The 57,671-nt window shown below is 32.6% G+C and carries 53 protein-coding genes (1 of these 53 running past the window's edge); 35 read left to right on the forward strand and 18 right to left on the reverse strand.

What is annotated here, in order from left to right:
- Window positions 1-272 precede the first annotated feature (272 nt).
- Window positions 273-1,337, reverse strand: a complete 1,065-nt coding sequence (locus LQ686_RS04665) for an NAD(P)/FAD-dependent oxidoreductase (RefSeq protein WP_037588844.1) — start codon at window positions 1,335-1,337, stop codon at window positions 273-275.
- Between the two features lie 153 nt (window positions 1,338-1,490).
- Between LQ686_RS04665 and LQ686_RS04670 the strand changes: the two genes are divergently transcribed.
- From LQ686_RS04670 to LQ686_RS04700, 7 genes are all read left to right on the forward strand, one after another.
- The gene (locus tag LQ686_RS04670) at window positions 1,491-1,727 is read left to right on the forward strand and encodes a YuzB family protein (protein ID WP_025904683.1); all 237 of its coding nucleotides are present in this window, start codon (window positions 1,491-1,493) and stop codon (window positions 1,725-1,727) included.
- An 11-nt stretch (window positions 1,728-1,738) separates the two neighbouring features.
- Window positions 1,739-2,098 carry a HesB/IscA family protein gene (locus LQ686_RS04675; protein ID WP_025904684.1) on the forward strand — a complete coding sequence of 120 codons (360 nt, stop codon included), beginning with the start codon at window positions 1,739-1,741 and terminating at the stop codon, window positions 2,096-2,098.
- Window positions 2,099-2,251: 153 nt separating this feature from the next.
- A complete protein-coding gene (locus LQ686_RS04680) occupies window positions 2,252-3,466 on the forward strand; it encodes an NAD(P)/FAD-dependent oxidoreductase (protein WP_037588845.1) in 1,215 nt (404 codons plus the stop codon).
- A 65-nt stretch (window positions 3,467-3,531) separates the two neighbouring features.
- On the forward strand, window positions 3,532-3,852 hold the full coding sequence (locus LQ686_RS04685; protein WP_025904686.1) for a YuiB family protein: 321 nt from the start codon (window positions 3,532-3,534) through the stop codon (window positions 3,850-3,852).
- Window positions 3,853-3,870: 18 nt separating this feature from the next.
- The gene (locus tag LQ686_RS04690; protein ID WP_107565329.1) at window positions 3,871-5,346 is read left to right on the forward strand and encodes a M17 family metallopeptidase; all 1,476 of its coding nucleotides are present in this window, start codon (window positions 3,871-3,873) and stop codon (window positions 5,344-5,346) included.
- Window positions 5,347-5,526: 180 nt separating this feature from the next.
- On the forward strand, window positions 5,527-6,861 hold the full coding sequence (locus LQ686_RS04695; RefSeq protein ID WP_037559912.1) for a Na+/H+ antiporter family protein: 1,335 nt from the start codon (window positions 5,527-5,529) through the stop codon (window positions 6,859-6,861).
- A gap of 23 nt (window positions 6,862-6,884) precedes the next feature.
- The gene (locus LQ686_RS04700; protein WP_107565327.1) at window positions 6,885-7,253 is read left to right on the forward strand and encodes a PaaI family thioesterase; all 369 of its coding nucleotides are present in this window, start codon (window positions 6,885-6,887) and stop codon (window positions 7,251-7,253) included.
- Window positions 7,254-7,296: 43 nt separating this feature from the next.
- Here LQ686_RS04700 and mnhG read toward each other — a convergent pair whose 3' ends face one another.
- From mnhG to kapB, 8 genes are all read right to left on the reverse strand, one after another.
- Window positions 7,297-7,638, reverse strand: a complete 342-nt coding sequence (mnhG, locus tag LQ686_RS04705; protein ID WP_025904690.1) for a monovalent cation/H(+) antiporter subunit G — start codon at window positions 7,636-7,638, stop codon at window positions 7,297-7,299.
- Window positions 7,616-7,906: a Na(+)/H(+) antiporter subunit F1 gene (locus LQ686_RS04710; protein ID WP_025904691.1), complete on the reverse strand. Its 291-nt coding sequence runs from the start codon at window positions 7,904-7,906 to the stop codon at window positions 7,616-7,618. Before LQ686_RS04710 ends, mnhG begins: the two co-directional genes overlap by 23 nt.
- Complete coding sequence (locus LQ686_RS04715; protein ID WP_025904692.1) at window positions 7,903-8,385, reverse strand: Na+/H+ antiporter subunit E; 483 nt, start codon at window positions 8,383-8,385, stop codon at window positions 7,903-7,905. Before LQ686_RS04715 ends, LQ686_RS04710 begins: the two co-directional genes overlap by 4 nt.
- On the reverse strand, window positions 8,385-9,875 hold the full coding sequence (locus tag LQ686_RS04720) for a Na+/H+ antiporter subunit D (RefSeq protein WP_107565326.1): 1,491 nt from the start codon (window positions 9,873-9,875) through the stop codon (window positions 8,385-8,387). The genes LQ686_RS04715 and LQ686_RS04720 overlap by 1 nt, the downstream gene beginning before the upstream one ends.
- Complete coding sequence (locus tag LQ686_RS04725; protein ID WP_025904694.1) at window positions 9,868-10,209, reverse strand: Na(+)/H(+) antiporter subunit C; 342 nt, start codon at window positions 10,207-10,209, stop codon at window positions 9,868-9,870. Before LQ686_RS04725 ends, LQ686_RS04720 begins: the two co-directional genes overlap by 8 nt.
- On the reverse strand, window positions 10,209-10,637 hold the full coding sequence (locus tag LQ686_RS04730; RefSeq protein WP_025904695.1) for a Na(+)/H(+) antiporter subunit B: 429 nt from the start codon (window positions 10,635-10,637) through the stop codon (window positions 10,209-10,211). Before LQ686_RS04730 ends, LQ686_RS04725 begins: the two co-directional genes overlap by 1 nt.
- Window positions 10,618-13,029 (reverse strand): Na+/H+ antiporter subunit A, encoded by a 2,412-nt coding sequence (locus tag LQ686_RS04735; protein WP_025904696.1) that lies wholly within the window; start codon window positions 13,027-13,029, stop codon window positions 10,618-10,620. The genes LQ686_RS04730 and LQ686_RS04735 overlap by 20 nt, the downstream gene beginning before the upstream one ends.
- 153 nt (window positions 13,030-13,182) lie before the next feature.
- Entirely contained in the window at window positions 13,183-13,560 is a 378-nt protein-coding gene (gene kapB, locus LQ686_RS04740; RefSeq protein WP_107565324.1) for a sporulation phosphorelay system protein KapB, read from the reverse strand.
- A gap of 76 nt (window positions 13,561-13,636) precedes the next feature.
- Here kapB and LQ686_RS04745 point away from each other — a divergent pair, with 76 nt between their 5' ends.
- The 6 genes from LQ686_RS04745 (at window position 13,637) to LQ686_RS04770 (ending at window position 19,774) form a co-directional block, all read left to right on the forward strand.
- Entirely contained in the window at window positions 13,637-14,230 is a 594-nt protein-coding gene (locus LQ686_RS04745) for a peptidylprolyl isomerase (protein WP_025904698.1), read from the forward strand.
- A gap of 83 nt (window positions 14,231-14,313) precedes the next feature.
- On the forward strand, window positions 14,314-14,517 hold the full coding sequence (locus LQ686_RS04750) for a hypothetical protein (protein ID WP_025904699.1): 204 nt from the start codon (window positions 14,314-14,316) through the stop codon (window positions 14,515-14,517).
- 473 nt (window positions 14,518-14,990) lie between these two features.
- Entirely contained in the window at window positions 14,991-15,371 is a 381-nt protein-coding gene (gene ygs / locus LQ686_RS04755; protein WP_239733194.1) for a S1 domain-containing post-transcriptional regulator Ygs, read from the forward strand.
- A 244-nt stretch (window positions 15,372-15,615) separates the two neighbouring features.
- Entirely contained in the window at window positions 15,616-17,160 is a 1,545-nt protein-coding gene (pruA, locus tag LQ686_RS04760; RefSeq protein WP_025904701.1) for an L-glutamate gamma-semialdehyde dehydrogenase, read from the forward strand.
- A 70-nt stretch (window positions 17,161-17,230) separates the two neighbouring features.
- Entirely contained in the window at window positions 17,231-18,421 is a 1,191-nt protein-coding gene (locus LQ686_RS04765; RefSeq protein ID WP_107565322.1) for an ornithine--oxo-acid transaminase, read from the forward strand.
- Window positions 18,422-18,529: 108 nt separating this feature from the next.
- Window positions 18,530-19,774 (forward strand): Glu/Leu/Phe/Val family dehydrogenase, encoded by a 1,245-nt coding sequence (locus LQ686_RS04770; RefSeq protein ID WP_025904703.1) that lies wholly within the window; start codon window positions 18,530-18,532, stop codon window positions 19,772-19,774.
- Between the two features lie 47 nt (window positions 19,775-19,821).
- On the opposite strand, the gene argH is transcribed toward LQ686_RS04770, so the two are convergent.
- Together argH and LQ686_RS04780 are read right to left on the reverse strand one after the other, a co-directional pair.
- A complete protein-coding gene (gene argH, locus LQ686_RS04775; protein ID WP_103361873.1) occupies window positions 19,822-21,195 on the reverse strand; it encodes an argininosuccinate lyase in 1,374 nt (457 codons plus the stop codon).
- The gene (locus LQ686_RS04780) at window positions 21,192-22,394 is read right to left on the reverse strand and encodes an argininosuccinate synthase (RefSeq protein ID WP_107565320.1); all 1,203 of its coding nucleotides are present in this window, start codon (window positions 22,392-22,394) and stop codon (window positions 21,192-21,194) included. The genes argH and LQ686_RS04780 overlap by 4 nt, the downstream gene beginning before the upstream one ends.
- A 211-nt stretch (window positions 22,395-22,605) precedes the next feature.
- Between LQ686_RS04780 and LQ686_RS04785 the strand changes: the two genes are divergently transcribed.
- The 11 genes from LQ686_RS04785 (at window position 22,606) to LQ686_RS04835 (ending at window position 38,403) form a co-directional block, all read left to right on the forward strand.
- The gene (locus LQ686_RS04785) at window positions 22,606-23,943 is read left to right on the forward strand and encodes a glucose-6-phosphate isomerase (protein WP_107565319.1); all 1,338 of its coding nucleotides are present in this window, start codon (window positions 22,606-22,608) and stop codon (window positions 23,941-23,943) included.
- A gap of 94 nt (window positions 23,944-24,037) precedes the next feature.
- Complete coding sequence (locus LQ686_RS04790) at window positions 24,038-25,102, forward strand: nuclease-related domain-containing protein (protein WP_119493849.1); 1,065 nt, start codon at window positions 24,038-24,040, stop codon at window positions 25,100-25,102.
- A gap of 136 nt (window positions 25,103-25,238) precedes the next feature.
- The gene (locus LQ686_RS04795; RefSeq protein ID WP_025905258.1) at window positions 25,239-25,853 is read left to right on the forward strand and encodes a TVP38/TMEM64 family protein; all 615 of its coding nucleotides are present in this window, start codon (window positions 25,239-25,241) and stop codon (window positions 25,851-25,853) included.
- Window positions 25,850-26,380 (forward strand): signal peptidase I, encoded by a 531-nt coding sequence (gene lepB, locus LQ686_RS04800; protein WP_103361877.1) that lies wholly within the window; start codon window positions 25,850-25,852, stop codon window positions 26,378-26,380. The genes LQ686_RS04795 and lepB (LQ686_RS04800) overlap by 4 nt, the downstream gene beginning before the upstream one ends.
- A gap of 19 nt (window positions 26,381-26,399) precedes the next feature.
- The gene (gene lepB / locus LQ686_RS04805; protein ID WP_025905256.1) at window positions 26,400-26,966 is read left to right on the forward strand and encodes a signal peptidase I; all 567 of its coding nucleotides are present in this window, start codon (window positions 26,400-26,402) and stop codon (window positions 26,964-26,966) included.
- A gap of 96 nt (window positions 26,967-27,062) precedes the next feature.
- Complete coding sequence (gene addB / locus LQ686_RS04810; RefSeq protein ID WP_107565317.1) at window positions 27,063-30,533, forward strand: helicase-exonuclease AddAB subunit AddB; 3,471 nt, start codon at window positions 27,063-27,065, stop codon at window positions 30,531-30,533.
- Window positions 30,530-34,168, forward strand: a complete 3,639-nt coding sequence (gene addA / locus LQ686_RS04815; protein ID WP_107572688.1) for a helicase-exonuclease AddAB subunit AddA — start codon at window positions 30,530-30,532, stop codon at window positions 34,166-34,168. Before addB ends, addA begins: the two co-directional genes overlap by 4 nt.
- Window positions 34,168-35,295: a DUF418 domain-containing protein gene (locus LQ686_RS04820; RefSeq protein WP_107565315.1), complete on the forward strand. Its 1,128-nt coding sequence runs from the start codon at window positions 34,168-34,170 to the stop codon at window positions 35,293-35,295. The genes addA and LQ686_RS04820 overlap by 1 nt, the downstream gene beginning before the upstream one ends.
- Before the next feature lie 76 nt (window positions 35,296-35,371).
- Window positions 35,372-36,277: a fumarylacetoacetate hydrolase family protein gene (locus tag LQ686_RS04825; protein WP_037588862.1), complete on the forward strand. Its 906-nt coding sequence runs from the start codon at window positions 35,372-35,374 to the stop codon at window positions 36,275-36,277.
- A gap of 206 nt (window positions 36,278-36,483) precedes the next feature.
- On the forward strand, window positions 36,484-36,828 hold the full coding sequence (locus LQ686_RS04830; protein WP_107565314.1) for a YisL family protein: 345 nt from the start codon (window positions 36,484-36,486) through the stop codon (window positions 36,826-36,828).
- A 153-nt stretch (window positions 36,829-36,981) separates the two neighbouring features.
- Entirely contained in the window at window positions 36,982-38,403 is a 1,422-nt protein-coding gene (locus LQ686_RS04835) for an alpha-amylase family glycosyl hydrolase (RefSeq protein ID WP_107565313.1), read from the forward strand.
- Between the two features lie 386 nt (window positions 38,404-38,789).
- On the opposite strand, the gene LQ686_RS04840 is transcribed toward LQ686_RS04835, so the two are convergent.
- Genes LQ686_RS04840 through LQ686_RS04850 form a run of 3 tightly spaced genes read right to left on the reverse strand, consistent with a single transcriptional unit; the run spans window position 38,790 to window position 41,798 of the window.
- Complete coding sequence (locus LQ686_RS04840; RefSeq protein ID WP_107565312.1) at window positions 38,790-40,121, reverse strand: CoA-disulfide reductase; 1,332 nt, start codon at window positions 40,119-40,121, stop codon at window positions 38,790-38,792.
- A 6-nt stretch (window positions 40,122-40,127) separates the two neighbouring features.
- Window positions 40,128-40,973, reverse strand: coding sequence for a DegV family protein (locus LQ686_RS04845; protein WP_107565311.1), 846 nt, complete (start codon window positions 40,971-40,973; stop codon window positions 40,128-40,130).
- A 12-nt stretch (window positions 40,974-40,985) separates the two neighbouring features.
- A complete protein-coding gene (locus tag LQ686_RS04850; protein ID WP_037588866.1) occupies window positions 40,986-41,798 on the reverse strand; it encodes a Cof-type HAD-IIB family hydrolase in 813 nt (270 codons plus the stop codon).
- Between the two features lie 119 nt (window positions 41,799-41,917).
- Between LQ686_RS04850 and LQ686_RS04855 the strand changes: the two genes are divergently transcribed.
- Entirely contained in the window at window positions 41,918-42,226 is a 309-nt protein-coding gene (locus LQ686_RS04855; protein ID WP_037588867.1) for a metal-sulfur cluster assembly factor, read from the forward strand.
- Window positions 42,227-42,305: 79 nt separating this feature from the next.
- Here LQ686_RS04855 and LQ686_RS04860 read toward each other — a convergent pair whose 3' ends face one another.
- Together LQ686_RS04860 and LQ686_RS04865 are read right to left on the reverse strand one after the other, a co-directional pair.
- On the reverse strand, window positions 42,306-42,497 hold the full coding sequence (locus LQ686_RS04860; protein WP_119493851.1) for a hypothetical protein: 192 nt from the start codon (window positions 42,495-42,497) through the stop codon (window positions 42,306-42,308).
- 42 nt (window positions 42,498-42,539) lie between these two features.
- Entirely contained in the window at window positions 42,540-43,232 is a 693-nt protein-coding gene (locus tag LQ686_RS04865) for a Crp/Fnr family transcriptional regulator (protein WP_107565308.1), read from the reverse strand.
- 170 nt (window positions 43,233-43,402) lie between these two features.
- On the opposite strand from LQ686_RS04865, the gene clpB reads away from it, so the two are divergent.
- Entirely contained in the window at window positions 43,403-46,000 is a 2,598-nt protein-coding gene (clpB, locus tag LQ686_RS04870; RefSeq protein ID WP_107565307.1) for an ATP-dependent chaperone ClpB, read from the forward strand.
- Between the two features lie 415 nt (window positions 46,001-46,415).
- Here clpB and LQ686_RS04875 read toward each other — a convergent pair whose 3' ends face one another.
- A complete protein-coding gene (locus LQ686_RS04875) occupies window positions 46,416-46,619 on the reverse strand; it encodes a YjzD family protein (protein ID WP_025905688.1) in 204 nt (67 codons plus the stop codon).
- Window positions 46,620-46,805: 186 nt separating this feature from the next.
- Between LQ686_RS04875 and LQ686_RS04880 the strand changes: the two genes are divergently transcribed.
- The gene (locus LQ686_RS04880; protein WP_107565306.1) at window positions 46,806-47,747 is read left to right on the forward strand and encodes a beta-ketoacyl-ACP synthase III; all 942 of its coding nucleotides are present in this window, start codon (window positions 46,806-46,808) and stop codon (window positions 47,745-47,747) included.
- A gap of 14 nt (window positions 47,748-47,761) precedes the next feature.
- Window positions 47,762-49,006, forward strand: coding sequence for a beta-ketoacyl-ACP synthase II (gene fabF / locus LQ686_RS04885; protein ID WP_025905686.1), 1,245 nt, complete (start codon window positions 47,762-47,764; stop codon window positions 49,004-49,006).
- Between the two features lie 66 nt (window positions 49,007-49,072).
- Here fabF and LQ686_RS04890 read toward each other — a convergent pair whose 3' ends face one another.
- Window positions 49,073-49,444, reverse strand: a complete 372-nt coding sequence (locus LQ686_RS04890) for a DUF3899 domain-containing protein (protein ID WP_025905685.1) — start codon at window positions 49,442-49,444, stop codon at window positions 49,073-49,075.
- Window positions 49,445-49,825: 381 nt separating this feature from the next.
- On the opposite strand from LQ686_RS04890, the gene opp3b reads away from it, so the two are divergent.
- From opp3b to LQ686_RS04925, 7 genes are all read left to right on the forward strand, one after another.
- Window positions 49,826-50,752, forward strand: a complete 927-nt coding sequence (opp3b, locus tag LQ686_RS04895; protein ID WP_025905684.1) for an oligopeptide ABC transporter permease — start codon at window positions 49,826-49,828, stop codon at window positions 50,750-50,752.
- Complete coding sequence (gene opp3C, locus LQ686_RS04900; protein ID WP_107565305.1) at window positions 50,752-51,822, forward strand: oligopeptide ABC transporter permease; 1,071 nt, start codon at window positions 50,752-50,754, stop codon at window positions 51,820-51,822. The genes opp3b and opp3C overlap by 1 nt, the downstream gene beginning before the upstream one ends.
- Before the next feature lie 14 nt (window positions 51,823-51,836).
- Window positions 51,837-52,910 (forward strand): ABC transporter ATP-binding protein, encoded by a 1,074-nt coding sequence (locus LQ686_RS04905; RefSeq protein ID WP_025905682.1) that lies wholly within the window; start codon window positions 51,837-51,839, stop codon window positions 52,908-52,910.
- The gene (locus LQ686_RS04910) at window positions 52,910-53,875 is read left to right on the forward strand and encodes an ABC transporter ATP-binding protein (RefSeq protein ID WP_107565304.1); all 966 of its coding nucleotides are present in this window, start codon (window positions 52,910-52,912) and stop codon (window positions 53,873-53,875) included. Before LQ686_RS04905 ends, LQ686_RS04910 begins: the two co-directional genes overlap by 1 nt.
- A gap of 147 nt (window positions 53,876-54,022) precedes the next feature.
- Complete coding sequence (locus tag LQ686_RS04915; RefSeq protein ID WP_107565303.1) at window positions 54,023-55,693, forward strand: peptide ABC transporter substrate-binding protein; 1,671 nt, start codon at window positions 54,023-54,025, stop codon at window positions 55,691-55,693.
- An 89-nt stretch (window positions 55,694-55,782) separates the two neighbouring features.
- On the forward strand, window positions 55,783-57,438 hold the full coding sequence (locus LQ686_RS04920) for a peptide ABC transporter substrate-binding protein (protein ID WP_239733195.1): 1,656 nt from the start codon (window positions 55,783-55,785) through the stop codon (window positions 57,436-57,438).
- 162 nt (window positions 57,439-57,600) lie between these two features.
- Window positions 57,601-57,671, forward strand: the start of a protein-coding gene (locus tag LQ686_RS04925; RefSeq protein WP_239733196.1) for a hypothetical protein. The gene runs 640 nt beyond the window's last position; only the first 71 of its 711 coding nucleotides appear in the window; the start codon lies at window positions 57,601-57,603; its stop codon lies off the right edge, out of view.

A 57,671-nucleotide genomic window follows, 5' to 3' on the forward strand; every position in this document is an offset into this window, starting at 1 on the left:
AATTAAAAGGCTTATCTCCCAAAAATTACAGGAGACAAACCTTTGAAATAATATACTAATTAAGGTTTAGATTTTTGGGTTCAGTACAGTCTTGGCTTAATGCCTGAGTAAAGCCAAGAGATAGCTGAAGTCGTGGCTTAATGTCCGAATTAAGCCAAGAAAATACTAAAATCATACCGTTTCTTAACAACCACAACAAACTCACATCTTCACTTCCATCCACACCCACATACAACAGAAAAAAAGTAGCAGAGTAATCTGCTACTTTTTTCTTATCCGTTATGATATTTATATAACCATAAGACACCTGATTTAATGACTCTTGCTAAACGACCTGTTACGGTTTGTTCCATTAAATAAGCGAATCCTTGTTTTTCACCAAGTGAACCTACAAATCCTTGTGGTTTCAATTCTGGCATTTTTTCAGGTAGTGGTTTGTTTGCCCATTGTAATTTCATGACTTCAGCGATTTGATCAGCTTGTATTTCTGCTAAATATGCGCTTGGTGCATGTGGTAATGCTGCGCAATCGCCTACAATATATACATTTGGATATGTTGGAATTTGATGATATTGATTTACGATAACCCTTCTACCGTCATTAGTATCAACTGGAAGATTTCTAACGATTTCAACTGGTTGTATACCGGCAGTCCATACGACTAAATCAACGTTATGAATATCTTCATTGTTATAAAGTTGTCCTGGTTCAACTTTAGTGATATTTGAGTTTGGTACAACTTCTACATTATGTTTATCAAACCATTTTTTTACGTATTTACTTAACTTTTCTGGGAATGCAGGTAAGATTCGTGCACCTCTATCGAAAAGTTTGATTTTTATATCTTGTCTACTTTCACGTAATTCACTTGCAAGTTCTATACCGCTTAACCCTGCACCAACGATACCAACAGTTGCATCGCTTGGTAAGTCACATATTGCTTGGTATGTTTTGCGTGCGTTTTGTACAGTTTGAATACTATAAGTATATTCTTTTGCGCCAGGTACGTTGTGATATTTGTCTTCACAACCTAAACCTATTACAAGTTCATCATAATCAACTCGTGTATCTCCAACTGAAACAATTTGATTGTCTAAATCAATATCAGTAATTTCCCCATATACTGTATTAATTTTTTTATCTTTTGGAAATTGAACTCGAATATCTTTATCTGGTTTTGTGCCTGCTGCTAATGCGTAGAATTCTGTTTTTAAACCGTGAAATGGCATACGATCAATCAGCGTAATTGAATAATCGGAAGGTAATGTGCTAGGAAGTATTTCTTTCATTAAGCGCATATTACCGTATCCGCCCCCTAATAATACTAAGCTTTTCATCGTTATTCTCCTTTGTCCATAAATCAAATTTCTACAAATTTGTATGTATATATTTTATAATATATAAGTATACTTTTAGTATAATCGTTTTTGGCATAAACTACAATGAATGTTAAAATAGTTTAATGAATAAAAAGTGAGTAGGTGAACACATTGAACCCAATTGTCGAATTTTGTATTTCAAACTTGGCCAAAGGTGCTGATGTAGTGTTTAACAAGCTCGACAATGATCCAGAAGTAGATGTATTGGAATACGGTTGTCTACAAAATTGTGGACCATGTGCAAGAGGGTTATATGCATTAGTCAATGGAGATATGGTCAAGGGAGAAACACCAGAAGAATTACTTGAAAATATATATAGTCATATAGAAGAAAATTGGATTTTTTAGGAGGAATAAATATGTCAACTGTTATATTAACTGAAGCAGCAGCTTATGAAGTTAAAGATATGATGAAAAATAACGATATGCCAAATGGTTATTTGAAAGTATCTGTTAAAGGTGGCGGTTGTACGGGACTTTCTTACGGGATGTCAGCAGAAGAAGAACCAGCAGAGAATGATGAAGTTCTAGAATTTTATGGTGTGAAAGTGTTAGTAGATAAGAATGATGCACCAATTTTAAATGGTACAACAATTGACTTTAAGACATCTTTAATGGGTGGCGGATTTGCGATTGACAACCCTAATGCGATTGCAGCTTGTGGTTGCGGAAGCTCATTTAAGACAAGAGATGTTTCTGGTACACCAGAACAATGCTAAGGAATTGATATGTCACACTTGAATTTATCTTTATAAAAATATACAATAAAACTTGTATGTAAATAGTATTATCTTTATTTGTGAGGAAAAACACAAAGTGACACAACTTTCCTATAAGTGTCAAACAAAATTTAGAAAGTATAGGTGAAAATAATGGGATTTGAACGTAAAAAAGTTCTAGTATTAGGGGCAGGTTACGCTGGCTTACAAACAGTAACTAAATTGCAAAAATTAGTTTCAAACCAAGACGTTGATGTTACATTAATCAACAAAAACGATTATCACTACGAAGCTACATGGTTACACGAAGCTTCTGCTGGTACTTTAAACTATGAGGATGCTTTATACCCAATTACAAATGTAATCGACAGAAATAAAGTAAACTTCGTTAAAGCAGAAGTAACAAAAATCAACAAAGATGCTAAAACAGTTGAAACATCTAACGGTGTATTCGAATATGATATTCTTGTTGTTGCATTAGGATTTGAAAGTGAAACATTCGGTATTGAAGGTATGAAAGAACATGCTTTACAAATCGAAAACATTAACACTTCTCGTCGTATTGCTAAACACATCGAAGATAAATTTGCTAATTATGCTGCATCTAAAGAAAAAGATGAAAATGACTTAGCAATCTTAGTAGGTGGCGCTGGATTCACTGGTGTTGAATTATTAGGTGAATTAACAGAACGCATTCCTGAATTATGTAAAAAATACGGTGTAGATCAATCTAAAGTTAAAATTACTTGTGTTGAAGCTGCTCCAAAAATGTTACCTATGTTCTCTGAAAACTTAGTGAACTACGTTGTTAAATATTTAGAAGATCGTGGCGTTGAATTCAAAATTTCTACTCCAATTGTTGCTTGTAATGAAAAAGGTTTCGTAGTTAAAGTTAACGACGAAGAACAAACTTTAGAAGCTAACACAGCTATTTGGGCTGCAGGTGTTAGAGGTAGCAAATTAATGGAAGAATCATTTGACGGCGTTAAACGTGGTCGTATCGTAGTTAAAGATGATTTATCAATCGACAACTATGATGATATCTTCGTAATTGGTGACTGTTCAGCTGTTATGGCTGGTGAAGGAGACAACAAACGTCCACTTCCAACAACAGCACAAATCGCTATGCAACAAGGTGAACACCTTGCTAAAAACATCAAAAACATCTTCAATGGTGAGAAAACAGAACCATTCGTATACGATGACAAAGGTACTGTATGTTCATTAGGTAGCCATGATGGTGTTGGTGTTGTTATGGGTCGTGAAATTACTGGTAAAAAAGCAGCATTCATGAAAAAAGTTATCGATACTCGTGCAATTTTCAAAATTGGTGGTATCGGATTAGCCTATAAAAAAGGTAAATTCTAATTGATTCATTATTAAGTGTAGAGACCTGCTATTAGGCGGGTCTCTTTTTTTAAAGGAGGTTAGCTATGATATCTTTACCGCAAGTTATCATATCAATGGCATTATTTTTTGTTCTGTTTTTTGGAATCGCTTTTATATTAAATATGCTATTAAAAGGTACTTGGTTAATGGTCGTACTTTATCCATTTGTTATTTTTGCAATTGTAGATAAAATTTCCACAGCTATGTACTTTACAGATCCAGCAACTGCATTTTCAAAACTTATTACAGGTTTAACACATATACATACTGCGGATATATTAATGCTTGGTTCAGGATGGATTGGCGCGATTGTCGCAGGATTTGTTATAAGGAATTTACGAAGAAGCGGTTATTCAATGTTTTAACAAAAGGGGATAATAATGATGAATATAAAAATCAAAAAAACATATTCTAATAATGAACATCCGATTGTAATCGGTTGTCCAAGTCATTTAAATCAAATGCACAATTTTGATGAAATTGATCAAATTTTAGGCGGACAACTTGAAAATTTAAAAAAACAACAAATTATTAGTAGCGAACTTGGTAAAATCACTAGTACAGCGATTATCGTAAATGGACAAGTCGTTAAATTAATTGCTGTAGGGCTAAGTAACTTAAAAGAAATTAAAGAAAATGACTATCAAGTTGTGTACGGAAACTTAAGCAGATATTTACAAAGTAATAGAATTGAAGAAGTACATTTGTTAGATGATACGTTTGTATCACAAAATGTATCTCATCAAGAACGTGCTTATCGTTTTGGCTGGTTATTCACACAAGCTACATTTGTATTTGATACGTATAAATCAAACAAATCAGCAAATGTTGATACAGTCATTAATTATGTTACAACGACAAATGAAGATGTTACGACATTTATTAATCAAGGTGAAATTTTAGGAGAGAGTATTAATTTAGCGAGAACTTATTCACAAACACCTCCGAATATTTTAACGCCAGATTATTTCGCAAACCAAATTGAACAGCACTTTAAAGATTCACAAGTAAAAGTCACGATTAAAAATGAAGATGAAATTAGAGAAGAAGGTATTGGTTTATTAGATGCAGTTGGTAAAGGATCTATAAACCCACCACGTTTAGTCGTGCTTGAATATAAAGGTTCAACTCAAGATCCAATTGCACTTGTAGGTAAAGGTGTGACATATGATTCAGGTGGTTACCAAATTAAATCTAAAACAGGTATGCCAACGATGAAATATGACATGAGTGGTGCAAGTAACGTAGTAGGTATGATGCATGCTATTAATCAATTACAATTACCAATTCATGTAGTGGCCGTATTACCATTAGCTGAAAATATGATTTCAAATAATGCAATGAAACCAGATGATGTATATACAGCATTAAGTGGAGAAACAGTTGAAATAACAAATACGGATGCTGAAGGAAGATTAGTATTAGGTGATGCTGTTTCATTCGTTAAACAATATAAACCAGAGCTTATTATGAACTTTGCGACATTAACAGGAGCTGTTGTTGCAGCATTAGGTTTAGGGAAAACGGGGATATTCTCAAGCGATGCTGATCAATACATTGATGATGTGAAACAAGCTGCAAAATATTCAAATGAAGTAAGTTTTGAATTACCGATAACAGATGAAGAGAAACAAGATATTAAATCTTCAGAAGTTGCAGATTTAACTAACTGTATTTTAAATAAAAACGGTAAAGCATTATTTGCAGCAGCATTTGTAACGCATTTTAGTGATGAAATACCTCACTTACACTTTGATATTGCAGGTTCAGGGGAAACAGAAAAGGATTCATTCAAAGGACCAAAGGGTGCGACAGGTGCTATGATACCAACAGTACTACATTTCTTAAAAAATAAATAAAATCAATCACATATAAAGCGGGATAAAAAATCTATGTAGAAAGCTAGGTTTAGATCCCGCTTTAATTATGACGAAATTTGATTCAGAATATTCGGACTAATTCTTGAAATGTTGACATGCTATTTCTCAACTGATATGATAAGTTCATTATTTCACTTTATCGTGGTAGAGAACTAAAGAATGGAGAGGGTCTTTTTGGAAATAAATGCAGTATTAGTAGCTGTTATTGTGATGATTATACTTTGTTTAATGCGTTTAAATGTTGTACTAAGTATATTCATAGGTGCATTAACAGGTGGTTTATTAAGTGGAATGTCTGTTGATAAAGTCATTTCCACATTTGGTAAAACAATCGTTGATGGTTCAGAAGTTGCACTATCTTATGCATTATTAGGAGGATTTGCAGCACTGATTTCATATAGTGGTATAACTGACTACATTGTAGGAAAAATCATTACATCAATGAAAAAAGAAAATTCACAGAAAAGTAGAGTAAAAATAAAAATATTATTAGTAGCTGTATTACTTGTCATATCAGTACTCAGTCAAAATATTATACCTGTCCATATCGCATTTATACCTATTCTTATACCACCATTATTAAGCTTATTTAATGAACTACAAATGGATAGAAGATTAATTGCTACAGTTATTGGATTCGGACTATGTTTCCCATACATTTTATTCCCTTACGGTTATGGTCACATATTCCAATCTATTATCTTTGATGCATTTGGAAAAGCAAACGTAGATATAGAATTCAATAGTATTTGGAAAGCGATGTTAATTCCTTCAATGGGTTATGTATTCGGATTAATCGTTGCGATTATTATGTACTGGAAACCTAGAACATATAAAACAATTAAAGTAGAAGAAGACGAAGAAATGAAAACATTAAAGCCATATCCTTTAATTGTGACTGGCTTAGCGATTTTAGGAACATTCGTTGTTCAAACATTAACGGAATCTATGATTTTTGGTGCATTAGCAGGGATCTTAATATTCTTCTTCTCAGGGTTATATAACTGGAGAGATTTAGATGCTAAATTAGTTGAAGGTATTCAAATCATGGCATACATTGGTGTTGTAATTTTAACAGCAAATGGATTTGCAGGTGTAATGAGCGCTACAAACGAAGTGAGTTCACTTGTTAAAGGATTAGCATCAATTACAGGAGATAATAAAGCATTCAGTATTATTATGATGTACGTTATTGGTCTCATTGTTACGCTAGGTATAGGATCATCATTTGCGACAATCCCGATTATTGCTAGTTTATTTATTCCTTTTGGACAAGAAATTGGACTTAGCACAATGGCATTAATAGCTGTTATCGGAACAGCAGGTGCGTTAGGTGATTCAGGAAGCCCTGCAAGTGATTCAACTTTAGGACCAACAGCTGGTTTAAATGTTGATGGTGAACACGATCATATTAGAGATACATGTATACCGAACTTCTTAATATATAATATCCCGCTAATTATTTTTGGATTTATTGCAGCAATGGTATTATAGTATGATTAAGGAGGATTAATCATATGGATTTAATAGAGAACTTTGGAATAGAAACAATCGAATCAAGACATGGTTATATCGAAATGACGATGCCAGTAACGGATAAAGTTAAACAACCATTTGGATTCTTACATGGCGGTGCAACAATAGCATTAGCTGAAACAGCAGCATCTATAGGAGCACATTACGCTTCAAGTGAAGGTGAAATACCATTAGGATTAGAAATCAACGCAAACCATATAAAGTCAACTCGATCAGGTACAGTACGTGCAATAGGTCAAGCCCTTCATATAGGAAGTACAACTCAAGTATGGGACGTCAAAGTTACGAACGAACAAGACGAACTCATATCCGTTATACGCGCAACAATTGCTATCAAAAAGAAAAGATAAACAAAATAAGAGCATGGGACTAAAAGTCCCATGCTCTTATTTTTTATTTTGCATCTTTTAAATCATCACGTATTGTTCTTTCACTAGGTCTAACGCCCATATAGTAAGCACTTCTTGAAACTAAGTGGCCTGCTAAAGGTCCTGTTATGAATATAAAGATAATACCTAGTAGAAGTTGAACATTGAAATGTCCTTCTTTTGCGATAAAGTATATCAATACACCTAACAAGATAAGCATAACACCTAACGTAGAAGCTTTTCCTGAGGCGTGTGCGCGAGAAAAGACATCTGGTAATCTTAGAATACCTAACGCTGCGAAAAAGCTAAAGCAAGCTCCAATGACCATCATAAAAATTGAGATACTAATAAGAATCGTTTCTATCATTTTCAATGATCTCTCCTTTATCCATAAATTTCGCAAATGCTGCAGTACCTAAGAATGCTAATATACCTATTAATAAAAGTATAACGAATAAGTATCTAGTATTAGTTAATACTGAGAATAAAGCTATGATGGCCATTAATGTAATACCCAATGCATCGAGCGCAATGACTCTATCAGCAAGAGTAGGGCCAATAATAACACGAATCAGCATACCTATCATAGAGAGTGCAACGATGATAATCGCGATAATAACGAATATATTTGTCATCGTATGCTCACCTCCTTGATAGCTTTTTCAAATGAATCTTTAATCGCACTCACTTCAGAATCTATATCTGAAAAGTCAATTGAATGAATATAGAGTGTTTTTTTGTCATCTGATATAGCTACGACGATTGTACCTGGTGTTAAAGTGATTAATTGTGATAATAAACTGATTTCCCAATCTTTATCTAAATCTGTAGGATAAGCGAAAAATGCAGGCTTATTATGGATTTCTTTTTGTATGACTATTCGAATAACATCTATATTCGCTAAAATTAATTCTTTCATGAATATCACTGCTAAAATAAGTGATTTCCAAACAGGACGTAAGTATAAATGTTTGCCTGGAAGAAGCGGTAAGGCTACTAAGACGAACAATATACCAAATAGATAACCAAATACAAATGCACCAAATGTATACGTATCAGAAAGCATCATCCATAATGCAGCTAAAAGAACATTTATAAGTACTTGTATCGCCATTAATAATCGCCTCCTAACGCATTAACATAAGTCTCTGGGTTATAGAATGGTAATGCAGCTTTTTCCACTAATGGATATAAGTAATCTGCACCAAGACCAAACAGAATGGCTACAATTGTAATGGCAACTGATGCAATCATTAATTTATTAATTGGTAGTTTAGGGTTATAAATATAGCCTTTTTCTTCGCCCCAAAATGCCATTAAGAAAATGCGCATTACAGAATAGAGTACACATAAACTTGATAAAAGAACGATAATACCACTTATGTAATAACCATTTTCAAATGTAGACATTACGATGATATATTTACCATAGAAACCACTTAATGGAGGTATACCAGCTAACGAAAGGGCAGCTATAAAGTATATCCAACCAAGAACTGGATAGTGATTGATTAATCCACTGAACCTTCTTAAATCAGGTGTACCAGTTATTTTAATGATGACACCAATTAATAAGAATAAAGCAGCTTTGATAATCATGTCATGTAACAAGTAGTATATACTTCCCATCATGCCATTTTTATCCATCATAGCAGCACCGATTAGGATAACGCCAATCGCAATCATAATGTTATAGATGATAATCTTTTTAACATCGTAATAAGCGATAGCACCGATACAACCCATGATGATTGTTAAAATTGCTAGAACAATTAATGTTTGCGTAATAAATTCACTATTTGTTGAATAGAATAAGCTAAATGTACGCATAATTGCATATGCACCGACTTTAGTTAATAATGCACCGAATAGCGCGATAATTGGAATTGGTGGTGCATAATAAGCGCCAGGTAACCAGAAATACAGTGGAAACATACCTGCTTTAGTCGCAAATACAAATAGAAACATAATAAATGTAATCACAACGATATTTAAATCTGTTCCTGAAAGTTCAGCGAATTTAACATGTAGATCTCCCATATTTAATGTACCAGTAATTGAGTAAAGCATACCGACACCTAATACAAAGAATGCAGATGTTAATACATTAACGAGTATATATTTAATACTTTCTTGTAGTTGGATTTTAGTACCACCAATAACAAGTAATAAATATGATGACATTAAAAATACTTCGAAAAATACAAATAAGTTAAATAAGTCACCAGTCATAAATGCGCCGTTAACACCTGTCACCATCATTGAAACACCAAAGTAATAAAAATATCTTTCACGATGGAGTCCAATTGATTGGTGAGAGTATATGAGTACGATAAGCGTAATCAATAAACTTACAGTTACGAGTAATGCACTTAACATATCCACGTATATCACAATGCTGTATGGAACTGGCCAGCTACCTAAATTTAAAGTTTGTGTTCCATTCATATATATGTGGTAGAGGTTGTATAAACTCACTAAAAATGCTAACGAGAAGCCTGTTAATACTACTTTACGTTTAACATAAGGTCTATGACCGACAAAAATTAACGTAACGGCTGTTAAAAATGTAATGACAAGAGGTACAATAATTAAATTACTCATCTTTCGGTACCTCCTTCATCTCTTCTAAATTATCAGTTCCTAATTCTTTATAACTTCTAAAAGCTAATACTAAGAAGAATGCTGTAACAGCGAAAGCAATTACGATGGCAGTTAAGATCAATGCTTGTGGTAATGGGTCAACATAGTTCTTAATACCTTCTTCTTCAATTGGTAAGGCACCTTTTTTCAATCCACCCATTGTCAGTAACATTAAATGTACGCCATGGGATAGTAATGTAGTACCAATAATTATCCTAATTAAACTTTTAGAGAGAACTAGGTACACTGATACGGATATAATAATACCTGCAACGAAAATCATTAATATTTCCATTATTCATTCTCTCCAATCGCTAATATGATAGTAATGGCAGTACCCACAACAGCTAGTAATACACCTAAATCAAATAGCATTGCTGTATGCCAATGAACTTCACCAAAGATAGGAAGATGGAATTCTCCAAATTTATGTGTGAAAAATGTTTTGTTGTATGTCCAACTTAAAATAGGTGTTAGAACACAGAAGAACAAACCAGTTGCTGTTACTAATTTAAAGTCAAATGGGAACATTTTCTTTAATGTTTTCGTATCAAATGCTATACCGATAATAATGACTGCAGATGAAAGTAATAATCCACCTACGAAACCGCCACCTGGTGTATAGTGTCCACCAAAGAAAATAGAAACAGCATACATCATAATAATTAGGAAAATGATAATGGCATTAAACTGAAAGAATACATCATTCGATTGTTTCTTCATGTTCTTCACCTCCATCTTTACCTTTGTCTCTTAATTTAACTAATGTGTAAATACCTAAGCCAGCAATACCTAAAACAGCCGACTCGAATAATGTATCAAATCCACGGAAGTCTACAAGAATAACATTTACCATGTTTTTCCCAGCGGCTAGATCATATACATTATCTATATAATATTGAGAAATAGAATCAAAATGTCTATTTCCATATGAAATTAATCCGATTGTGATAACACCAATACCGACACAAATCGAAATAATTAAGTTACCAATTTTAAAGTTTCTATTTTCATCATGTCTACTCATTTTAGGTAAATGGTAGAAACATAGTAAGAATAGGGCAGTTGAAATTGTTTCAATTGATAATTGTGTCAGTGCTAAGTCTGGTGCACCGAAGAATACAAAGAATAAAGCAACTGAATAACCAACTGCAGCTAACATAATGATGCTAAATAGTCTTGATTTAGCTAATACGATACAGAATGTACTAACTAAAATTAAGCCCATTAAAATCACTTCATATGGTCTGATTTCGCTTATATTATCGAATGCAACACTTACAGGATGTGTAAATAACGTAAGTGCAGTCATAATGATAAAGAATGCGAAAATATACATTAAGTATGATCTGATAAATCCAGTCATATAGCTTTGCGTGATTTTGTTTGAAATATAAGAACTTAATTGAATACCTCTGTCGTAATAATAATTAAACGTTAAATATTCAGGTTGAATACTGTAAATATTGAACCATTTTTCTACTGATTTAAATAATATAAAACCAATAATAAATACGATTAACGTACCTATTAAAGCAGGCGTTATACCGTGCCAATGAGATATATGAACATCAGGCGCATCGGCGAATGGTGCAATTGCTCTTACTGCTGGTGCAATAATACTGTTGCTTAATATATTTGGGAATAAACCAAATAACACAACTAAGAATGTCAAAATACCTGTCGGCAATAACATTAGTAATGGCGCTTCGTGTGGTTTCTTAGGTAATGCTTCAGGTTTGTAGTCTCCAAAGAATATTTCATGTACATATTTAAATGAATATACAAACGTAAAGATACTACCAACAATCGCAACGATAGGTAGTAAGTACCCAAGTGTTGATAAACCAAATACATCAGCTTGATGACTATCAAACATTGCTGTTAAGAACATTTCTTTAGATAAGAAACCATTAAATGGTGGAACGCCCGCCATACTTAATGCAGTAATAATTGTGAACGTACAAGAAATTGGCATGATGGTCATTAAACCGCCTAATTTCTTAATGTCTCTTGTACCAACTTCATGATCGATTGTTCCCGTAATCATGAATAACGCACCTTTAAATGTTGCGTGGTTAATTAAATGGAATACTGCAGCAATAATACTAGCCAAGAATAACTGACTTTCTTCACCAGAATAATGATAACTGACAGCACCGATTCCAAGCATGGACATAATCATACCGAGCTGTGAAACTGTTGAGAATGCTAAAATACCTTTTAAATCTTGTTGTTTAACAGCGTTAAATGATGCCCAGAACAATGTGATTAATCCGACAGCAGTTACCGCCCAAACAAATCCAGCACTTGCTGCAAAAATTGGCGTTGTACGAGCAACTAAATATATACCTGCTTTAACCATTGTTGCTGAGTGCAAATATGCACTGACTGGTGTAGGTGCTTCCATTGCATCTGGTAACCAAATGTGAAATGGAAATTGTGCAGATTTAGTCATAGCACCAATTAAAATTAAAATCATTGCAAAAATAAAGTAAGGTGAACTTTGAATTTCAGCGGCATTTTGTACTAAAGAAGTAATGCTCCATGAATTACCTGCAATTGCGATACAAATAAATCCACCTAGTAACATTAAGCCACCGAACACTGTAATTAATAATGACTTTTGTGCGCCATATATTGACGATTGTTTATGGCGCCAATAAGCGATAAGTAAGAAACTTGAAATAGATGTTAATTCCCAGAATAGGTAAAGCATTAATAGATTATCTGATAATACAACACCTAACATAGCTCCCATAAACATAAGTAAATAACAATAAAAATTACCGAGTGATTCATTTTTACTTAAATATGTAATGGAATATAAAACAACAAGCGCACCAATCCCTGTAATTAATGATGCGAATAATAAACTTAGTCCGTCTAAATGAACGGAGAAGTTCATACCTAATCTAGGCATGAAATCCCATATTACAATGAATGGCTTTTCCGAATCTGGAACATTTATGTATGACATAAAATAACTAAATATAATAATCGGAATAGGTAGTACAAACCATCCTAGATGTATACCTTTATAAAATCTGTATAAAATTGGTATTATGATTGCAAAAATTAAAGGTAACAAAATCATAATATGCATCAAACTCATTTAATAACCTCCTTCCAAAAATCTTATAAATATTATTATACACAATAAAGTTATTGCTTGAAAATACTATCAAGTCAATCTTTCAGAATTTTTAGGCTATTTTTAAATATGAAGAAACACGTTATAAATTTATTAAAATTTTTTTTAGTTTTGCTAAAAATTCGCCTTGTATTGACGTGAATAATCTATTTTTAATTGTTCAATACACTTCAATGCTTGTTCACTATAAGCATTATTTCTTTTAATCATTTTTTCTTCAAGTTCAGCTAATGAAGATTTTAATGAATCGATATAATTTGGAACATCGTGCGGATATTCTTTTAAAAACTGTGCAGTTGTATATCTTTTTTCGAATTGACTTAAAGCTTTTCTTTCGTGGAAAAAGACATTTTCAACTTCATTTGGACTATGTAGATCTCCTTGTCTAGGATGTTTGAGAACAGCTAATACTTTAACAAGAAACTGATCTCCTTTTTCTTCAACTACTTCTACGACATATTGACCTGTTTTGTGTGGAAATTGATAATACATGTTGATATCCCCTTTCTAAAAAATTATGTTATGATATCACTATTGTAATTATTTTAACATGAATGGAGAATATTAAATGACAAACTATCCTCAATTAACAACTGAAATATTAGAAGGTGAAAGAGTTGTAGAAATTAAAACAACTAAAGGAAACATGACATTCAAACTATTTCCTGAATTAGCACCTAAAACTGTTGAAAACTTCATCGGTTTAGCTGAGAAAAAATATTATGATGGCATCATTTTCCATAGAGTTATCAACGACTTCATGGTTCAAGGTGGAGACCCAACTGGTACAGGTATGGGTGGAGAAAGTATTTATGGAAGTGCTTTTGAAGATGAATTCTCATTACAAGCATTTAACTTATACGGTGCGTTATCTATGGCTAATGCTGGACCTAACACAAACGGTTCTCAATTTTTCATTGTACAAATGAAAGAAGTACCAGCAAATATGTTATCTCAACTTAAAGATGGTGGTTGGCCAGAAGAAATCGTTGATCGCTATGCAGAAAAAGGTGGTACACCTTGGTTAGACCAAAAACACTCAGTATTTGGTCAAATCGTTGAAGGTGAATCAGTACTTGAAGAAATCGCAAATGTTAAAGTTGGCGCTAACGATAAACCAGTTGAAGACGTAGTAATTGAAACAATTGAAATTATAAAATAAATCGACATTCAATTGTCATAAAAAAATCAATGCATTCGACTCAATCTTTGGTATAATTTAGTTGCTAAGGGAGTGGTCGGCTTATGATGGAATTTCTTTATTTTCCAGATAATAAATTAGAATATATTCCTGCTGTTGCTACGTTGATATTATTTATGATTTTGGCGTATATCGTATTTATGATGTTCCGTAAAAAATCTAAAAAAGACGAAGAAAAAATGAAATCATTTGAAAAACAAGTAATGGATCATTTAGAGCAAGAGGAGAAAAAGAACAATAAGAAGTAAATAAAGCATTCCAAACGAATACTATATATAGGAAGAGACTGAGACATATGTATGTCGAAGTCTCTTTTTTATATTTCATGATGTGTTGAGGGGAGCGCTAACGCTCAAGAAACAAAAACAAGATCGTTAGCGCAGAAAAAAATCAAAAAACTGAGATAAAACCAGGCGCTAACGATTAAGACTCAAAAACAAGATCGTTAGAAATTCTAACGCTCAAGAAACAAAAACAAGATCGTTAGCGCCCAACATATCTCACAAAATCCCAATACAAATCCTACAACAAACAAAGAATCTTTAATCTATTTTCTCCATAGAATACTTATTTTTAATCTAATTATAAATTCATGAATTTATAGATGATTTATATTTATGCATAATATTTTCAGAATTATATATCAAATTAATGGTTTAATAAAAATAACTATGCTATGATGAAATAGTTAATAACTTCAAGTACAAGGGGTTTTCTAAAAGTGAGAAAACAATATAAAGTTGGTCAGTTTGTAAAGGTAAAAGTGACTGGCATTCAGCCATATGGCGCCTTTGTTGAAACCCCTGATCATGTGGAAGGTCTCATTCATATTTCTGAAGTGATGAATGATTACGTGTACAACCTTAATCAATTTCTTAATGTTGGCCAGATAGTAAAAGCTAAAATAATTAAAGTTGAAGCGGATGGCAAGTTGAATTTATCACTTAAAGATAATGAATATTTCAAAAGACAAGAACGTAAGAAAGAAAAGCGCTCAGTTCTAGATGAAATTAGAGAGACAGAAAAATACGGGTTTCAACCTTTAGAAGAAAGGTTGCCTAAGTGGATTAAACAATCAAATAAACATTTTGAAGACGAATAAATGATCTATCGTCTTTATAAGCCGGATATCTTACATGATAATCCGGCTTTTTTTATGCGAAAAATCACTTCATTTGATGAACATTTAAACGGCTTTTTGAATATTTATTTGAAGTAAATTTACAACTTATTTTTATTGTAAAAATTCAGAAAAAAATAGCTTGAAGTAATCTATAAAAGTGTGTCATTATAGGAATGTAAGGGGTTTCTTAATACCCCGTATAAACATAGGGAGGTTTACTTTAATGATTCCATACAAACACGAACCATTTACTGATTTTACGAAAGAGGAGAATAAGGCTGCTTACTTAGAAGGTCTTAAAACAGTTGAAGGATATTTAGGAAAAGAGTATCCAATTATTGTTGGAGGCGAACGTATTTTTACAGAAGATAAAACACGTTCATATAACCCTTCAAATATTGAAGAAACAGTAGGATTAGTTTCTAAAGCAAGCAAAGAACATGCTGAAAAAGCAATGGAAGCTGCTAAAGAAGCCTTTAAAACATGGAGAGATACTGATCCAAGTGTCCGTGCTGACGTTTTATTCAGAGCAGCAGCAATTACGAGACGTCGTAAACACGAATTCTCAGCTTTACTTTCTAAAGAAGGTGGTAAACCATGGAAAGAAGCAGATGCAGATACTGCTGAAGCAATCGACTTTATGGAATACTATGCACGTCAAATGCTTGAATTAAAAGACGGTAAAAAAGTAGAAAGTCGTCCAGGAGAATATAATAAATATAATTATTTACCAGTTGGTGTAAGTGTTGTTATTTCACCATGGAACTTCGCATTTGCAATCATGGCTGGTACAACTGTAGCACCAGTCGTAACAGGAAACACTGTGTTATTAAAACCATCATCTAAAACACCAGTTATCGCTTATAAATTTATGGAAGTTTTAGAAGAAGCAGGTTTACCAAAAGGGGTGGTAAACTACATTCCAGGTTCATCAAGTGAAATCGGTGATTATTTAATTGATCATAAAGATACAAGTCTTATTTCATTCACTGGTTCTCGTGATGTAGGTGTTTCTATTTACGAAAGAGCTGCAAAAGTTCAAAAAGGCCAAACACACCTTAAACGCGTTATTGCTGAAATGGGTGGTAAAGATACAATTATTGTTGATTCAGAAGGCGACTTAGATTTAGCAGCTGATTCAATTGTACAATCAGCATTTGGATTCTCAGGTCAAAAATGTTCAGCATGTTCACGTGTCATTGCAGTTGAAGATATTTATGATGAATTATTAGACAAAGTAGTTGAACGTACAGAAAAACTAACTGTCGGTGATTCAACTGACCAAGCTAATTATATGGGTCCAGTAATTGACGAAAACTCATTAAACAAAATTAAAAAATATATCGAAATCGGTAAAAAAGAAGGCCGTATTGTAGCAGGTGGTACAACTGACGAAGAAAAAGGACATTTCGTTAACCCAACTGTTATTGCTGATTTAAAACATGACGACAGAGTAATGCAAGAAGAAATCTTCGGACCAGTTGTTGGTTTCAGCAAAGCAAAAGATTTTGATCAAGCAATTGAATTTGCAAATGATACAGAATACGGTTTAACAGGTGGCGTTATTACAAATAACCGCGCTAAATTAGAACAAGCACGTAGAGACTTTATGGTAGGTAACTTATACTTCAATAGAGGATGTACAGGTGCAATTGTAGGTTACCAACCATTTGGTGGCTTTAAAATGTCAGGTACAGATTCTAAAGCAGGTGGACCAGACTACTTAGTACTTCACTTACAAGGACGTACTACTTCAGAAATGTTATAATATTGTTGAAATAATAAAAATACAGTAGGGCGTATACATGCTCTACTGTTTTAATGGGAGGAGATTTAATATGACAAAGTCACAAGAAATCATTGAACAAACAAATACATTTGGTGCGCCGAACTATTTGCCATTACCAATTGTAATTTCAGAAGCGGAAGGTATTTGGGTTAAAGATCCAGAGGGCAATCGCTATTTAGATATGTTATCTGCTTATTCTGCAGTTAACCAAGGTCATCGTCATCCGAAAATTATCCAAGCATTAAAAGATCAAGCAGATCGTGTAACACTTACTTCACGTGCATTCCACAGTGACCAATTAGGTCCTTGGTATGAAAAAATTTGTAAACTTGCAAATAAAGAAATGGTATTACCAATGAACACAGGTGCAGAAGCTGTTGAAACAGCGATTAAAGCTGCAAGACGTTGGGCATATGATGTGAAAGGTGTAGAAGATAACAAAGCAGAAATCATTGCGATGAATGGTAACTTCCATGGTCGTACAATGGCTGCAGTTTCACTTTCTTCAGAAAAAGAATACCAAAGAGGTTATGGTCCATTATTAGGTGGATTCAAACTTGTTGATTTCGGTGATATCGAACAAATTAAATCTGCTATTACACCAAATACAGCAGCCGTATTAATTGAACCTATCCAAGGTGAAGCGGGTATTAATGTACCTGAAGACGGTTATTTAAAACAAATTAGAGAAGTTTGTGATGAAAACAATGTATTATTCATTGCAGATGAAATTCAAGCTGGTCTTGGTAGAACAGGTAAAATATTCGCAACAGATTGGGATAATGTTCAACCAGATATGTATATCTTAGGTAAAGCATTAGGCGGAGGCGTATTCCCAATTTCATGTATCGTTGGTAATAAAGAAATACTAGAAGTATTTAACCCAGGTTCACATGGTTCTACTTTTGGTGGGAACCCTCTAGCATGTGCAGTATCTGTTGCAGCATTAGATGTACTAATTGATGAAAAATTATCTGAACGTTCTTTAGAATTAGGAACTTATTTCAAAGAAGAATTACAAAAAATTGATCATCCATCAATCAAAGAAGTAAGAGGTAAAGGTTTATTCATCGGTATCGAATTAACTGAAGATGCAAGACCATATTGTGAAAAATTAAAAGAATTAGGTCTGTTATGTAAAGAAACACACGATACAGTTATTCGTTTTGCACCACCACTTATTATCGAAAAAGAAGATTTAGATTGGGCACTTGATCAAGTTAAGTCTGTTTTTAAATAAAAAATCTGATAACGTTTACAAAAAAACGTTTAAGACCTTTTAAAAATAATCAATTATGTTACAATTATTTAGAGATTAAAAGTATTTAAAAAAGAGGCGAAGAGGATCATGAGCGAAAATTTAAATTTAGTTTCATCGACACAAGAAATTATTGGTGAAGCCCTTAATAAATTAGGTTTTGACGAGGGAATGTACGATTTAATTAAAGAACCAATGAGATTATTAACAGTGCGTATACCTGTTAGAATGGATGACGGTTCTGTTAAGACATTTACTGGTTATCGTGCACAACATAATGATGCAGTTGGACCAACTAAAGGTGGGGTTCGTTTCCATCCAGATGTTGATGTCGAAGAAGTAACAGCATTATCTATGTGGATGACGTTAAAATGTGGAATTGTAGATTTACCATATGGTGGTGGTAAAGGTGGTATTGTCTGTGACCCAAGACAAATGAGTATTCATGAAGTAGAAAGATTATCTCGTGGATATGTTCGTGCTATTTCTCAAATAGTAGGTCCTACAAAAGACATTCCAGCACCAGACGTATTTACAAACTCACAAATTATGGCTTGGATGATGGATGAATATAGTCAAATGGATGAATTCAATTCTCCAGGATTTATTACTGGTAAACCTATTGTTTTAGGTGGTTCTCAAGGTAGAGATCGTTCTACTGCATTAGGTGTTGTTATTGCAATTGAAGAAGCAGCTAAGAGACGTGGAAAAACAATCGAAGGTTCAAGAGTCGTTATTCAAGGATTTGGTAACGCAGGAAGCTTTTTAGCGAAATTCTTATATGATCAAGGCGCTAAAATTGTAGGTATTTCAGATGCTTACGGTGCACTTCATGATCCTGAAGGTTTAGATATCGATTATTTATTAGATCGTCGTGATAGCTTCGGAACAGTTACAAATCTATTTGATGACACAATTTCTAATAAAGAATTATTTGAAATTGATTGTGATATCCTTGTTCCAGCAGCGATTTCAAATCAAATTACAGAAGAAAATGCTAATGATATTAAAGCTGAAATTGTAGTAGAAGCAGCTAATGGTCCAACTACAATGGCAGCAACTAAAATATTAAGTGAGCGTGGCGTTCTTCTTGTACCAGACGTACTAGCAAGTGCTGGTGGCGTAACAGTATCATACTTCGAGTGGGTACAAAATAACCAAGGTTATTACTGGACTGAAGAAGAAGTTAACGAAAAACTACGTGAAAAATTAGTTAAAGCTTTTGATACAATTTACAACTTATCAGAAAACAGAAAAATAGATATGAGATTAGCAGCTTATATTGTAGGTATTAAACGTACAGCTGAAGCGGCTAGATATAGAGGTTGGGCATAAGCCTTAACCAATAAAAAACACACCATTTTGAATGGTGTGTTTTTTGATTATATGAGTTCTTTAGCGACATTAATTTGATGTTGTACGGACTCTTGACCTGTTGAACCATAACTTTTTCTACGGTTTAAACAGTTTTCAGGTTTCAAGTAATCATATACATTTTCTTGTATACGTTCGTTATAAGATTGATATTGTTCTAATGGCACATCTAATAAATATTTGCCATTTTGAATGCACCATAAGACGATTTTACCTACGATCTCATGTGCTTCTCTGAAAGGTATATTTTGTTCTACTAAATAATCAGCTAGCTCAGTAGCATTAGAAAAATCTTTATGCACTGTTTCATTTAAACGCTCTTTATTCACTTGCATAGTAGAAATCATACCTTCGAAAATACGCAATGAGCCTTTAATCGTATGAATGGCATCAAACAGACCTTCTTTATCTTCTTGCATATCTTTATTATATGCGAGTGGCAAGCCTTTTAAAGTAACGAGCATACTCATTAAATGACCTGTTGTTCTTCCTACTTTTCCTCTAATCAATTCAGCCATATCAGGATTTTTCTTCTGAGGCATAATCGATGATCCAGTAGAAAAACTATCTGATAACGTAACGAATTTAGCTTCATCAGTAGACCAGAAAATAATTTCTTCAGCAAATCTTGAAAGGTGAACCATCGTTAATGAAATATTATGTAATGTTTCAACGATATAATCACGGTCACTAACTGCATCAAGACTATTTTCATATAAACTGCTAAAGTTTAAAAGTTCTTGTGTACGATGTCTATCAATAGGGTGTGTTGTACCGCTTAAAGCTGCAGCACCTAGTGGACTGATGTCGATTCTTTTTAAACTATCATTAAATCTCGATTTATCACGCTCTAACATCCAGAAATAAGTCATGATATGATGTGCGAAAGATATAGGTTGCGCTCTTTGTAGGTGCGTGTAACCAGGCATGATAGTATGCACATGTTCATCAGCAATAACAAGAATTGATTTTTGAAGTGATTCTATAAGTGTAAGAATCTCTTGAACATGTTGTTTTGTATAAAGGTGCATATCCGTTGCAACTTGGTCATTTCTACTTCTACCAGTGTGCAATTTACCGCCAACTTGACCAATCTTCTGAATTAAAGCATGTTCAATATTTAAATGAATATCTTCTAGTGATTCAGAAAGCTCAAGATTACCATTATAATAATCGGCTTGGATATCTTTTAAACCTTGAATAATTTGATTTGCTTCTTCTGTCTTGATGATATTTTGCTCGGCTAACATTGTTGCATGTGCAATACTACCTTGAATATCTTGATCAATTAAATTTTTATCAAAATGGATAGATGCATTAAATGCATCTACCCATGATTCAGGGTTAGACTCGAATCTTCCACCCCATGCTTTTTTTGTCATTTTAAAACACCCTCTGTTTCTAATAATGCTTTAACTTTAGTAGGTAAACCAAAGATTTCAATGAATCCTACAGCAGCTTCTTGGTTAAATGCGTCTTCTTTAGTATACGTAGCAAGTGATTCATTGTATAAACTAAATGGAGATTTACGTCCATTAACGATTACATTTCCTTTAAATAGTTTAACACGTACTGTACCTGTTACTTGAGTTTGTGTAGAATCGATAAATTGTTTTAAGCTATCTGTTAATGGAGAGAACCATAATCCATTATAGATTTGTTCAGCTAATTGTTTTTCGATTACCGGTTTAAAGTGTGCAACGTCTTTAGTTAAAGTAATCGTTTCTAATGCTTTATGTGCTTCCATTATAACCTTTGCACCTGGTGTTTCATATACTTCACGTGATTTAATACCAACTAAACGGTTTTCTACGTGATCGATTCTACCGATACCGTGTAAACCAGCAATTTCATTAAGTTGTAAAATTAATTCATCTAACGGATATGATTTATTATTGATTGAAATAGGTAAACCTTTTTCAAATACAATTTCAAGTTCTTCTGGTGTGTCAGGTGTTTCTTCAATTGGTTTCGTTAAATCATATGCATCTTCTGGTGGTGTCGCAAATGGATCTTCAAGAATACCACACTCATTACTACGACCCCATAAATTTTGGTCAATTGAATATGGAGAATCTAAATTGATAGGAATTGGAATGTTATGTTTTTTAGCATAATCAATTTCTTCCTCACGACTCCAAGACCATTCACGTACTGGCGCTAATACTTCAATATGAGGTGCTAAAGCTTTAATAGCTACTTCAAAACGTACTTGGTCATTTCCTTTACCAGTACAGCCATGTGCTATTGCAATCGCATCTTCTTCTTGCGCGATTTCAACTAATTTCTTAGAGATAAGTGGTCTACTTAATGCAGAAACAAGTGGATAACTTCCTTCATACATTGTATTCCCTTTAATTGCATATCCAACAAAATCTTCACTGAATTCTTTTGTTGCGTCTATTACATATGATTTTTCTGCACCCATATCATATGCTTTTTGTTTTACTAGTTCTAAATCTTTACCTTCACCAACATCTAGGCAACATGCAATTACTGTATATCCTTTTTCAATTAGCCATTTTACTGCAACGCTCGTATCTAATCCACCTGAGTATGCCAATACAACTTTATTAGTCATTAAAAAAAACCTCGCTTTTGTATTAATATTTAATATCTTGTATATTTAATCGATAAACATACAATATCATATTAAGAATGAATGTTCAATAGTTATTTTAAATATTTATGCACTTAAAAGTATATCGTTGCATTTCGATTGAAAGCCTATGAAAACTAGAGTAAAATAAAGACGTTGTTGAAATTAAATATAGATTACATAGGAGGATATTATGTCACATATTCAATTTGATTATAAAAAAGCTTTAACATTTTTTGGTGAACATGAGTTAGAACAATCACGTGATCTAGTAAAAAATATACATCATGTTATACATGAAAAGACTGGAGCAGGTAGCGACTTTTTAGGATGGGTTGACCTTCCTGTAGATTATGACAAAGAAGAGTTCGATAGAATTCTAGCTGCTTCTAAACGTATTAAAGAACAATCTGAAGTATTACTTGTAATTGGTATTGGTGGTTCATATTTAGGTGCTCGTGCAGCAGTTGAAATGTTAAATTCTACATTTGCTAATTATGAAAAAAGTGAAAATCCTCAAATTATATTTGTAGGACATCATTTATCTTCATCTTATGTACATGATTTAATTCAGTATATAGATGGTAAAGATTTCTCTATTAACGTTATTTCTAAATCAGGTACAACGACTGAACCTGCAGTAGCATTTAGAATCTTCAAGAAAATTTTAGAAGAAAAATACGGTAAAGAAGAAGCTAAAAACCGTATCTTTGCTACAACTGATAAAGAAAAAGGTGCTTTAAAAGATTTAGCAACTGGTGAAGGATATGAAACATTTGTCGTACCAGATGATGTCGGTGGTAGATATTCAGTATTAACAGCAGTTGGATTATTACCAATCGCAGCAAGTGGTATTGATATTCAAGATATGATGAAAGGTGCTGCAGCTGCACGTGAAGATTTATCATCTTCAGAACTTGATGACAATATTGCATATCAATATGCAGCAATTCGTAACATCTTATATGCAAAAGGATATTCAACAGAAATGTTAATCAACTACGAACCAGCTTTACAATACTTCAGTGAATGGTGGAAACAGTTATTCGGTGAATCTGAAGGTAAAGACTTCAAAGGTATTTATCCATCAAGTGCAAACTTTACTTCTGACTTACATTCACTTGGTCAATATGTACAAGAAGGACGTCGCTTCTTATTTGAAACAGTTGTAAAAGTTGAAAATCCTAAACATGATATTACAATTGAAGAAGATAAAGACGATTTAGACGGTTTAAACTTCTTAGCAGGTGAAACAGTTGACTTCGTTAATACAAAAGCATTCCAAGGAACATTATTAGCACATACAGATGGTGGCGTACCAAACTTAGTTGTTAAAGTTCCTCAATTAGATGCATATACATTCGGTTATGTTGTATACTTCTTCGAATTAGCATGTGCTATGAGTGGTTATATGTTAGGCGTGAATCCATTTAACCAACCAGGTGTTGAAGCATACAAACAAAATATGTTCGCATTACTTGGTAAACCAGGATTCGAAGACTTGAAAAAAGAATTAGAAGATAGACTATAATATGAAGCGTATCTTAGAAAAAAGTCCCCAAATTTAATTTGGAGGACTTTTTTTATTTTGGATTTGAAATTTTTGAAGAAATGAGTGGTATTTTATGAAAATACGTAAAAATTTATTTTTAGCTTATATTGATGCATTGCAAAATAGGATAGATGTGTTACCTGAAAATATAGATGAACAATACCAAGTCACAAAACAAGGGTACGAAGGTGAAAAAGCATTCGCTCAAATACTTGAAAGTTATGGGGCAGAATGGTGGCTATATGATTTGCAGATTAAAAATTTTAACCATATTCAATTTGATTTTGTAGTCATAACAGACGATGCCATCATCCAATTTGAAATTAAAAATTATACAGGTGACTATTATTTTGATCAGCACAAACTATTTAGAAGTACAGGTTTTGTATCTAAAGATCTTATTAATCAATATGAAGTTGCTCAAGAAGGCTTAAAAAGAATCGTTGAGAAATATAAATTGAAACGCAAAGTAGAAAGCTATGTTGTTTTTATACATCCAACATTCACATTACATGGTGATTTACGATCTCGAATGAACATTATTTTAAAAAGTGAGATACATAAAATAAAAGATATGGTATTACAAAACTTTAAATATGAAGAAAATAAATGGATATATCACAAACTAAAAAGCCTACATGAACCATTTTTAAATACAAATGAAATACCAAATTTGAATATAGACTATAAAAATTTAAAAAGAGGCGTACGATGTACAAACTGTCGAAAGTTGATTCGAGTAGATGAATTATTTAATAAACGAAAATATTTAAAATGTCATCATTGTAAAAAAGAATTGAATAGAGCGAATATTATTATTCAATCATTAGAAGAATTATATTTATTAAAAGGCGCACCATTTTCAGTAAAAGAAGCAGAAATGTGGACGGGGGTCTACAGAAGTTCCATAAAGAGAATCCTATATAAGTACTTTATTAGAAGTGGTAATAGAAAAAGTACTAAATATGGACCGATAAAAATAAATTACCGGTCCAGAAATAAGAAATATGGACCGATAAAAAAATTACCGGTCCAGAAACGAGAAATATGGACCGATAAAAATAATTATCGGTCCATAACCAGCGATTATCCATACCAGCAATCTCATTATCTCCATAAACTAAATTCCTCCTACTGAGCAATCATTAGCTCCTACCAACCTATAAATTCCTTCTCATTCCTAAAGATACGACTTTTGTATGATGTCAATTTACTTTTCTATTTACACATTTATCGGTATAATTAATCTAAATTTAAGAAGGAAGTTGCGTTACATGTTAATACAAGATTTAATGAATTGGTTCAGTGAAGAGAATATTACTGAATTAATTGAAACGTTTAGATCGTTCGGGATATTCATAGCATTTTTATTACCTTTTATTGAGGCATTCTTACCGTTTTTACCGATTATTCTCTTTGTTATTGCTAATGTAAATGCTTATGGATTATTGCTAGGTTTTATCATTACATGGGCTGGTACTGTTTCGGGAAGTTATATTGTCTTTTTAATCTTTAGATTAATTTCTAAAAAGCCTTTTATGAAAAGGATTGTTGAACAGCCTAGAGTTGTAAGATTTATTCAGTGGATTGATGAACACGGCTTTGGACCACTGTTTATTTTGTTATGCTTTCCATTTACACCAGGTGCTTTAGTTAATATGGTTAGTGCATTTTCAAATATTAGTAAACAAGTCTATTTAATCGCGTTAATTTTATCAAAAGCCATTATGATATTTACGTTAAGTTTCATTGGTGCCGATATAAATTCCTTTTTTGCAAGTCCTAAAAAGAGTATAATAGTAGTCGTGATTATATTTGTACTCTGGCTAGTTGGAAAAGGCTTAGAAAAATATTTTGATAAACGCTTAAAAAATAGGAGTCAAAAATGAAAAAAATATTCGAATGGATAATTGCAATTATTATTGCGTTAGTATTATTATTTGCTGTAAGAACATTTTTATTCATTGGTTATGTTGTAGACGGAGACTCAATGAAACCAACTTTTCATGATAATGATAGAGTAATTGTTAATAAACTTGTTAAAAATTTTGGACAAATTAATAACGGTGATGTTATCGTATTTCATGCGAATAAAAATGCTGATTATATTAAAAGAGTTATCGGGTTACCAGGCGACACAGTTGAAATGAAAAACAACAAACTGTATATTAATGGTACTCATGTAAATGAGCGTTATTTAAATGATGATATAAAAACTGATGACTTCAGTACAAGAACAATTCAAGGATCTAAAAGTGATGTTATTCCTAACGGTGAATATCTAGTATTAGGTGACAATCGTAGCAATAGCAGAGACTCAAGAGAAATTGGATTTGTACATGAAGATGATATCGTTGGTACTGTGAATTTAAGATATTATCCATTTAATCAAATAGATGTGAATTTTGATAAATAATAATAATGAGGTGGCATTTTTGAAAAAAGAGATATTTGAATGGGTTGTGGCGATTGCAGTAGCAGTTGTATGTGTATTATTGATACAAAAATTCTTATTTGTAACATATACAGTTTCTGGAGATTCCATGTACCCAACTTTAAAAAATAGTGAAAAAGTAATCGTCAATAAAATTGGTTATAAAGTAGGAGATATTGATAACGGTGATGTTATTGTATTCCACGCAAACGCAAATGATGATTATGTAAAACGTGTTATCGGTAAACCTGGTGATACAGTAAAATATGAAAACGACCAATTATATGTAAATGGTAAAAAAGTACCTGAAGAATACTTGAAAGCAAACAAAGCGAATAAGTCTCGTGATTTATTGACAGAGAACTTTGAAGTAAAAGATTTAGTGAATTCAAATGGTGCTAATAAAATACCTAAAGATGAATATTTAGTCTTAGGTGACAATCGTGAAGTGAGTAAAGATGGCCGTTCATTTGGTTTGATTGATAAAGATGTCATTGTTGGTGAAGTTGCATTAAGATTCTGGCCAATTAATCAATTCCATTATAATTTTGACCCATCTACAAATTAATATAAAAGTTCTGTAACACCTTACTTTGAAATTAAGTGAGGTGTTCTTTTTATGTTAAAATAAATGAATAAGAGAACGTAAGGGAGGTAGAAATAAATGCAATTAAATGTATGGATTGGACGAAGTGGGACCGGGAAAACGAATCAAATGCTTAACCAAATGACTGAAGCTATGATTGAAAATCCATTAGGAGACCCAATTATATTTTTGACGCCAACTCAAAATACCTTCCAATATGAACAAGCATTTGTTAAAAATCCTAATTTAAAAGGAAGTATACGTACTTCAGTATTCGGATTTGAAAGATTAAGTTGGAGAGTTTTAAGTGATGAAGGCGGTCTTGTTGAACAACAAATTTCAGATGAAGCGTTAGAAATGCTTACATATCACTTATTACATACACATAAAAAACAATTAAATTTATATCAGTCTACCATTCAACATTATGGGTTTAGTCATAAAATGATGAATGAGATTAAAGACTTCAAGAAATATAATGTAAGTCCTGATGATTTATCACATTATATTGAACATAACGAAGCCATTCCTAAAAGAATGAAAGATAAACTTAGTGATATCGAAACAATATATAAAGCGTTAGAGGATCAATTAAACGGACGCTATGTACAGGCAGAAGATGTCTTGTATAAATTAATTGAGAAAATACCTAACTCAGACTACATTAAACAAGCAGATATTTATATTGACGGTTTTCATAACTTTTCAACACTTGAATATCGCGTTATTGAAGCCTTAGTTAAATATAGTAAGTCGGTAACAATTGGTTTAACGACAGATGGAGACAAAGATCCATTTAGCTTATTTAGAAAAACATCCGAATCTCTCAATCATGTTGAAGACATTGCGGATGCATTACAAATTAAGATTAACTATACGCACTTTAAGACAACGGAACGATTCAATAATCAAAAAGTATTAAAGCATTTGGAAAGTCAATTTGATGCATTACTACCGAATACCATTGATAGTGAAGATTTGAAAATTATTGAAACCTCCAATATGAGAGATGAAGTTCAATACGTTGCGAGAGAGATATTAAGACGTTCGAGAGAAGAACATTTATCGTACAAAGACATCGCGATACTTTATCGTGATCCAGGTTATGAGCAGTTGATTGACACGGTATTACCGCATTTTAATATTGCATATAATCATGATGCGAAAAAGAAAATGGCATATCATCCGTTCATTGAATGTTTAAGGTCTATGTTAGAAGTCATTCAAACTGGATGGAGATTTGAACCTGTCATGAGCATGTTGAAGACAGGCATCTTAACAAGCCATATCCCAAATGCGCCTTATTTAATTGATATATTAGAAAACTATGCATTTGAAAGAGGGATATCTGGTAAGAGATGGACGAATCCAGAATTTTTCACAGTTGAATCTTTTGAAAAACTCGGCAAAAAATCATTAAGAAAAGAAGAAGATACATTTATAGAAGAAGATAGAAAAACAGTGCAAAGTGTCATCGACTTGAAAGATTATGTTGTGAATCGAATTGAAAAGTTGAACGAAGCTTTAGCTGATAGTCAAACAGTAGAAGACTTTACGAGTCGATTATACGGCGTTATCGAACAATTTGATTTACCTACGCACTTAATGACAATGCGCGATGAATTAGAAATAAAGCATCAGTTTGAAGAAGCGGAAGAAATTGACCAAGTATGGGAAGGTACAATTCGCATATTTGATGACATCGTAGAAGTGTTAGGCGATGTAAAGCTTTCTTTAAATGAATACATCGAAATATTAGATAGAGGATTGGATGAATTAGAATTCTCAATGATTCCACAAACACTAGATGAAGTAACAGTCGGTAATATGGATTTAGCCAAAGTGGATAATAAAGAAATTGTATTCTTGCTTGGTATGAATGACGGTGTCTTACCGAAAGTATCTAATCAAATGTTGTTATTAACAGACGATGAGAAAAAAGAATTAGCAGCATCAAGCGGTTTAGAATTAAGCCCGACGAGTGATATTTTACAGATGGATGAGGCGTTTGTATGTTATATTGCGATGACGCGTGCTAAGAAAGAAGTTATATTCACATATAGTTTAATGTCCGATGGCGGAGAAATTAGAGAGAAGAGTCCATTTATCAATACGATTCAATCTCTATTTACAAACCTCGAAGTTCAATCATTAAAATCAAATATAGAACACAATCCTATCCAACTATTAGAACATGAACATCAAAGTCAAATGCATATATTTGAACATTTAAATGATTGGATGAATGATGAGATTGTTAATGATATATGGTTAGATGCGTATCATGCTTCATTAGATATTCATCATTTAGATCATACTGTTCAATTTTTAACATCAGCTTTAACGTATAAAAATGATACAGTCCAATTGAATACAGACGTATCTGAATCACTATATGGTCAGAAAATAAATGCCAGTGTATCAAGGTTTGAAACATATAATCAATGTCCATTTAAACATTACGTTTCACATGGTTTAAAATTAAACGAACGTACGAAATATCAAATTCAAAGTGTCGATATCGGTAATATATTCCATCAAACATTGAAATATATTTCAGATGAAGTAAATGGAGACTTTAGTAAGTTATCAGCGAAAGCCATGACTAAACTCATAAACGAAGCTATCGATGAAAGCTTGCCTAAAATTCAATTTGATGTCCTACATCGTACTGCACATTATAGATATTTAAAATTACGCATCCAAAACATTTTGAAATCTACATTAGAAGCAATGAAGTATCAAACAAGTCATTCAAAATTCAAAGCTTATCAATTTGAATTAAACTTTGGTGCAACATCTAAACATCAATTAAAAACGACACCTTTAGCAACGAAACGAAAAATTCCAATTAATATTAGAGGTCAAATTGATAGATTGGACGTATATAAAGGTAAAGATAAAGATTATGTGTCCATTATTGACTATAAGTCATCTGTGACAAGTTTAGATTTAACTAAAGTAATGTATGGCATGCAAATGCAAATGTTTACGTATTTAGATGTCGTACTACAAAATAAAGCTTTGTTAAATCTACAAGATAATGTATCACCTGGTGCATTATTGTATTTCCATGTGCATGAACCTGAAATTAAAGCAACAAGTTGGGGTGAAATTCCAGAAGTAGATGATATTTATCAACAAACCATTGAAAAATTCAAAATGGACGGCTATGTGAATAGAAATCCTGAAGTAGTCGATGCGCTTGATGATAAATTGATAGATCAATTAAAATCTGACATGATTCCTGTTACGAAAAAGAAAAATGGTGAATTGAATAGTTATAGTAAAGCTTTAGATGAAGAACTATTTTTCAAATTAATGAATAAAAATAGAGAAAACTTTGTTGAAACAGCCACACAAATTATGGATGGGCATACAGAAGTTTCGCCTATGCGCTATCAAAAGCGATTACCTTGCCAATTTTGTGAATTTAAATCAGTTTGTCACATCGACCCTATAACTGATACAGAGCAATATAGAGAAATCGAACATACATTAACGAAAGATGAAATCATCGACATGTTGAGAGAGGAGGCGGAAGAATGACATTGCCAGAAAAGCCGATAGATGCACAGTGGACGGATGATCAATGGAAAGCGATATATAGCGAAGGGAAAGATATCCTTGTTGCAGCTGCAGCGGGAAGTGGTAAGACAGCTGTGCTAGTTGAGCGTATTATTCAAAAAATTATGCGTAACAAACAAGACGTCAATAGGCTGCTTGTTGTAACCTTCACTAACGCAAGTGCGAGAGAAATGAAAGCAAGGGTCAATGCTGCGATTCAAAAAGAAAGTATTAAATATCCTGAAGATGAACATTTGAAATCACAAAGAATTAAAATTCATCAAGCTCAAATTTCTACACTTCATAGCTTTTGTTTAACATTAATTAAATCACATTATGACACGATTGATATTGACCCAAACTTTAGAACTGCAAATGAAGTTGAGAGTATTGTCTTATTAGAACAGGCAATAGATGATGTGTTAGAAAGCTATTATGAAAAGAATGAACAGACATTTTTAGAAATCGTTGAGCATTTATCCAATGACCGTTCTGACGAGCCTTTAAGAGCATTATTGAACCGTTTGTATCGATTTAGTATTGCGCATGCAGATCCTTTCGCGTGGTTAAATGAATTGGATCAACCATATGATCAAATTGATGAAAATCATGCTTATTTTAAAATGTTTGACCAACTTATTTATCGTAAATTAGATAGTGCTAAAAATGCTTTGTATCAGTCAATAGATTGCTACCAGCATTTGAATGAAGTGGATAAACATGTGAAATATCTTGAAGGTGAACGTATATGGTTGGAGCGCGTATTTGAAGGTAGTAAGCCACTTGATCAAATACATTTAGATATGGCAGCAAAGAAATTACCGACAAATAGTGCAAAGATTAAGTCTGAAAATGAAGGGTCAGAGCAATTACTGGTACTAGGTAAAGACTATCATACAGCCTATATTGACCACTTAAAAGAACTGACTGAAGGTTATCTTAGCAGAAGTAGAGAAGATTTAATTCAAGATATGAAAGATATGGGACCAAGAGTGAAAGTGATTGCGGATATCACGAAAGATGTCATTCAATATTTCCAATCACTTAAACAACAAAAAAGAATTATTGATTTCTCTGATTATGAACATTTAGCTTTAGAAATTTTGACAGATGATGATGGTAATCCTTCAGAAATTGCATTGCAATATCGAGATTACTTTGATGAAATTTTAGTAGATGAATATCAAGATACTAATAGAGTACAAGAGGCTATCATCAGTTGTATTAAACGTGGAGAAGAGCATAATGGTAACTTGTTTATGGTTGGTGATGTGAAACAATCCATCTATAAATTTAGACAAGCTGAGCCAGAATTATTTATAGAAAAATATAAACGATTTAATGATCCGAAAATAGCATCAGGTGAAGTGATCGATTTATCTAAGAACTTTAGATCTAGAAAAGAAGTGCTCGATAATACGAATTTTATCTTTTCACATATGATGGATGAAGTTGTAGGTGAAATTGAATATAACGATGAAGCTAAATTGTATTACGGTGCAGATTATGATTCACAACATACGCCATTAGAAATGGATATTATCGTCCAAGATTCATTTGAAGTAGAAGATAATAATCTTATTGAAGCAAAGGCTATTGTAGATAAAGTGCAATATATATTAGATAACAAACGCGTATTTGATAGAAAAACGCAAAGTTATCGACCTGCAACATTTAAAGATATCGTGATTCTTGAGAGAAGTTATAGTAATGCGATGCACATGCAACAACAATTTAAAGAAGCGAATATTCCGTTTTATGTAGAATCGAAAAAAGGCTACTTCGAACAAAATGAAATTAGATTGATGCTTTCATTTTTACGAGTAATAGATAACCCGTTGCAAGATAAATATTTAGTTGGTGTTATGCGTTCGATAGCATTTCAGTTTAAAGAAGATGAACTTGCTGAAATTAGAAATAAAGCGCCGCAAGAAATTTACTATATAGATTCTATTTATAAATATATGTCAAATCCAGAAGCGGACACAGCACTAGTAGAAAAGCTTAATCAATTTTTAACGCAATTGAAAGACTATCAAGCATATAGTAAGTCTGTCCCGGTATGGCAACTGTTGGATAAATTGTATAATGACTATTACTTAATTTCTTACTTTAGTGGCCTTACTGGTGGTGTTCAAAGAAGACAGAACTTATACGGCTTATTAAATAAAGCTATACAATTTGAAGCATCAAGTTTAAGAGGTATTTTCCAATTTATTAGATTTATCGATGAATTAATTGATCGTGGCCAAGATTTCGGACAAGAAAGTGTTATAGGGCCGAATGATGATGTTGTACGTATGATGACGATTCATAGTAGTAAAGGTCTGGAATTTCCGTTTGTTATTTATTCAGGTATTACACGTGAATTTAACCGTACTGAATTAAGAGAGCATGTTATCTTAAATAATCGATATGGATTAGCTTTAACATATTTCAATACTGAAAAAGAAGTCTCATTCCCAACATTAGCATCTATTATATTTAAAAATATTAACGAAACAGAAATGATTTCTGAAGAAATGAGATTGATTTATGTCGCATTAACGAGAGCTAAAGAGGGATTATATCTTATTGGTCGTGTTAAAGGTGATAAAGCACTCGAAAAAATTGGGCTTGTTAGTGCAGATCAAGATGAAATGATTGAATCTGAATATAGAGTGAAGGCGAAATCACCATTTGATCTTATCTCTTCAGTTCTAGCTAAATCGAAAGATAATGGTTTATCACACTCAATGCCATTTAAATCTGAACGAAGTGAATCTTTTAATATCAATATCATACGTGACGAAGAACAAGATGAAGAACAAGATATCTCATACGAGAAACCAACATTAGATACACTTATGAAATATAAACCTTCTGAGAAAAAGGATGAAATCTATAATCAGATGGTGTACAAATATCCGGATGAACAACTGTTAAATATTGCAGCAAAACAATCTGTTTCTGAAATTAAACGTCAGCGAGAAACTGAAGAAGCAGGAACGGATTATCAAATTGTGAGACAATATCAGCTTGGTACTAAATCATATGACAGACCTAAGTTTATGACTAAACAAAAAAGACAAAGTGCAGAAATTGGTACTTTGATGCATGCTGTCATGCAACACCTTCCTTTAAAACAAGGAGGTTTATCTGTAGAAGACTTACAAAATCTTGTACATGAGTTGATGGATAAAGAAATACTACCTGATGACGCTATGCAAGATTTAGATTTATCATTAATAGAAGTGTTTACACAATCTGATTTATACAAAAGGTTAGTTAATGCAGACAAAGTCATGAGAGAGGTACCTTTTGTAGTTGGTCAAGATGATATCGATCAAGGTTTATCTTTCGATGTTTCTGAAAAAGATAATAAACCCATAATTCAAGGGATGATAGATTGTATATTTATTGAAGGAGATAAAGTATCATTTATAGATTATAAAACAGATGCATTTATCGTTCGTAGAGGTAAAACAAAAGAAGAAGTAGCAGAAACGATGAAACAAAAGTATGACGTTCAAATGCGTTATTATCAAAATACATTGGAAACAATATTGAAGAAACCAGTTGAAGGTTATTTATACTTCTTTCAATATGGAACGAAACACATCAAGGAGAATCATTAATGGCAAAACAAAGAATATTTAGTATTGATGCTTTAAGAGGGTTTAGTTTACTAGGTATATTACTTATGAATATTTTAACCTTTGCTTATCCATATCAAATCATCAATCCGTTTGAGTTTTTTCAACATCAAGATGGTGCATGGTTTAAAATCAGTTCATTATTTATAATCGCTTCGTTTTATCCAATATTTGCATTTCTATTTGGTTATGGTTTGTCTATCATGTATCAAAATAGTTTGGATAAGGGATTAAACTATTATCCAATGATTACGAGAAGATTATTATTTTTATTATTGCTAGGTATCATTCATGGCGTGTTCATTTTTTATGGTGATATTTTATCAACATATGCATTGTTAGGTTTAATAGCAATCATATTTGTGCGCTTGAAACCACAATTTACATTAGTTGCACTATCAATAGGAATCGGCATATTTGTACTGTTATATTTACTGCCAATGATTTTATTAAAAGATGTCACACAAATAGAAAGCTTCGTAGGATTACAAGAATTAGAAAGAGTTAATAATATATTATCAAGTGCTGATTATGTATCGATTATTGGATTTAATTTGAAATATTTTGGTATGAATATTGCGAACGCCATTCTAGTAGGACCATTTTCTATTTTACCGATTATGCTATTCGGTATTTATGCTCATCAAATTAATTGGTTTAACAAAATTAAACAACATAAAAATCTATATATGGTGATAGGTGTTGTTGTATTAATTTTAGGTTTAGCGATTAAAATGATTCAAATCGTGTTAGAAGGTTCAGTGACATCACAATTAATGAGTCAGATGATTGGTGGTCCAATTGTTGCATTGAGCTATATTATGTTCTTTGTGATCTTATGTGAAGATCAAACAGCTCGAAAAATTTTAACGCCATTACAATCAATAGGAAAACTAAGCTTAACGACTTATATTTCACAAAGCATAATATGTATAATCATATTCTATGGTGTTGGTTTAAATTACTACGGTAAGTTACCTGTCTTAAACATTTATATAATAGGTATCGTTATTTATTTCGTGCAACTTATCGTGAGTTATCTGTATTTAATGAAATTTAAACAAGGACCATTGGAAAAATTATGGAGAAAAGTAACATATTTAAAATAATCGATTGAAAAGCATGCGATTTATCTAAAAATTCGGTATAATCGAAATTAAGAATAAGAAGGAGTTGACAGAGTGAATGAAATTTTTAACTTTTAAACATAAAGATATCACTTCATACGGTGTGAAAGTAAAACGCGAAGAAGCGGTTTGGGATTTACGCAAAGTATTTGCAGACTTTGGAGAAGAAGGTTTTAATCCTAAGACATTATTAGAAGGTTTACAATTAAATATAAATGTTGATTTCCAAGAAGCAGTTCGTAAAGCAGTCGTTAAAGTAGAAGAATCTGCTGAGAAAGACGATTACAAATATAGCTTCGAGGATATCGAGTTTTTACCACCTGTAACACCTACAAATAATGTAATTGCTTTCGGACGTAATTACAAAAAACACGCTGAAGAATTAAATAATAAAGTTAATAGATTATATGTATTCACTAAAGCAGCATCATCTTTAACTGGTGATAACGCAGAAATTCCGAATCATAAAGATGTAACAGACAAGTTAGATTATGAAGGTGAATTAGGCGTTGTAATCGGTAAGCATGGAGAGAAAATCCCACGTGGATTAGCTTTAGATTATGTATATGGTTACACAATCATCAATGACATTACAGATAGAAATGCTCAAAAGGAACACGATCAAGCATTCCTTTCTAAATCATTAACAGGTGGATGCCCAATGGGTCCATATATCGTAACTAAAGATGAGTTACCATTACCTGAAGACGTTAATATTGTCACTAAAGTGAACAATGAAATTCGTCAAGATGGTAATACAAATGAAATGATCTTAAAAATCGACGAATTAATTGCTGAAATTTCTAAATATGTAGCATTGCATCCAGGAGATATCATTGCTACTGGTACACCGGCTGGAGTTGGTGCAGGTATGAACCCACCACAATTTTTACAACCTGGTGATGAAATTAAAGTAACAATTGATGGTATCGGAACTTTAACAACATTCATTAGTGAAAAATAATTAAAGTAATATATAAGAGTACCTTCTAAACCGAGTGTTAGAAACTGGGAATAGGGGGTATTCTTTTTAGTAGGACGAACATTTGAATAAATTGTGAATTATGCGCTAACTTTAATATTTGCTTTTGCAAAAATGGGCTTATTCTAATTGTTCCTATGTTATAATGCTATTGGAAAAGAAATATGAATATTTGGGGGGAACTAAATATGATACATTTCCATATTTTTAGCTGGTTAGTTACGATTATCTTATTCTTCGTTGTCTACATGAAAGTTACAAATAAACCAGTGCATATGGTCTTAAGATTATTCATGGTATTTACTTTAATTTCTGGTTTTGTTATTTTCATACAAGCTATGGGAATTAACGGTATGCTATATGGTATTAAATTTATTCTTGGACTTGCAGTTCTTGGTTTAATTGAAGTGACAATTGCTAAGAAGAAAAAGAATAAAAACAGCCAAGGATTATTCATTGCAACAATTGTTGTAATGGTATTAACGATTTTATTAGGTAGTTATTTACCAATGGGTGTATTACACTTTGGTTAATAGCCACTTTAAGATCCATTCATGATTTTGTATATACAAGACATGAATGGATTTTTTTATTGAATTTATTTATGACAATTTCATGTAGTTCTATCAGTTAAGTAAACGTTTTAGTATAATAGAATTAATTGGGTAATAAAGAGGGTTGAATAAATGAATAAATGGACAAAAATAATCATATCGATTATATTAATCGCACCACTTTTTAGTAGCTATGTTTTTGCGAAAGAGAAAGAATACGAGGATGTTAAATACCCTAGAATTTATAGTTTAGTGGTTGATCGTTTTATGAATGGAAATAACGACAACAATAAGATGATTAAAAATAATAATCAATCGAAAGATTTACCACTTGGAGGGGATTTCCAAGGGATTGAATCAAAGCTAGATTATATTCATGATATGGGATTTAATACGATACATATTTCACCAGTCTTTTCACATGATCAGAAAGATTTTTTAGGATATAAAGTGAAAAACTATGATGATATTGACAAAGTGCTAGGTGGAGAAAAAGCATTCAAATCATTAATTGATAAAGTGCATCATAAAGATATGAAAATCATCGTTGATATGCCAGTTACATATACAGATGATTTTAAGCAATCTACATCTGGTGATTTAAATCAAATTCAAAAATCATACTTTAAAAATGAGCAATTCATAGATTTGAAGAATAGTGAGAATCAAGGTATTTACAAAGCGAAAGTTAAAAATTTTGTTGATAAATATCATGTCGATGGTGTTTCGATGAATATCGTTCAAGATGGTATAGATGCTGAGGCGTTTCTACCAGAAGGATTGGATACATACGGTATCATTAATAAAGACGGCATAAACGCTAAGAACTTCAAACATTTATCGACAAATGGTACACGTACCGCTATTCAAAATGCATTTAAAACTGAAAATACCGAAATTCCTGATTATAACCAAAAAGGTGAAGTACTCATTGCAGACACTTGGTTTACAGAACGTTTCACAAAGCATGCTGCAGATGAGAACAAATTCCCTGGAACACGTATTAAACAATTAATGACATATATGTGGGGATATAAAGGTCCAGTTATGATGAACTATGGTACAGAAATAGCTGTAAACGGTTCGAAAATCGAAACAATCAATCAGCTACAGAACTTTAGAACGGATAAAGAAGTTATAAAATATTTAGAAAAAATTGCTGATACCTTTAAACAATATCAGGAATTGTATGAAGGTAAAGTGAAAGTATTGCCGCATGATAAAGGCACAAACTTGTTTTATTATGACACAAATACGATTGATTATATCTTGAATATTAACGATAGTAGTAAGTCTAAAAAAGTCACATTAGATGATAAGCTTATTGAAAAAAATAAAATGCTATCTGGCCTTATATTAGGAGATAATATTAAAGGTAAAGATAATCGATATGACTTAATTACGGATAGAGAAGAAAGTGAACTATACGCAATTATTAATGAAAGAGGACTGAATAATAGTTATTTAGTTGCAGCAGTACTTGTAATCCTATTATTTGGATTATTTATCTTCTTAGTATCAAGAAGAAGTAAACGACAAAAGAATAATCAATAATATGTAAAGCTGGGACATCCGTGTCCCAGCTTTTTTCATTGTTAGAGGTAGTAAGGGGTTAGGAGTGTGTTTCTGGACCGATAAAAATAAATACCTGTCCAGAAACGAGAAATATGGACCGATAAAAATAATTAACGGTCCAGAAATGAGAAATATGGACCGATAAAATAAATTACCGGTCCAGAAACGAGAAATATGGACCGATAATAATTATCGGTCCAGAAACGGGAAATATGGACCGATAAAAAAAATTAACGGTCCAGAAACGGGAAATATGGACCGATAAAATAAAATATCGACCCGAAAACAGGATTTACAGGCCGATAAATAAAATTACCGACCCGAAAACATCGTTTTCGGGTCGCTCTATTATAATTCACATGCTTTTATATTGATTGTGCTTTATAACCAATCATATTAACAATATCTTTTGGACTAGAGAATGGTGGTGCATAAGCGATCTCGATATCACGTAGTTCGTCTACAGTTAGGTCTCCTATTATTGCTGTAGCTATAATATCAATTCGTTTATCAGCACCATCTTTACCGACTGCACATGCACGTAATATTTTGCGTGTTGCTTTATCAAAATAAACGCGTAATGTAAGTGGTTCGGCACTAGGATAATAGCCAGCATGTTGTTTTTGAGTTTGTTCAACTACTTCATAATCATAATTTGAGAGTTCACTTTCTGAAACGCCAACACTACCTAATGCATAATCAAACATTTTCACAATATTTGTACCAAGTAAACCTTTGAAAGTAGCTTTAGGACTTGATGAATTTGAAGTAATATTTTCAGCGATTAATACTGCTGCTCTATGGGCACCCCAAGCTAAAGTGACACTAGTTGGTTTCTTTGTATGTCTATAGAATGTTTCAATCACATCACCTAATGCATATACATCATCTAAATTCGTTTCGAAATATTCATTTACTGGGATATAGCCTTTTTCATTTAATTTAAGTGAAGATGATTTTAACCAATCACTATTTGGTTCAATTCCAACACCAGTAATGACTATGTCATATGACTCTGTTATACCGGATTTAAAAGTTACTTCTCGTCCTGAAATATCCGCAATTTCTTCATTTAATTTATAAGGAATATGTCGTTTTTCTAACTCATCAAATATAACTTTATTTAAATCTTTATCCATACTTTTATTAATGTGGTCGCTACGATGTATCAAAGTTGTATGGATATTTCTATTATATAAATTCTCCAAAATTTCTAAACTCACATAACCAGCACCGACAATTAATGCAGATTGAACATTTTCTTTTTGAATAAAGTCTTCTATTTTGTCAGTATCTACTAAGTTTCTTAATGTGAATACACGGTCAGATTGAAAACCTAAATGTCTTGCACGACAACCCGGACTTAAAATAAGTTTGTCATATACATCTTCAAAAATTTCACCAGTTTCATGATTTTTAATCGTGATTGTTTTTTTAGCATCATTTAATTCGATTGCTTCATGATAAGTTTTAACTGTAATATGTTTTTTCTCTTTAAATTGATCAGGTGTCGCTGATAACATCATATCTCTATCTTCTACGACTTCTCCTAAATAATAGGGAAGGCCACAGTTTGCAAAGCTCATATCTCTATCTTTTTCATAAACTGTAATATCACTATCCGGATCAAGTCGTCGAATTTGCGATGCAACTGTTGCGCCTCCAGCAACTGCACCGATTACGATAATTTTAGCCACTTACCATCACTCCTTATAATAGAATATAGCGACTGTGCCACTACCAGTGTGTGAACATATAACTGGTCCGATATTTGAAATGACAACATCTTTAGGTGAAAGATTTGATTGTATCAGTGCTTTAATTTTTTCTGCTTCTTCAATATCATCAGCATGTGTCATATAAATAATGTCACCAGAGTAATCACTATTTTCTTTTTTCATCTTATCAATAATGGCATGCCATAATTTTTTAGAGCCTCGATGCTTCTCAATCGGAACAAGTTTACCTTCTTCAACATGAAGGAGTGGCTTAATATTTAATAAATTACCTAAAAATGCTTGTCCTTTAGAAAGTCTGCCACCACTAGCTAAATAGTTTAAATCTTTAACTGTAAATAAGTGTCTAATTTTATCAATTCGCTCTTTAATATAAGCGTCAAGCTCTTCAAAAGTATAGGACTGTTCAATTTTATCTTGTACATCGAGAATTAATTTACCGCATCCCATTGATGCACTTAATGTGTCGTAAATCGTTAAATCAAGGTCTGGGTATGTTTCTTTCACTTGTTCTTTAACTAAGCAAGCCGTTTGATATGTCCCACTTAAAGCACTACTAAAAGCTAAGTAAATGGCTTGTTCTTTCTTTTCTGCAACTTCAGTAAATACTTTTGTCATTTGTTCCATAGTAGCTTGATTCGTCTTTGGATGTTTATTGTTTTTAATTGCTGCTAATACTTCTTCGTTTGAGATTTCATATTGATCAACTTTATTTTGATCATCAATGACAATTCCGAAAGGTAAGAAGTAAAATCCTTTTTCTTCAATTTGAGATAACGTTAAATCTGAACCACTATCCACGATCATTTTCATGTAAAAATCCCCTTACATATTTAAGTCAAAATGTTTGTTTAAGTATTTTCCGATACCATCATTATTATTAGTGTCTGTAACTTCTGTTGCAATTTCTTTAAGTTCTGGAATAGCATTTCCCATTGCGATACCATAATTGGCAAATTGAATCATTTCAAAATCATTATCTTCATCACCAAAAGCAATAATATTATCAAAATCTATATCTAAATATTCAGCGACATATTTTACCGCTTTACCTTTGTTAATACCCTTTTTAACAATTTCAATAACAGGAAATGGAGCACCCCAACGACGATGTTCTATAAATTCAGCATAGTGTTTATTTAAATGCCTTTTAATACGTGGAATTTCACTTTCTTCTGCTTGAATTAATAAACTCGTAGGAGATTCAGGTAGTAATTGATCAAGTTCTCCATATTTTATTTCAGGATTGCCCATACTGAATCCTTCAAATAATGATTGATCATAGTTGTTGATATACACTTGGTCTTTAACTTCAGCAATAATATTTTTAATATCAAGTTGACTAATATCTTTATAAATTTTGTATGCGATACGAGTATCAAATTGTTCATGTTTCGTTGGGAACCTATTATCTGTTGGATGATGAATATAAGCACCATTAAAATTAATGATCGGGGTATTCATATTCATTGCATTGTAATAATCCACACTTGCTCGATATGGTCTACCAGTTGAAATCATAATTTCATGACCGGATTTTTTTAAATACTGTAATACTTTTTTAGTAAAAGGTGAGATGCGCTTTTCATCGTTTAATAATGTGCCATCTAAATCTAAACAAATTAAATGTTTTTCCATATCGATAACTCCTTACCATTTTTCTTTATGATACATACAATAATATCATATCATTTTCTTTAACCCATGCTTTAAATTTGATATATTATATATAGTAACTTTTAGAATGAGGTGAAAATATGGAAGAAGCAATGAAAGATAGTATTATCGGTGCACTTGAGAATGTAATTGACCCAGAACTAGGAATAGACATAGTTAACTTAGGTCTTGTATATAACGTTGACTTAGACGACGAAGGATTATGCACAGTAGAAATGACTTTAACTTCTATGGGTTGTCCAATGGGGCCACAAATTATAGATCAGGTTAAAACTGCATTAGCAGAATTACCTGAAATTAAAGAAACAGAAGTTAACATTGTCTGGAATCCACCATGGGGCAAAGACAAAATGTCACGTTACGCTAAAATTGCATTAGGTGTAAGCTAAAAGTAATCAAAAAGCAGTAGAGATCATGTTTAAAACATGATCTCTACTGCTTTTGTTGTTTATAGTTATTTGTCTGAAATTAATTATTATTAGACTTTGGTTTCTTATGCTTGTCTGAGATTAAAGTATAGACGATATAAAATATAACGAATATCAATATGATAGTGGTAACAGGATTCAAAGGCTTGTTATTAAAAATTGCATTATAAAATAAATTTATAGAATAGGCTAAACTACATAAACCTAGAATAATCCAGATTAAGTTTTTCATTGATATCCTCCTTATAGAATAAAGGTTTTAAAATCTTAATCCTTATTCTATCCTACATATGGATAAAGGACAATTTTCGCAATTGATGGCTCGCTTTAAATAATCTAAGTCGTGTATTGTGATTTTCTTATGATTGATGGAGACGATTTTCTCTTTCTTTAAATTACTCAACATACGGTTAACACTTTCTCTTGTTACATTACAAAAATTGGCTAATTCATGATTGGTTAAATCTACATTGATCAAAATGCTATTTTCATCTTGTATGCCATATGTATTTGCTAATTTAATCAATATTGAATAGAATGCACCTGTTTTACCAAGTGTGTAGACATCTCTAATTTGATATTCATTTTTTTCGTTTTCATTTTGTACCCACAGTAACCATTCATATTTAAGCACTTCATCGTTTAAAATGGCTTCTTCGAATTGTACTTTAGGAATACTAAATACGACAGCTGCTTCTTTTACTCTTGCTGAAAGGCTATGTGTCTTTCTTCCACAAAATAATGTAGTCGAACCGAAAATACTATGTCTGCCTAATAGTTTAGTATTAAATTCTTTCCCGTCTTCCATTACGCGATGTGTAATGACTTTTCCCTCTACAATTACATAAATATGATTACATAAGTCTCCAGTATGGTATATATAATGGTGGGCATCAAAATGGTGTCGTTGACCATGTTGAATAATATACTCAATAATTGAAGTTGCTTCTGTATATGTAGTTTGCAAAAGATCACTTCCCCTTATGATTTCACTTATAGTTTACCATAAAATGTCATAAAAAAGGTTTGTAATTTTGGTGCTTTATATTTGTCAAAGAAGGTCAAAAGGTATATAATCAAATTAAGGTCAAAGATAGTCAAACTATTGGCCGTTGAAAATTTAAAGAGGTGATACATTTGGATATTAATCAGATGACATATTCCGTACAAAGTGCAATTGAACAAGCACAACAATTATCACAATCATATCAACTACAAAATATTGAAATAGAAGCTGTATTACTTGCAGCATTAAATGAAGATGAAAGTATTTTTAAAAGAACGCTTGAAAGAGCAAATATTGATACAGAAATTTTAAAAGATAAATATGAACAAAAGTTAAAACAATATTCTGTAGTTAAAGGTGATAACGTCCAATATGGACAATATATTTCGCCAAAGCTTAATGAATTATTTAATAAAGCAGATAAAATTAAAGAAGAAATGCAAGATGACTATATGTCTATGGAGCATATCTTAAAAGCAGCCATCGAAGTTGACCAAACAACAATCGATATTGTAGGCAATAAAAAAGAAGTCATTAATGAAATTATTAATAAAATAAGAGGAGGGAATCGTGTGACATCACAAAATCCTGAAGTACAATATGAAGCATTATCTAAATACGGTAGAGATTTAGTCGAAGAAGTTCGAAAAGGGAAAATGGATCCTGTAATCGGTAGAGATGAGGAAATTCGTAATACGATTCGTATATTAAGTAGAAAAACTAAAAATAACCCAGTATTAATAGGTGAGCCTGGTGTTGGTAAAACAGCCATTGTAGAAGGACTTGCTCAACGAATTGTTAAAAGAGATGTTCCTGAATCACTATTAGATAAAACAATTTTTGAATTAGATTTATCAGCATTAGTAGCTGGTGCCAAATTCCGCGGTGAATTTGAAGAAAGATTAAAAGCAGTCTTAAAAGAAGTTAAAGAATCTGAAGGAAGAATTTTATTATTCATTGATGAAATTCATATGTTAGTTGGTGCAGGTAAAACAGACGGTGCAATGGATGCAGGTAACATGCTTAAACCAATGTTAGCAAGAGGTGAGTTACACTGTATCGGTGCAACAACTTTAAATGAATATCGTCAATACATTGAAAAAGATTCAGCATTAGAAAGACGTTTCCAAAAAGTAAACGTTAAAGAACCTGACTTAGAAGATACTATTTCAATTTTAAGAGGTTTGAAAGAAAGATATGAAGTACACCATGGTGTTCGTATTCAAGATAGAGCATTAGTGGCAGCAACTGAATTATCAGATAGATATATTACAGATAGATTCTTACCAGACAAAGCGATAGATTTAGTAGACCAAGCTTGTGCAACAATACGTACAGAAATGGGTTCTAATCCAACTGAGTTAGATGCTGTAAATAGACGTGTGATGCAGTTAGAAATTGAAGAAAATGCACTTAAATCAGAATCTGACCAAAGCAGTCAAATTCGTCTAGAAGAATTACAAAAAGAATTAGCCGATGAAAAAGAAAAACAACAACAATTACAAAGTAAAGTTGAACAAGAGAAAGAACAAATCAAATCATTACAAGATAAAAGAGCAGAATTAGATGAAAGTAAACAAGCGCTTGAAAATGCAGAAAATCAATATGATTTAGCTAAAGCAGCAGAACTTAAACACGGCAAGATTCCACAAATAGAAGCAGAATTAAAAGAATTAGAAGAAGCATTTGCTGAAGAAACAGGATCTGATCATGACCGACTTATTAGAGAAGTTGTAACAGATGAAGAAATTGGTTATATCGTCAGTCAATGGACAGGTATCCCAGTATCAAGACTTGTTGAAACTGAAAGAGAAAAATTACTTAAACTTTCAGACATTCTACATGAAAGAGTTGTTGGTCAAGATGAAGCTGTAGATTTAGTGTCAGATGCTGTTGTAAGAGCAAGAGCAGGTATTAAAGACCCAAATAGACCGATTGGTAGTTTCTTATTCTTAGGTCCTACTGGTGTCGGTAAAACTGAATTAGCTAAGACATTAGCAGCAACATTATTTGATTCTGAAAAACATATGATCAGAATTGATATGAGTGAATATATGGAAAAACACTCTGTAGCACGTTTGATTGGTGCGCCTCCAGGTTATGTAGGTTATGAAGAAGGTGGCCAATTAACAGAAGCGGTTAGAAGACAACCATATTCAGTTATTTTATTAGATGAAATTGAAAAGGCACACAATGATGTGTTTAATGTATTACTTCAATTATTAGATGAAGGTAGATTAACAGATGCAAAAGGTCGCAGTGTTGATTTTAAAAATACAATTATCATTATGACAAGTAACATTGGATCACAATATTTATTAGATGGCGTTACTGAAAATGGTGAAATTGAAGAATCAGCTAAAAAACAAGTAGACGATAGCTTGCATGCATACTTTAAACCAGAAATATTAAACAGAATGGATGATATCGTATTATTCAAACCACTTTCTATTAAAGATATGAGTCATATCGTAGATCATATTATTACAAACTTAAACATTCGATTAGTAGATCAACACATCAAAGTGAGTGTAGACCAAGATGTGAAAGAGTGGATAGCTGAAGAAGCGTATGAACCACAATTTGGTGCAAGACCATTGAAACGATTTGTACAAAGACAAATTGAAACACCATTAGCAAGATTGATGATCGGTCAAGAATTAAAAGAAGGTACAATAGTAAACGTACACTTAGTAGATGGTGAAGTTAAATTTGAAGTAAATGCATAATAAAGTATCCCGTCATGTAATTGGCGGGATTTTTTTGGTGTTGTGTATAAGGTAGTAATTAGCAAGTTAGGTGAGAAGTGCAAATAGTGGGTGTGTTATTAGCAGTTTTGATTAGAAGTGCAAATAACGAGTGTCCATAGTAACACTTCGGCCGAGTTTTGTAACTATAGCGGTCCATAGTAACACTTCGGCCGAGTTTTGTAACTATAGCGGTCCATAGTAACACTTTGACCGACTTTTGTAATTATAGCCGCCCATAGTAACACTTTGACCGATTTTTGTAACTAACGCCCCCGTTATGAACAAGTTTGGCGAAAAGTGTTCACAACGCCCCTGTACAAACCGTGAATATAAGCCAGAAAAAATATAGTTAATCACAAACAAAAAATCCCGTCATATAATTGACGGGAATTTTTTATGAATGTTGTGTACTTTGTTTGTCCGAAGAAGATTTACCAACTAAAGCATCTAAAAGAATAATAACAACTGTAAAAATGATTGCATAAATAGTTGGACTAACAAAATTTAGCGCTTCATCTGAACCGCCTAAACTATGTAAAACAAAGTTTATCATTTGTGATAATAAGAATGCCCATATAAAAGTTAAGATGTATTGCATTTTTTATCCTCCGTAACTGTTAATGTCATATCATTCATTATAATTAACTTTTTATAAATTGTATACCTTATATGATGAAAACGATTTAAATATTTTTAAAAGTGAGTCTGTGCTTGTATATAATGGTATAAGTATGTTAAATTAGTACCTGATAATAACAACAGATTATAAGAAGGTGTCAATATAATGGATATTGGTATAAAAGGTTTTGGGGCATATGCGCCTAAACGCGTGGTAAAAAATGAACATTTTGAAAGTTATTTAGATACATCAGATGAATGGATTACAAAAATGACTGGTATAAAAGAAAGACGTTTTGCTGATGATACTGAAGATACAAGTGATTTAGCATACGAAGCTGCGGTAAGAGCGATTGAAGATTCAGGTCTAGATAAAGAAGAAATCGAAATGATCATCGTAGCAACTTCAACAGGGGATAAACCATTTCCAACTGTAGCAACTACGTTACAAAAAAGATTAGGTTTAAATAAAGTGCCATCTATGGATCAACTTGCTGCATGTACTGGTTTTATTTATGGTATAGTAACTGCACAACAATTTGTACAATCTGGTCTTTATAAAAATGTATTAGTAGTTGGTGCTGATAAACTAACGAAAATTACAGATATGAATGACAGAAGTACAGCTATATTATTTGGTGATGGTGCTGGCGCAGCTATCATTGGCGAAGTATCAGAAGGTAAAGGTATACTAAGTGTTGAGCTTGGTTCAGATGGTAATGGTGGACCACACCTATATCAAGATATGGATGCTAATACAATCCAAATGAATGGACGTGAAGTCTTTAAGTTTGCAGTTAGAATTATGGGTGAAGCTTCAACTAAAGCAGTAGAAAAAGCAGGTCTACAATCAGAAGACATCGATATGTTTGTACCACATCAAGCTAATATCAGAATTATGGAATCTGCTCGTGAAAGATTAGGTATTGCTAAAGAGAAGATGAGTGTAACTGTAGATAGATACGGGAATACATCTGCAGCTTCAATACCCTTAAGTATTGCATATGAATTAGAACAAGGTAAAATAAAAGATAACGATACAATAGTCCTAGTTGGATTTGGTGGCGGCCTGACTTGGGGTGCCATAACGTTACGCTGGGGTAAATAGGAGGAAATTGGATAATGACAGAGAAAAAACGTGTTGTAATGACTGGTTTAGGTACATTAAATCCTTTAGGAAATGACGTGCCTACTACTTGGGAAAATGCAATTAACGGTAAAAACGGCATAGACGAAGTAACAAGGATTGATGTTTCTGAATTTCCAGCTAAATTAGCGGGTGAATTAAAAGACTTCAATATTGATGATCATATTCCGAAAAAAGATGCTCGTAAAATGGACAGATTTACGCAATATGCAATTGTTGCTGCGCGTGAAGCTTTAAAAGATTCTAAATATGAAATTACAGATGAAAATAGTCATCGTGTAGGTGTTTGGATTGGTTCAGGTATTGGTGGTATGGAAACATTCGAATACTCACACAATATGCTTTTAAAACGTGGTCCAAAACGTGTAAGTCCTTTCTTCGTACCAATGATGATTCCAGATATGGCAACTGGTCAAGTATCTATAGATTTAGGCGCTAAAGGTCCAAATGGTTGTACAGTTACTGCTTGTGCAACAGGTACAAACTCTATAGGTGATGCATTTAAAATCATCCAACGTGGTGATGCTGATGTTATGTTAGCTGGTGGTACAGAGGCACCTATAACAGAAATGGCTATTGCAGGTTTCAGTGCGAATAAAGCATTATCTACAAATCCTGACAAAAATACAGCGTGTCGTCCTTTCCAAGAAGGAAGAGATGGCTTCATCATGGGTGAAGGTGCTGGTGTAGTTGTATTAGAATCATTAGAATCAGCTGAAGCACGTGGTGCACATATTTATGCTGAGGTAGTAGGATATGGATCAACTGGGGATGCATTCCATATAACAGCTCCATCTCCAAATGGAGAAGGCGGTGCTCGTGCAATGCAAGCAGCCATTAAAGATGCTGGTATTAAACCAGAAGATATCCAATATTTAAATGCACACGGTACAAGTACACCAATTGGTGATTTATATGAAGTATTAGCTATTAAATCTACTTTCGGTGATGCAGCTAAGAACTTAAAAATAAGTTCAACTAAATCAATGATGGGTCATTTACTTGGTGCAACTGGTGCAGTTGAATCAATCTTAACGGCTTTATCAATTGAAAATAGTATTGTCGCTCCGACAATTAATGCAAACACACCAGATCCAGAAATCGATTTAGACTATACGCCTAATGAAGCGGCTAAATTAGATATTGAGTACGCTATGAGTAACAGCTTAGGCTTTGGTGGACATAATGCAGTATTAGTCTTCAAAAAATATCAAAAATAGCTCATAAAAATAAAGCAGAAATACCAATGAAAAGTTGGTGTTTCTGCTTTTTATTTATGAAAAATATTAAACGATAAACCCTAGAAAGATTGAGATAATAAAAAATAATGTACTTAATACGACAAAAGGTAATACCCAGTTATGTATTGTTCTTTCTTTTAAATGTAGTTCTTTCATATTTGGATTCATGATTTCATCGTCTTTCAAATAATCTTGTGACGCTTTAGACTTCATATGAAAATTAAACTTCCGAACTGCTTGTCTAGAAACTTCTCCAACGCCATCTTGTTTCATCGCAACAATCCAACTTGCTGCAAAAGCAATTGTCATGATGTAAAAGTATATATTAGCTGCTTGATCTAGGTCTTTTAAAAAGATAAGACAAAGGACAGCAAATAGGCCAATATAACCTATAGTAAAAATACCCCAAAATTTCATTATTACCTACCTCTTATCATTAGATTTAAGTGTATTATAACAGATTAGAAAAAAATATTTATGTTTTGTGGAACTTAATAAAAAAATAAGTGTAATTTTACTTATGTATAATTATTGTATGCTACTACATAGTAAATGACTGAAAATTAGAAAAAATAGGTAATTAGTAAACAAATGTTGTATATTTATGCTATTAAAGTGTATATCGATATCGCGTTGTCGCTTTATCGTAATAAAATAATCTATTATTTTGAACACTTTCATATTCAAAATTCTGAATATTCGTGTTGATTTACATTGTATAAATTCTGTATAATGTATATAAATATTTCTGAATATTAAAAGAAATATGAATTCGATAAGGGGATTGGAGGCAAAACAATGGTTAGATATACTTTGAAACGTATTATTTATATGTTCATATCATTGTTTTTAATTATGACGATAACATTTTTCTTAATGAAATTGTTACCGGGTTCACCGTACAACGATGAGAAATTATCAGAAGAGCAGAAGGTTATTATAAATGAAAAGTATGGTTTGAATGATCCTGTACCAGTACAATACGCGAACTATTTAAAAAATGTCGCAAAAGGTGATTTTGGTATTTCATTCCAATACGATAACAGAGAGGTTTGGAGTTTAATTAAACCTAGACTTGGACCATCTGTAGAAATGGGTACATATGCGATGATTTTAGGAACTATTACTGGTTTATTATTAGGTATAGTTGCTGCAATCAGGCAAAATACAATAGTAGACTATGGGGCCACCTTCCTATCGGTAATATTTATTTCAGTTCCATCATTCGTTCTAGCTGTACTACTACAATATGTATTTGCTGTTGAATGGCAAATATTCCCTGTAGCAGGTTGGAGTGGATTTATGACTGCTGTATTACCATCAATTGCGTTAGCAGCAGGTGTAACAGCAACAATTGCACGTTATATACGTTCTGAAATGATTGAGGTCCTAAGTTCTGATTACATAGAATTAGCAAGAGCTAAGGGGATGTCAAGTGCACGTGTTATCTTTGGACATGCAGTACGTAATGGATTAATTCCAATCATTACGATTATCGTTCCAATGTTAGCAGGTATCTTAACAGGTACTTTGACAATTGAAAATATATTCGGCGTTCCTGGTCTAGGTGACCAATTCGTTCGATCAATACAAACAAATGACTATCCAGTCATTATGGCTTTAACATTACTATTCAGTTTCTTATTTATTATTTCAATCTTTTTAGTTGATGTACTTTACGGATTAGTAGATCCAAGAATCCGTGTTGAAGGAGGTAAAAAATAATGGCTAATAATGATGATAACAAGTTAAATAATAGCGGTTATGATAACGCCTCTGTTACACACTCAACACAAGGTATGCCAGCAGAAAGCTTTGTATTACATGGAAGAGATAAAGTAGTAGAAGAAAAATTCGAAAGAAAAAGTCGTACATTCTGGCAAGATGCTTGGAAGCAACTTGTAGGGAATAGACTAGCGATTGTTGGTTTAATATTCCTTATCTTACTGACAATTCTTTCTTTAGTAGGACCATTAATGAACGATCATAAATTCAGTGATCAAAACGTTTCACATGCGAACTTACCACCGAAAATTCCAGTATTAGATAAAGTTCCGTTCTTACCATTTGATGGTACTGATAGAGATGGCTTTGACTTATATGAAAGTCAAAACGTTCAAGAAAATTACTGGTTCGGTACGGATGAACTTGGGCGTGACTTATGGACACGTACTTGGAGAGGTACACAAGTATCCTTATTCATCGGTGTTGTAGCGGCAGCTCTAGATATCTTTATCGGTGTTATTTACGGTGCTGTATCAGGTTACTTCGGAGGAAGAATAGATGATATTTTACAACGTATTGTAGAAATACTTTCTTCTATTCCAAACTTAATCGTCGTAATTTTATTCGTATTACTATTTGATCCATCTATATGGACAATTATTTTAGCCATGTCCGTAACAGGTTGGCTCGGTATGAGTCGTATTGTACGTGGACAATTCTTGAAAATTAAAGAACAAGAATTCGTAATGGCATCAAGAACATTAGGGGTTTCTAACTTTAAATTAATCTTTAAACATATTTTACCAAATACACTTGGCCCAATTATTGTAACGTCAATGTTTACAGTTCCAAGTGCAATTTTCTTCGAAGCATTCTTAAGCTTCATTGGATTAGGTATTCCAGCACCACAAGCATCACTAGGTTCATTAGTTGATACAGGTAGAAAAATGTTGCTGATTTACCCACATGAATTATTCGTACCAGCAACAGTATTAAGTTTATTAATCTTATTCTTCTACTTATTCAGTGATGGTTTAAGAGATGCGTTTGACCCTAAAATGCGTAAATAAGGAGGAAATTAATTATGGCTAAGAGAATATTAGAAGTAAATAACTTACATGTTTCCTTCGACATTGACGCGGGGGAAGTACAAGCAGTAAGAGGTGTAGACTTTTATTTAGATAAAGGGGAAACACTTGCGATAGTTGGTGAATCAGGTTCAGGTAAATCTGTTACGACTAAAGCATTAACACGCTTATTGCCTAGAAAAGTAGGTCGAATTAAAGACGGTTCTATCTTGTTTGACGGGAAAGATATTGCAAAATTAAGCGAAAAAGAAATGCAGAAGATTCGTGGTAAAGAGATTGGTATGATATTCCAAGATCCTATGACTTCACTCAATCCAACTATGAAGATTGGTAAGCAAGTCATGGAACCACTTATTAAGCATCAAAAATTATCTAAACAAGATGCGAAAAAGCGCGCATTAGATATTTTAAATTTAGTAGGTTTACCGAAAGCAAAAGAAAGGTTTAATAACTATCCTCACCAATTCTCTGGTGGACAAAGACAAAGGATTGTTATTGCTACAGCATTAGCTTGTGACCCTAAAATCTTAATTGCAGATGAACCTACAACAGCATTAGACGTAACGATTCAAGCACAAATATTAGAATTGATGAAAGAATTACAACATAAAATAGATACTTCTATTATCTTTATTACACATGACTTAGGTGTAGTAGCTAACGTGGCAGATAGAGTAGCAGTAATGTATGGTGGACAAATTGTAGAAACTGGTTCAGTTGATGAAATTTTCTATAACCCTAAACATCCATACACATGGGGCTTACTATCATCTATGCCAAGTTTAGAAACATCTCATGATACAGAACTTTTGGCTATCCCTGGAACACCACCAGATTTAATCAAGCCACCTGTTGGAGATGCTTTTGCTAGACGTAGTGAATATGCCTTAGATATTGACTTTAAGGAAGAGCCACCTTGGTTCCAAATTTCACCTACACACTTTGTGAAGTCATGGTTGTTAGATGAAAGAGCACCTAAAGTAGAATTACCAGAAGCTGTTAAATTAAAACAAAAAGCAACACCAGATCAATTTGACAAGCCAAAACGTGTAGAAAGGGTGACGTTCTAATGGCTGATAAAAGAGAAGTACTGATTGATGTTCAAAATTTAAAGCAATATTTCAACGTAGGCAAGAAAAATGAGGTAAGAGCGGTAGATGATATCTCGTTTCAAATATTTAAAGGTGAAACATTAGGTTTAGTTGGTGAGTCTGGTTGTGGTAAATCCACAACGGGACGCACACTTATTAAACTATATGATGCAACTGACGGGAAAGTCATCTTTGATAACGTTGATATACAAAATATCAAAAAGCGTAAAGACTTATTACGATTTAATCGTCGTATGCAAATGATTTTCCAAGATCCATATGCATCGTTAAACCCACGTCTTAAAGTTATGGATATAATTGCTGAAGGTTTAGATGTTCACAAACTCGTTTCAAGTAAAGAAGAAAGAAAAAAACGTGTTTACGAATTACTTGAAACAGTTGGTTTAAATAAAGAGCATGCTAATAGATATCCACATGAGTTCTCTGGTGGACAAAGACAAAGGTTAGGAATTGCGCGTGCATTAGCTGTTGAACCAGAATTCATTATTGCAGATGAACCTATCTCTGCACTTGACGTTTCGATTCAAGCACAAGTTGTTAACTTAATGCAAAAGCTACAAGATGAAAAAGGCATTACGTTCTTATTCATCGCGCATGATTTATCAATGGTTAAATATATTTCAGATAGAATCGGTGTAATGTACTTTGGTAAATTGGTTGAACTTGGACCATCTGACCAAATTTATAAGCATCCTCAACATGAATATACTAAATCATTGTTATCAGCGATTCCATTACCAGATCCTGATTCTGAACGAACAAGAACAAGATCTTCATATAATCCAGATATACATAAATATGAAGACGACGACAAACTAGAATTAAGAGAAGTAGGTCCGGATCACTTTGTATATTGTTCTGAAAAAGAATTTGCTGAGAAGAAGGCCAACTATAATAAAGACTTTGATTTAACAGAAGCATAATATTATAGTTTTTAATCTAGATTTATCGTATTTTAACAATTGTTTGAAAATTGTGTGAATTTTTGTTGTTATTCATACATTTTTAAAATATAATTATAATAACTCTTCTGATTAATCAGGGGAAAGAAAACAAGGGGGAAAAGCTATATGAGGAAGAAGATTTCGGTTTTATTGTCAATACTCGTTGCAGCTGTTTTAACGTTAGCAGCATGTAGTGGTGGCGGTTCTAAAAGTGACGAAGGTGGTAAAGGCGGCGTTAAGAGTGAAAAATCTGAAAACGTCTTAAACTTATCTTCAACATCAGATATTCCAACTATGGATTCATCTTTAGCAACAGACCAAGTATCATTCTTTACGTTTAACCAAACTTTAGAAGGATTATATGTATTAGATAAAGATGATAATCCTGCACCAGGTGTTGCAAAAGCAGATCCTGAAAAATCTGCAGACGGTAAAACTTGGACTATCAAATTAAGAGACAATGCAAAATGGTCAAATGGTGATCCAGTTACAGCACATGACTTCGTTTATGCTTGGCAAAGAACTGTAGATCCAGACACAGCAGCTGAATATGCATACATGTTTGAAAACATCGAAAACGCTAAAGACATCACTGCAGGTAAGAAAAAACCTGAAGAATTAGGCGTTAAAGCAATTGATGATCATACTTTAGAAGTTAAATTAATTAAAGACGTTCCTTGGATGCAAAGTCTATTTGCTTTCGGTTCATTCATGCCTCAAAACGAAAAATTCGTTGAGAAACAAGGTAAGAAATTCGGGACTACTGCTGATGCTACATTATCAAACGGTCCATTCATTATGAAAGAATGGAAAACTGAAGATAATTGGAAGCTTGTACCAAACAAAGAATATTGGGATAAAGACAAAGTTAAACTTAAAGAAGTTAACTATAAAGTTGTAAAAGAAGTACAAACAGCTATTAACATGTACCAAACTGGTAAATTAGATACTGTTGGATTAGATGCTTCAAACGTTACAAAATACAAAGATAGAGAAGACTTCTCTACTCAATTAAACTCTTCTAACTATTTCTTTAGAATTAACAAAACTAAGAATAAAGATTTAGCAAATGAAGATTTAAGAAAAGCATTCGCAAAATCTATTGATAAAGAACAATATGTTAAATCATTATTAAACAATGGTTCTGTTCCTTCAGATAAATTAATGGTTAAAGATTTCGTTAAAGACAAAGACGGTAAAGACTACATCGATGGCGTTAAATCTCCATTAAATTATGACAAAGAAGAAGCTAAGAAATTATTAGAAAAAGCTAAAAAAGCAACTGGTAAAGATAAATTCAACATCGAGTTATTAACATATGATGCTGATGAATCTAAAAAAGCAGCTGAGTTCGTTAAAGAACAAGTTGAGAAAAACTTACCAGGTGTAACTTTAAAAATTAAACAACAACCGTTCAAACAAAAATTAGCGTTAGAATCTAAAGGCGATTATGACATTTCATTCGCTGGTTGGGGTCCTGACTATCCAGACTCAACTACATTCTTAGATTTATTCAAGAAAAATAGTCCACATAACCAAACTGGATATGCAAATGCTGAGTACGATAAAGCATTAGAAGAAGCTAATTCTGATGAAATGTTAAAAGATGAAAATAGTGCTAAACGTACTAAATTATTACAAGATGCTGAAACTAAATTCTTAGACTCAGCTTCAATTGGGCCACTTTACCAACAAGGTGTTGCACGTTTACGTCAACCATACGTTAAAAACTGGCAACCACATAAATTCGGTGGTGACTACTCACTTAAAGAAGTAGAAATCGCTGGAGCTAAATAAAAGTGAATGAAAGCAATCAATGGAAACATTGATTGCTTTTCTTTATATATTCACGATGTTTGACACAATAATGAGGAGGCGCATTAAAAATGAAAAAGTACAAAGTCATATTTATGATACTAGTCTCATTGGTGCTTATTATGTCAGCGTGTAGTAATGATAAAAATGAAAAAGGTAGTAATATTAAACAATCCAAATCTAAAAATGAACTTAATTTATCATCAGGTGATGATATACCTACTATGGATCCATCATTAGCAGCTGACCAAGTTTCATTTACAACTTTTGCTCAAACGTTAGAAGGCTTATATGTATTAGATAAGAATGACAAACCTATACCAGGTGTTGCAAAAGATGAACCTAAAAAGTCTAGTGATGGGAAAACATGGACAATTGAATTGAGAGATAACGCCAAATGGTCTAACGGGGACCCAGTAACTGCACATGATTTTGTATATGCATGGCAAAGATCAGTCGATCCAGATACAGCTGCAGAATTTGCATATATGTTTGAAAATATAGAGAATGCAAAAGACATTACGCAAGGTGACAAAAAGCCTGAAGAATTAGGTGTTAAAGCGATTGATGATCACACACTTCAAATTAAACTCATTAAAGATGTGCCTTGGATGGAAAGTTTATTAGCATTCGGTTCATACATGCCTCAAAATGAAAAGTTTGTTAAAAAGCAAGGTGACAAATTTGGTACAACAGCTAAGACGACATTATCTAATGGACCATATAAATTAACAGAGTGGAAACCAGAAGATAAATGGAAGCTTGAAAAGAACGATGAATATTGGGATAAAGATAAAGTAAAAGTTCAAGACGTAAACGTTAAAGTTGTTAAAAATACGCAAACAGCCATTAATATGTATCAAACAGGTAAGTTAGACATGGTTGGTTTAGATGCCCAAAACATTAAAAAATATAAAGACAGAGAAGATTTTTCTACTGAAGCAACATCAGGAAGTTACTTCTTCAGAATTAATAAAGAGAAAAATGAAAACTTAAAAAACGAAGATTTAAGAAAAGCAATTGCGAAATCAATAGATAAGAAATCATATGTGAATTCGTTGTTGAATAATGGATCTAAACCATTAGATACATTAATGATTAAAGACTTCGTGAAAGATAGTGACGATAAAGATTATACAGAAGGTGTGAAGTCGTCTCTAAGCTATAATAAAAAAGAAGCAAAAGAACATCTTGAACAGGCGAAAAAAGATTTAGGTAAAGATAAATTTACAATTGAATTGCTAACGTATGATGAAGATGAATCTAAAAAAGCAGGAGAATTTGTTAAAGAACAAGTAGAGAAAAATTTACCTGGCGTAACATTAAAAATTAAACAACAACCATTTAAACAAAAACTCGCACTTGAGTCTAAAAAAGACTTTGATATTTCATTTGCAGGTTGGTTCCCAGATTATCCAGATCCAACAACATTCTTAGATTTATTTACGTCTGATTCACCGCATAACCAAACAGGATATGCTAACAAAGCATATGATAAAGCATTAGAAGAAGCCAATTCAGATGAAATGTTGAAACCAGAAAATAGCGATAAACGTATTAAAGCATTACAAGATGCAGAATCAGAATTTTTAGATTCAGCATCCATATCTCCATTATTCCAAACAGGGTCTGCAAGATTGAGACAGCCATATATTAAAAATTGGCAAAACCATAAATACGGTGGAGATTACACATTAAAAGGCGTTGAAATAGAAGGCGCTAAATAAATTAATTTAATAGGGATATTTAAACCATTTGTGTATGGATTTTATATCCCTATTTATTTTGTAAATTTTTAACACTTTATTGATACTGAAATTGACTTTATATATAATTAAACTAAATAAAGTCAGAAAATTCACGCTTTTAAAAGCTGATTGGAGGGAACTATGAATCAACTTAATTCGTTTCTTGTATTTAATTTAAAATCGATGTTGAAAGATAGGATTACTTTAGTTTG

This window comes from Mammaliicoccus sp. J-M41, assembly GCF_022385935.1.
Classification (GTDB): Bacteria; Bacillota; Bacilli; order Staphylococcales; family Staphylococcaceae; genus Mammaliicoccus; species Mammaliicoccus sciuri_A.

Bases quoted from the DNA above. Each gene is read 5' to 3' on its own strand.
- LQ686_RS04785 (WP_107565319.1), top strand. From the start codon at position 22,606: ATGTCACATATTCAATTTGATTATAAAAAAGCTTTAACATTTTTTGGT.
- LQ686_RS04720 (WP_107565326.1), bottom strand. From the start codon at position 9,875: ATGAGTAATTTAATTATTGTACCTCTTGTCATTACATTTTTAACAGCC.
- LQ686_RS04730 (WP_025904695.1), bottom strand. From the start codon at position 10,637: ATGAAGAAACAATCGAATGATGTATTCTTTCAGTTTAATGCCATTATC.
- opp3b (WP_025905684.1), top strand. From the start codon at position 49,826: ATGGTTAGATATACTTTGAAACGTATTATTTATATGTTCATATCATTG.
- LQ686_RS04685 (WP_025904686.1), top strand. From the start codon at position 3,532: ATGATATCTTTACCGCAAGTTATCATATCAATGGCATTATTTTTTGTT.
- mnhG (WP_025904690.1), bottom strand. From the start codon at position 7,638: ATGATAGAAACGATTCTTATTAGTATCTCAATTTTTATGATGGTCATT.
- LQ686_RS04665 (WP_037588844.1), bottom strand. From the start codon at position 1,337: ATGAAAAGCTTAGTATTATTAGGGGGCGGATACGGTAATATGCGCTTA.
- LQ686_RS04860 (WP_119493851.1), bottom strand. From the start codon at position 42,497: ATGAAAAACTTAATCTGGATTATTCTAGGTTTATGTAGTTTAGCCTAT.
- LQ686_RS04835 (WP_107565313.1), top strand. From the start codon at position 36,982: ATGAATAAATGGACAAAAATAATCATATCGATTATATTAATCGCACCA.
- LQ686_RS04765 (WP_107565322.1), top strand. From the start codon at position 17,231: ATGACAAAGTCACAAGAAATCATTGAACAAACAAATACATTTGGTGCG.
- lepB (WP_103361877.1), top strand. From the start codon at position 25,850: ATGAAAAAAATATTCGAATGGATAATTGCAATTATTATTGCGTTAGTA.
- addA (WP_107572688.1), top strand. From the start codon at position 30,530: ATGACATTGCCAGAAAAGCCGATAGATGCACAGTGGACGGATGATCAA.
- LQ686_RS04920 (WP_239733195.1), top strand. From the start codon at position 55,783: ATGAAAAAGTACAAAGTCATATTTATGATACTAGTCTCATTGGTGCTT.
- LQ686_RS04890 (WP_025905685.1), bottom strand. From the start codon at position 49,444: ATGAAATTTTGGGGTATTTTTACTATAGGTTATATTGGCCTATTTGCT.
- LQ686_RS04695 (WP_037559912.1), top strand. From the start codon at position 5,527: ATGGAGAGGGTCTTTTTGGAAATAAATGCAGTATTAGTAGCTGTTATT.
- LQ686_RS04905 (WP_025905682.1), top strand. From the start codon at position 51,837: ATGGCTAAGAGAATATTAGAAGTAAATAACTTACATGTTTCCTTCGAC.
- LQ686_RS04715 (WP_025904692.1), bottom strand. From the start codon at position 8,385: ATGGCGATACAAGTACTTATAAATGTTCTTTTAGCTGCATTATGGATG.
- pruA (WP_025904701.1), top strand. From the start codon at position 15,616: ATGATTCCATACAAACACGAACCATTTACTGATTTTACGAAAGAGGAG.
- LQ686_RS04690 (WP_107565329.1), top strand. From the start codon at position 3,871: ATGAATATAAAAATCAAAAAAACATATTCTAATAATGAACATCCGATT.
- LQ686_RS04915 (WP_107565303.1), top strand. From the start codon at position 54,023: ATGAGGAAGAAGATTTCGGTTTTATTGTCAATACTCGTTGCAGCTGTT.
- opp3C (WP_107565305.1), top strand. From the start codon at position 50,752: ATGGCTAATAATGATGATAACAAGTTAAATAATAGCGGTTATGATAAC.
- LQ686_RS04770 (WP_025904703.1), top strand. From the start codon at position 18,530: ATGAGCGAAAATTTAAATTTAGTTTCATCGACACAAGAAATTATTGGT.
- kapB (WP_107565324.1), bottom strand. From the start codon at position 13,560: ATGTATTATCAATTTCCACACAAAACAGGTCAATATGTCGTAGAAGTA.
- LQ686_RS04735 (WP_025904696.1), bottom strand. From the start codon at position 13,029: ATGAGTTTGATGCATATTATGATTTTGTTACCTTTAATTTTTGCAATC.
- LQ686_RS04830 (WP_107565314.1), top strand. From the start codon at position 36,484: ATGATACATTTCCATATTTTTAGCTGGTTAGTTACGATTATCTTATTC.
- LQ686_RS04710 (WP_025904691.1), bottom strand. From the start codon at position 7,906: ATGACAAATATATTCGTTATTATCGCGATTATCATCGTTGCACTCTCT.
- LQ686_RS04820 (WP_107565315.1), top strand. From the start codon at position 34,168: ATGGCAAAACAAAGAATATTTAGTATTGATGCTTTAAGAGGGTTTAGT.
- fabF (WP_025905686.1), top strand. From the start codon at position 47,762: ATGACAGAGAAAAAACGTGTTGTAATGACTGGTTTAGGTACATTAAAT.
- LQ686_RS04680 (WP_037588845.1), top strand. From the start codon at position 2,252: ATGGGATTTGAACGTAAAAAAGTTCTAGTATTAGGGGCAGGTTACGCT.
- LQ686_RS04880 (WP_107565306.1), top strand. From the start codon at position 46,806: ATGGATATTGGTATAAAAGGTTTTGGGGCATATGCGCCTAAACGCGTG.
- LQ686_RS04780 (WP_107565320.1), bottom strand. From the start codon at position 22,394: ATGACTAATAAAGTTGTATTGGCATACTCAGGTGGATTAGATACGAGC.
- LQ686_RS04725 (WP_025904694.1), bottom strand. From the start codon at position 10,209: ATGGAAATATTAATGATTTTCGTTGCAGGTATTATTATATCCGTATCA.
- LQ686_RS04850 (WP_037588866.1), bottom strand. From the start codon at position 41,798: ATGGAAAAACATTTAATTTGTTTAGATTTAGATGGCACATTATTAAAC.
- LQ686_RS04825 (WP_037588862.1), top strand. From the start codon at position 35,372: ATGAAATTTTTAACTTTTAAACATAAAGATATCACTTCATACGGTGTG.
- LQ686_RS04845 (WP_107565311.1), bottom strand. From the start codon at position 40,973: ATGAAAATGATCGTGGATAGTGGTTCAGATTTAACGTTATCTCAAATT.
- LQ686_RS04790 (WP_119493849.1), top strand. From the start codon at position 24,038: ATGAAAATACGTAAAAATTTATTTTTAGCTTATATTGATGCATTGCAA.
- LQ686_RS04745 (WP_025904698.1), top strand. From the start codon at position 13,637: ATGACAAACTATCCTCAATTAACAACTGAAATATTAGAAGGTGAAAGA.
- LQ686_RS04675 (WP_025904684.1), top strand. From the start codon at position 1,739: ATGTCAACTGTTATATTAACTGAAGCAGCAGCTTATGAAGTTAAAGAT.
- argH (WP_103361873.1), bottom strand. From the start codon at position 21,195: ATGACAAAAAAAGCATGGGGTGGAAGATTCGAGTCTAACCCTGAATCA.
- LQ686_RS04795 (WP_025905258.1), top strand. From the start codon at position 25,239: ATGTTAATACAAGATTTAATGAATTGGTTCAGTGAAGAGAATATTACT.
- LQ686_RS04875 (WP_025905688.1), bottom strand. From the start codon at position 46,619: ATGCAATACATCTTAACTTTTATATGGGCATTCTTATTATCACAAATG.
- LQ686_RS04700 (WP_107565327.1), top strand. From the start codon at position 6,885: ATGGATTTAATAGAGAACTTTGGAATAGAAACAATCGAATCAAGACAT.
- addB (WP_107565317.1), top strand. From the start codon at position 27,063: ATGCAATTAAATGTATGGATTGGACGAAGTGGGACCGGGAAAACGAAT.
- LQ686_RS04910 (WP_107565304.1), top strand. From the start codon at position 52,910: ATGGCTGATAAAAGAGAAGTACTGATTGATGTTCAAAATTTAAAGCAA.
- LQ686_RS04750 (WP_025904699.1), top strand. From the start codon at position 14,314: ATGATGGAATTTCTTTATTTTCCAGATAATAAATTAGAATATATTCCT.
- LQ686_RS04855 (WP_037588867.1), top strand. From the start codon at position 41,918: ATGGAAGAAGCAATGAAAGATAGTATTATCGGTGCACTTGAGAATGTA.